Annotated in this window: 41 protein-coding genes (1 of these 41 only partly in view); 29 read left to right on the top strand and 12 right to left on the bottom strand. The window is 34.7% G+C overall.

Annotated features, from left to right (window positions below; genetic code table 11):
• From RT250_RS10230 to RT250_RS10200, 7 genes are all read left to right on the top strand, one after another.
• A partial coding sequence (locus RT250_RS10230; protein WP_313114590.1) for a DUF7507 domain-containing protein occupies positions 1 to 1,237 on the top strand: 1,237 nt, incomplete at its 5' end.
• Positions 1,238 to 1,289: 52 nt separating this feature from the next.
• Positions 1,290 to 2,237, top strand: a complete 948-nt coding sequence (locus tag RT250_RS10225; protein ID WP_313114589.1) for a PorP/SprF family type IX secretion system membrane protein — start codon at positions 1,290 to 1,292, stop codon at positions 2,235 to 2,237.
• Between the two features lie 12 nt (positions 2,238 to 2,249).
• On the top strand, positions 2,250 to 4,190 hold the full coding sequence (locus tag RT250_RS10220; RefSeq protein ID WP_313114587.1) for an OmpA family protein: 1,941 nt from the start codon (positions 2,250 to 2,252) through the stop codon (positions 4,188 to 4,190).
• A gap of 107 nt (positions 4,191 to 4,297) precedes the next feature.
• Positions 4,298 to 4,816, top strand: a complete 519-nt coding sequence (idi, locus tag RT250_RS10215; RefSeq protein ID WP_313114586.1) for an isopentenyl-diphosphate Delta-isomerase — start codon at positions 4,298 to 4,300, stop codon at positions 4,814 to 4,816.
• Entirely contained in the window at positions 4,813 to 5,223 is a 411-nt protein-coding gene (locus RT250_RS10210) for a 6-pyruvoyl trahydropterin synthase family protein (protein WP_313114584.1), read from the top strand. The genes idi and RT250_RS10210 overlap by 4 nt, the downstream gene beginning before the upstream one ends.
• Positions 5,223 to 6,200, top strand: a complete 978-nt coding sequence (locus tag RT250_RS10205) for a type I phosphomannose isomerase catalytic subunit (RefSeq protein ID WP_313114583.1) — start codon at positions 5,223 to 5,225, stop codon at positions 6,198 to 6,200. The genes RT250_RS10210 and RT250_RS10205 overlap by 1 nt, the downstream gene beginning before the upstream one ends.
• 65 nt (positions 6,201 to 6,265) lie before the next feature.
• Positions 6,266 to 6,532 (top strand): hypothetical protein, encoded by a 267-nt coding sequence (locus tag RT250_RS10200; protein WP_139856126.1) that lies wholly within the window; start codon positions 6,266 to 6,268, stop codon positions 6,530 to 6,532.
• Here RT250_RS10200 and RT250_RS10195 read toward each other — a convergent pair.
• The 3 genes from RT250_RS10195 to RT250_RS10185 all read right to left on the bottom strand — a co-directional run bounded on the left by RT250_RS10195 (position 6,527) and on the right by RT250_RS10185 (position 9,807).
• Entirely contained in the window at positions 6,527 to 7,246 is a 720-nt protein-coding gene (locus RT250_RS10195) for a DUF4369 domain-containing protein (RefSeq protein WP_313114581.1), read from the bottom strand. The two genes, RT250_RS10200 and RT250_RS10195, sit on opposite strands and share 6 nt — an antisense overlap.
• Positions 7,247 to 7,435: 189 nt before the next feature.
• Positions 7,436 to 8,773: a DUF819 family protein gene (locus RT250_RS10190; RefSeq protein ID WP_313114594.1), complete on the bottom strand. Its 1,338-nt coding sequence runs from the start codon at positions 8,771 to 8,773 to the stop codon at positions 7,436 to 7,438.
• A gap of 107 nt (positions 8,774 to 8,880) precedes the next feature.
• Positions 8,881 to 9,807 (bottom strand): alpha/beta hydrolase, encoded by a 927-nt coding sequence (locus tag RT250_RS10185; RefSeq protein WP_313114580.1) that lies wholly within the window; start codon positions 9,805 to 9,807, stop codon positions 8,881 to 8,883.
• A gap of 187 nt (positions 9,808 to 9,994) precedes the next feature.
• Between RT250_RS10185 and RT250_RS10180 the strand changes: the two genes are divergently transcribed.
• A complete protein-coding gene (locus RT250_RS10180; protein ID WP_313114579.1) occupies positions 9,995 to 10,774 on the top strand; it encodes a S1/P1 nuclease in 780 nt (259 codons plus the stop codon).
• 126 nt (positions 10,775 to 10,900) lie between these two features.
• Here the strand turns inward: RT250_RS10180 and RT250_RS10175 are convergent, their stop codons facing one another.
• Together RT250_RS10175 and htpG are read right to left on the bottom strand one after the other, a co-directional pair.
• The gene (locus RT250_RS10175) at positions 10,901 to 11,251 is read right to left on the bottom strand and encodes a DoxX family protein (protein WP_313114577.1); all 351 of its coding nucleotides are present in this window, start codon (positions 11,249 to 11,251) and stop codon (positions 10,901 to 10,903) included.
• Positions 11,252 to 11,388: 137 nt separating this feature from the next.
• Positions 11,389 to 13,281 (bottom strand): molecular chaperone HtpG, encoded by a 1,893-nt coding sequence (gene htpG / locus RT250_RS10170; RefSeq protein WP_313114576.1) that lies wholly within the window; start codon positions 13,279 to 13,281, stop codon positions 11,389 to 11,391.
• 215 nt (positions 13,282 to 13,496) lie between these two features.
• On the opposite strand from htpG, the gene RT250_RS10165 reads away from it, so the two are divergent.
• Together RT250_RS10165 and RT250_RS10160 are read left to right on the top strand one after the other, a co-directional pair.
• Entirely contained in the window at positions 13,497 to 14,186 is a 690-nt protein-coding gene (locus RT250_RS10165) for a TetR family transcriptional regulator C-terminal domain-containing protein (RefSeq protein WP_435373075.1), read from the top strand.
• Entirely contained in the window at positions 14,186 to 15,493 is a 1,308-nt protein-coding gene (locus RT250_RS10160) for an ABC1 kinase family protein (protein ID WP_313114573.1), read from the top strand. Before RT250_RS10165 ends, RT250_RS10160 begins: the two co-directional genes overlap by 1 nt.
• A 192-nt stretch (positions 15,494 to 15,685) precedes the next feature.
• Here the strand turns inward: RT250_RS10160 and RT250_RS10155 are convergent, their stop codons facing one another.
• A complete protein-coding gene (locus RT250_RS10155; RefSeq protein WP_313114571.1) occupies positions 15,686 to 18,115 on the bottom strand; it encodes an alpha/beta hydrolase family protein in 2,430 nt (809 codons plus the stop codon).
• A gap of 204 nt (positions 18,116 to 18,319) precedes the next feature.
• Here RT250_RS10155 and RT250_RS10150 point away from each other — a divergent pair, with 204 nt between their 5' ends.
• Both RT250_RS10150 and RT250_RS10145 read left to right on the top strand, forming a co-directional pair.
• Positions 18,320 to 19,327, top strand: a complete 1,008-nt coding sequence (locus RT250_RS10150; protein WP_313114569.1) for a 3-oxoacyl-ACP synthase III family protein — start codon at positions 18,320 to 18,322, stop codon at positions 19,325 to 19,327.
• A 469-nt stretch (positions 19,328 to 19,796) separates the two neighbouring features.
• Positions 19,797 to 20,156, top strand: coding sequence for a CoA-binding protein (locus RT250_RS10145; RefSeq protein ID WP_313114567.1), 360 nt, complete (start codon positions 19,797 to 19,799; stop codon positions 20,154 to 20,156).
• Here RT250_RS10145 and RT250_RS10140 read toward each other — a convergent pair.
• Complete coding sequence (locus tag RT250_RS10140; RefSeq protein ID WP_313114566.1) at positions 20,127 to 21,575, bottom strand: sodium:solute symporter; 1,449 nt, start codon at positions 21,573 to 21,575, stop codon at positions 20,127 to 20,129. The two genes, RT250_RS10145 and RT250_RS10140, sit on opposite strands and share 30 nt — an antisense overlap.
• Before the next feature lie 132 nt (positions 21,576 to 21,707).
• Here RT250_RS10140 and RT250_RS10135 point away from each other — a divergent pair, with 132 nt between their 5' ends.
• The 11 genes from RT250_RS10135 to ftsY all read left to right on the top strand — a co-directional run bounded on the left by RT250_RS10135 (position 21,708) and on the right by ftsY (position 32,170).
• Positions 21,708 to 24,197 carry a T9SS type A sorting domain-containing protein gene (locus RT250_RS10135; RefSeq protein ID WP_313114565.1) on the top strand — a complete coding sequence of 830 codons (2,490 nt, stop codon included), beginning with the start codon at positions 21,708 to 21,710 and terminating at the stop codon, positions 24,195 to 24,197.
• A gap of 86 nt (positions 24,198 to 24,283) precedes the next feature.
• On the top strand, positions 24,284 to 24,904 hold the full coding sequence (gene recR / locus RT250_RS10130) for a recombination mediator RecR (protein ID WP_313114564.1): 621 nt from the start codon (positions 24,284 to 24,286) through the stop codon (positions 24,902 to 24,904).
• A 68-nt stretch (positions 24,905 to 24,972) separates the two neighbouring features.
• Positions 24,973 to 26,094, top strand: coding sequence for a glycosyltransferase family 2 protein (locus tag RT250_RS10125; protein WP_313114562.1), 1,122 nt, complete (start codon positions 24,973 to 24,975; stop codon positions 26,092 to 26,094).
• A 95-nt stretch (positions 26,095 to 26,189) separates the two neighbouring features.
• Complete coding sequence (locus tag RT250_RS10120; RefSeq protein ID WP_313114561.1) at positions 26,190 to 27,521, top strand: dihydrolipoamide acetyltransferase family protein; 1,332 nt, start codon at positions 26,190 to 26,192, stop codon at positions 27,519 to 27,521.
• Positions 27,522 to 27,636: 115 nt separating this feature from the next.
• Positions 27,637 to 28,410, top strand: coding sequence for an exonuclease domain-containing protein (locus RT250_RS10115; RefSeq protein WP_313114559.1), 774 nt, complete (start codon positions 27,637 to 27,639; stop codon positions 28,408 to 28,410).
• Between the two features lie 57 nt (positions 28,411 to 28,467).
• On the top strand, positions 28,468 to 29,079 hold the full coding sequence (locus RT250_RS10110; protein WP_313114557.1) for a fumarylacetoacetate hydrolase family protein: 612 nt from the start codon (positions 28,468 to 28,470) through the stop codon (positions 29,077 to 29,079).
• A gap of 66 nt (positions 29,080 to 29,145) precedes the next feature.
• On the top strand, positions 29,146 to 30,393 hold the full coding sequence (locus RT250_RS10105; RefSeq protein WP_313114556.1) for a competence/damage-inducible protein A: 1,248 nt from the start codon (positions 29,146 to 29,148) through the stop codon (positions 30,391 to 30,393).
• A 76-nt stretch (positions 30,394 to 30,469) separates the two neighbouring features.
• Positions 30,470 to 30,709 (top strand): 50S ribosomal protein L28, encoded by a 240-nt coding sequence (gene rpmB / locus RT250_RS10100; protein ID WP_014782807.1) that lies wholly within the window; start codon positions 30,470 to 30,472, stop codon positions 30,707 to 30,709.
• Between the two features lie 27 nt (positions 30,710 to 30,736).
• Complete coding sequence (gene rpmG, locus RT250_RS10095) at positions 30,737 to 30,919, top strand: 50S ribosomal protein L33 (protein ID WP_045081706.1); 183 nt, start codon at positions 30,737 to 30,739, stop codon at positions 30,917 to 30,919.
• 8 nt (positions 30,920 to 30,927) lie between these two features.
• Positions 30,928 to 31,080 (top strand): DUF4295 domain-containing protein, encoded by a 153-nt coding sequence (locus RT250_RS10090; RefSeq protein WP_139856086.1) that lies wholly within the window; start codon positions 30,928 to 30,930, stop codon positions 31,078 to 31,080.
• 136 nt (positions 31,081 to 31,216) lie between these two features.
• Positions 31,217 to 32,170 (top strand): signal recognition particle-docking protein FtsY, encoded by a 954-nt coding sequence (gene ftsY / locus RT250_RS10085; RefSeq protein ID WP_313114553.1) that lies wholly within the window; start codon positions 31,217 to 31,219, stop codon positions 32,168 to 32,170.
• 78 nt (positions 32,171 to 32,248) lie between these two features.
• Here the strand turns inward: ftsY and bshC are convergent, their stop codons facing one another.
• On the bottom strand, positions 32,249 to 33,865 hold the full coding sequence (bshC, locus tag RT250_RS10080; protein ID WP_313114552.1) for a bacillithiol biosynthesis cysteine-adding enzyme BshC: 1,617 nt from the start codon (positions 33,863 to 33,865) through the stop codon (positions 32,249 to 32,251).
• Between the two features lie 206 nt (positions 33,866 to 34,071).
• Here bshC and mnmA point away from each other — a divergent pair, with 206 nt between their 5' ends.
• The 3 genes from mnmA to RT250_RS10065 are packed head-to-tail and all read left to right on the top strand — an operon-like array spanning position 34,072 to position 37,889.
• Entirely contained in the window at positions 34,072 to 35,274 is a 1,203-nt protein-coding gene (gene mnmA, locus RT250_RS10075) for a tRNA 2-thiouridine(34) synthase MnmA (RefSeq protein WP_313114551.1), read from the top strand.
• 9 nt (positions 35,275 to 35,283) lie between these two features.
• A complete protein-coding gene (locus RT250_RS10070) occupies positions 35,284 to 36,948 on the top strand; it encodes a S8 family peptidase (RefSeq protein ID WP_313114550.1) in 1,665 nt (554 codons plus the stop codon).
• The gene (locus RT250_RS10065) at positions 36,948 to 37,889 is read left to right on the top strand and encodes an NAD(P)H-dependent flavin oxidoreductase (RefSeq protein WP_313114549.1); all 942 of its coding nucleotides are present in this window, start codon (positions 36,948 to 36,950) and stop codon (positions 37,887 to 37,889) included. Before RT250_RS10070 ends, RT250_RS10065 begins: the two co-directional genes overlap by 1 nt.
• Positions 37,890 to 37,970: 81 nt before the next feature.
• Here RT250_RS10065 and RT250_RS10060 read toward each other — a convergent pair whose 3' ends face one another.
• Together RT250_RS10060 and RT250_RS10055 are read right to left on the bottom strand one after the other, a co-directional pair.
• Positions 37,971 to 42,122, bottom strand: coding sequence for a M36 family metallopeptidase (locus RT250_RS10060; protein WP_313114548.1), 4,152 nt, complete (start codon positions 42,120 to 42,122; stop codon positions 37,971 to 37,973).
• A gap of 160 nt (positions 42,123 to 42,282) precedes the next feature.
• Positions 42,283 to 42,474: a cold-shock protein gene (locus RT250_RS10055; protein ID WP_139856072.1), complete on the bottom strand. Its 192-nt coding sequence runs from the start codon at positions 42,472 to 42,474 to the stop codon at positions 42,283 to 42,285.
• A 345-nt stretch (positions 42,475 to 42,819) separates the two neighbouring features.
• Here RT250_RS10055 and sucC point away from each other — a divergent pair, with 345 nt between their 5' ends.
• Entirely contained in the window at positions 42,820 to 44,010 is a 1,191-nt protein-coding gene (sucC, locus tag RT250_RS10050; RefSeq protein ID WP_313114547.1) for an ADP-forming succinate--CoA ligase subunit beta, read from the top strand.
• A 58-nt stretch (positions 44,011 to 44,068) separates the two neighbouring features.
• On the opposite strand, the gene RT250_RS10045 is transcribed toward sucC, so the two are convergent.
• On the bottom strand, positions 44,069 to 45,361 hold the full coding sequence (locus tag RT250_RS10045; protein WP_313114546.1) for a DUF2254 domain-containing protein: 1,293 nt from the start codon (positions 45,359 to 45,361) through the stop codon (positions 44,069 to 44,071).
• A gap of 131 nt (positions 45,362 to 45,492) precedes the next feature.
• On the opposite strand from RT250_RS10045, the gene RT250_RS10040 reads away from it, so the two are divergent.
• Positions 45,493 to 45,936: an Hsp20/alpha crystallin family protein gene (locus RT250_RS10040; RefSeq protein ID WP_313114544.1), complete on the top strand. Its 444-nt coding sequence runs from the start codon at positions 45,493 to 45,495 to the stop codon at positions 45,934 to 45,936.
• Between the two features lie 77 nt (positions 45,937 to 46,013).
• Here the strand turns inward: RT250_RS10040 and rluF are convergent, their stop codons facing one another.
• A complete protein-coding gene (gene rluF / locus RT250_RS10035) occupies positions 46,014 to 46,919 on the bottom strand; it encodes a 23S rRNA pseudouridine(2604) synthase RluF (RefSeq protein ID WP_313114543.1) in 906 nt (301 codons plus the stop codon).
• 115 nt (positions 46,920 to 47,034) lie between these two features.
• Here rluF and RT250_RS10030 point away from each other — a divergent pair, with 115 nt between their 5' ends.
• Positions 47,035 to 48,023, top strand: the 5' portion of a protein-coding gene (locus RT250_RS10030; RefSeq protein WP_313114542.1) for a GH3 family acyl-acid amido synthetase. Its footprint extends 538 nt past the window's final position; 989 of the gene's 1,527 nt are visible here — the first part of the coding sequence; the start codon lies at positions 47,035 to 47,037; its stop codon lies beyond the right edge, outside the window.

The raw sequence follows: 48,023 nt of genomic DNA, 5'->3' as shown, positions 1-48,023 counted from the left end.
TGGAGAGTTAGATGTAACTGAAACTTGGATTTACGAAGCGAGCTACACAATCACCCAAGCAGATATTGATGCTGGGGAAGTAGTAAACCAAGCGACTGCTACTGGAACAGCTCCAGACCAAACTGAAGTAAGTGATGATTCAGGAACAGCTATTGATAATGACGATCCAATAATCATTACACTTTGTCAGAATGCATCCATTGCTGTAATTAAAGTTGGAATTCCAGTGGATGAGAACAATGATGGATGTGGAGGAGTAGATGAAACCATTTTGTATACATTTAGTGTGAAAAACACTGGAAACGTTTCATTAACCAATGTAATTATCACAGATCCGTTAGTAAACGTTTCTGGTGGTCCGATTGATTTAGCCGCAGGAGAAGAAGATGTAACTACGTTTACTGCAACCTACTTTATAACGCAAACTGATGTTGATGCTGGATTTATAGAAAACCAAGCTTTAGCAGAGGGTATTGCGCCAGCAGGAAACATTGTTTCAGACCTTTCAGATCATACTAGTTATTTAGAGGATAATCCTACAATAACTTCACTATGTAACAATCCATCGATTTCATTAGAGAAATCAGGAGTATTTAATGATGAAAACGGAGATGGTGCGTCTGATGTTGGAGAAACCATTAGCTACTCTTTTGTAGTGACTAATACAGGAGATGTTACACTTTATAACGTTACTATATCAGATCCGCTACCAGGAATTGTAATGTCCGGTGGTCCAATAGAAGTATTACAACCAGGAGAAGTGGATAGCACAACATTCACTGCTACTTATTCAATAACGCAACAAGATATTGATAATGGAGAGGTTGTAAACCTTGCTACCGTAAATGGTGAGGATAATGCAGGTAACACTGTAGAAGATGACGCCGAAGCAATTGTTATTCTTCCAGATGTATTAGGAGTTGTATTTGAGATATTCAATGGTATTACACCAAATGGAGATGGTATGAACGACTTCTTTTGGATAAGAGGAATTAATGATTACCCAAATAATAATGTTAAAATATTCAACAGATGGGGGGTATTGGTTTACGAAACAGATGGTTATGGACAGGGTGAAGACGATAGCATAAATACTTTTAGAGGTATTTCAGAAGGTCGTGTTACTGTTCAGGAAGATAAGGAGTTACCAACCGGAACTTACTTCTATATTCTTACTTTCCAAGGTGAGAACCCTGGTAAGGATACTTATACTGGATACTTATATATAAATAGATAGAAAAATCAAATATTCCTGGGAGCATATCTCCCAGGATTAAAAATACATAACTATGAAACACAGTTATCTAACACTAATAATTTTGATTTTACTTGGCACGTTTTCAAGTAATGCTCAGCAGGACCCACAATACACGCAGTATATGTATAATACGCAGGTGGTTAACCCTGCCTATGCAGGAAATCGTGAAGCTTTAAGTTTTGGTCTTCTGTATAGGACTCAATGGGTTAATTTTGGTGATGGTGCACCTAATACAGGTACATTTACTGTAAATTCTCCAATGGGTGAAAATATGGGAATTGGACTTTCAATTGTTAATGATAGAATTGGTCCCGCTGTTGAAACGAATTTCAATATCGATTATTCGTATTCGATTAATACCTCAGAGAGCGCTAAGTTATCATTCGGTCTTAAAGCAGGTTTAGACATTTTAGATGTAGATTTTTCTAAATTGAATTTACCACGCGATGTTTATTCTGATCCTTATTTTGAACAAAATAATATAGATAATAAGCTTCAACCACAAATTGGTGCTGGTATATATTTTAATACTGATAAGTTTTATGCAGGGTTATCAGTTCCCAATTTTTTAACTACTAAGCATTTTGATAAAGGTAGCATAGCCAATACTACAGTTGAAACAACCGCTTCCGAGCGTATGCATTATTTTTTAATTGCTGGGTATGTATTTGATATTAGTGATAATTTAAAGTTTAAACCAGCAACCTTAGTTAAAATGGTAAATGGCTCGCCTTTACAAGCAGATGTTTCTGCCAACTTCTTATTGTATGACAAGCTTACCCTTGGTGCCGCTTATCGATGGAGTGCTGCTATGAGCGCAATGGTAGGTTTTCAAGCTTCAGATGCAATATTTATCGGCTTTGGATATGATTATCAAACAACAGATATAGAAACATATAGTGATGGTTCCTATGAAGTAATGCTTCGTTTCGATATATTTAATAGACCAGAAAGAGTGTTAACCCCAAGATTCTTCTAAAAAATACTGACTATGAATACAATATTACGTAACATATTTATTTTAGCCTTTATAGTTCTTTCAATGGGAAGCACTATAGGGCAGGTAAAAGATGTAAAAAGGGCAAATAAAGAATTTGACAAGTATGCTTATATCGATGCACGACAAATCTATCTAAAAGTAGTTGAAGATGGATACGAATCTGCTCAGATATACGAAAATTTAGGAGATACCTATTATTTTAATGGAGATTATACCAACGCAGCAAAATGGTACGAAAAATTAGTGACTACATTTCCAGATGACACTGAGCCTAAATACTTTTATAGAGCTGCCCAATCCTTAAAGAGTCTTGGTGAACACGATAAGAGTCGTGAGCTGTTAGAAGCTTATACTGCAAAAGGTGGAACTGGTTTTGTGATAAAAACTTACGATGAGGACACAGATTATTTAAAGAGTACAGTTTTTAAATCTCGACAGTTTGTAATCGAGATGTCTCCAATAAGCTCAGGAACATCAGATTTTGGCCCAACTTTTTATATGAAGGATAAATTGGTTTATGCATCTGCAGCCAATGCAACAGGTTTAAATGTAGATCAATGGACCCAAGAGCCTTATTTAGATTTGTTTATAGCTAATAGAGATGAAGATGGATTGTTAAGTAATCCAAGGCCGTTAGGAGGAGATGTAAATACTCAATATCACGAATCTACTGCAGCTTTTACAAAAGATGGTAAAACCATCTACTTTACTCGAAATAGTTATATAGATGGACAAAAAGAGCTGGATAAGTCTAAAAAACATAAAACTCTAAGACTGAGCCTTTTTAAAGCCGAGAAAACGGGTGAGAATACATGGACTAATGTGGTAGAATTACCTTTTAACAATAAAGCGTATTCAATAGCGCATCCTGCTTTAAGTCCGGATGGCAAAAGATTATATTTTTCATCTGATATGCCAGGTACGCTAGGTATGTCTGACCTTTGGTATGTAGACATTTTAGAAAATGGTTCCTATGGTACACCAATTAACTTAGGCCCTGAAATAAATACAGAAGGAAGAGAATCTTTTCCTTTTGTAAGCGATAAAAACAACCTTTATTTCTCTAGTGATGGTCGGTCTGGTTTAGGAGGTTATGATGTTTTTGTTTCATCAATAGATGATGAAGGAAATCTAGAAAGTCCAACAAATTTAGGAGCACCTACAAATAGTGCAAAAGACGACTTCGGGTTTATTATAGATGAAGAATCTAAAATAGGATATCTATCTTCTAATAGAGATGGAGATCGCGGAAGTGTTGATGATAATATCTACCTAGTACGGGAAAGTTGTACTATTTTAATAGAAGGAACAGTGTTCGATGCTGAAACAAAAGAGATGTTAGCTGGTGCCAGCGTTTCCTTATTAGATGAAAATAATGAGCTTGTAACTCAAACAACTGCTGATGAGAATGGTGTTTATAATTTTGATGCAGATTGTGGGAAGCAGTTTACAGTTAGAGGAATTATGGAAGGATATAATCCACATGAAGAAATTGTTGAAACTCCTGAACTTGCAGGAACTATCAATGTGCCACTACCATTATTTAGCAAAGGACCTTGTGCGCCCAACGATTTAGGATGTAGATTAAACTTACAGCCAATCTATTTCGATTTTGATAAATCGTATATACGTCCAGATGCCGAAATAGAATTAGCTAAAATTCTTGCTGCCTTACGAGAGTATCCAGAGATTGTTATACATATAGAATCTCACACCGATTCACGTGGAAGTGACGCATATAACGAAGGATTATCTGAGCGTCGTGCCCAATCTACACTTAACTGGCTAATTTCAAAAGGAATTGATAAAAGTAGATTAACTGCCAAAGGCTATGGTGAATCGCAATTGGTTAATGAATGTGAGAATGGAGTCCCTTGTAGTGCTGAGAAACATCAATTAAATAGAAGATCTATGTTTATCATAAAGAACTAACTCGACTAAATTAAATTCCATAAAAGCGTTTAATACTTTGTATTGAACGCTTTTTGCTTTTTATACAGCTACTGTTTTCGTATTTTTGAGCCAAAACTAAGTTTTTAATGGAAGAAGAAAAAGTAATACTTGTCGATGAGAACGATCAGAAGATTGGTTTAATGCCAAAAATGGAAGCCCATGAAAAGGGTTTGCTTCATAGAGCTTTTTCAGTTTTTGTATTTAATTCAAAAAATGAATTAATGTTACAACAACGTGCATTGCATAAATACCATACTCCTGGACTTTGGGCAAATACATGCTGCAGTCATCAACGCGATGGCGAGTCTTCCATAGACGCTGGAATGAGAAGACTTTCTGAGGAGATGGGTTTTACCACAGACTTAAAGGAAACCACAACTTTTATTTATAAAGCTCCTTTTGATAATGGTCTAACTGAACACGAGTTTGACCATATTCTAATAGGGAAATATGAAGGAGAACCCGACATAAATCCTGATGAAGTAGCCGACTGGAAATGGATGAGTTTAGAAGAAGTTAAAAAGGATATTCAAGCAAATCCAGACATTTATACAGCTTGGTTTAAAATTATATTCGATAAATTTTATCAACATCTTGTTGTATGAGTTTAACTGTTTTTAGAAAAGCACACTTTAATGCTGCTCATAGATTATTTAATAAGAAATGGGATGATGCTAAAAATTTTCAGGTTTTTGGAAAATGTAGCAACCCAAACTATCATGGGCATAACTATGAATTGGAGGTAGGCGTAACAGGTGAAATAGACCCTGAAACAGGTTTTTTAATAGATCTTTCCGTTTTAAGGGATATAATAAAAGAAGAAGTTGAAGACGCTTTAGACCATAAAAACCTTAATGTAGAAGTTCCTGAATTCAAAAATCTAAATCCTACGGTAGAAAATATAGCAATAGTAATTTGGAACAAATTAAGAAAAAGACTGGATTCTAAATTCGCTATTACAATAAAATTATACGAAACCCCACGCAACTTTGTTGTTTACAACGGAAATTAATGATTACAATTTCTAATCTATACCCTTTAAAATTTGAACCTATTCTTAAAGAAAAAGTATGGGGTGGCAATAAGCTGAAAGAAATCTTCAATAAAGATGCCGATGAATATATAGGTGAAAGTTGGGAGATTTCTGGGGTAGATGAAAGTGTTTCCATAGTTGTAAATGGAAGTTTAAAAGGGAAAAGCCTTAACTGGTTATTAGAGGCTTATAAAGAAAAGTTAGTAGGTGCAGCTGTTTATAAAAATTACCGAAACACTTTTCCTTTACTGTTTAAGTTTATTGATGCTCGTGAAGATCTTTCAGTACAGGTTCACCCAGACGATATACTTGCCAAGGAAAGACACGATTCATTAGGTAAAACCGAAATGTGGTATATTTTGGATGTTGAGAAGGATTCAAGATTGATTATAGGTTTCAATGGTGAAATTGATGAGGCCAAGTATTTAAAAGCGCTTTCTGAAAAGAAAGTCACAGAAGTTTTAAAAACTGAATCTGTAAAAAAAGGTGATGCCTTTATTTTAAAACCTGGAACGGTTCACGCCATTGGCGCAGGAATACTTTTGGCCGAAATTCAACAGACCTCAGATAATACTTATAGAATTTACGATTGGGATAGACCGGACATTAATGGAGAAATGCGTGAATTGCATACCGATCTCGCAATAGATGCAATTGATTTTTCATCAGAAAATTCAAGACAGACCTATAAAACTAAAATGAACACCCCTCTAGAAATTGGTGTCACTGAGTTTTTTACAGTTAATAAATTAGACCTATCAAAAGATTATCTTCGTGATTTAAAAAGCATTCCATCCTTTACTGTATATATGTGTTTAGAAGGTGAAGCTGCTATAGAAACTAATGGTTATACCGAAACAATTAGTAAAGGAGAAACCATTTTGATACCTGCCCAATTACCTGAAATAAAATTTATTACAAATTCAGTAAGCTTTTTAGAAGTGTACATAGCTTAATTGTTCGTATCTTTGCACCCAATTATTTAGAATACAACAAAAACAATTAAAGTAAGAACAATTCAATGGCAAACGTTAGAGATTTAAAAAAAGACATAAACTACGTATTAGGTGATATTATTGGTGCAGTTAGTATTTGGGAATTAACCAATGCAGAAAAAGACAATAAAAAATCACAAGGTATTATAGACGAGGCTATCACAACTTTTGACGAGTTAATCGCGAAAGTAAACCAAAAAGATGTTGACAATAAAAAACAACATTTTACTGCTGTAAAAGCTGAGCTAGAAGAAAGAGGTAGAAAATTAATCGACCAAATTAACGCGCTATAATATAGTATCTATTTTTTTACGATTTACAATAAATGACTCCAATTCTTTACCGTATTTGGAGTCTTTTATTTTTGGGGTAAGAGCATTATAAACGGTGTCTAAATACTTGATATTTGCATCGTAAACTTCACTTAATACAAGGTAAGGAGCAAGTTCCAATTCCTTATGGTTTAGGGCAAAATTTATAGTTGCAAAATATTTGCTAGAATGTAAAGCCCGCTGTTTGTCCTCAATTTTTGCTCTAGAAGTTTCACTTGCGTTATTCTTCAGTTTTAATCTTTCTTCTATTAAACTTAGATTTTTAATTACGTATCTGTTTTTTAATTTAAGATAATCTCTATACGCCTTATCATTTTCTGAACCGGTAACAACTGCAGCACTTCCAAAGTTCTTTAAGTTAGTAGTGATATTAATATCGCTATTCTCAGCAAAAAAAGTGATACGGTCATCTTTTAAAGTTCCGTCTTTTAGTCTAACATATAAATAGTAAACTTCTGGACTTTCAACTTTATCTGAAAACTTAAAGTTAGAATTACCATCTACAATCACCGAATCTATTGTAACTAGAACTGTATCTTCAAATTTCTGAAACAATATTATTCCTTTTTTAAGCCCTTTTACAGTACCAGTTATATTCATTACTTCTGTATCCTTGGTTTCATTACAGCTAACAAGTGATACAAGTACAATTGCAATTAATAGAAAATAACGCATTTTAATTATTTAAAGATGATTTTATGTTAAAGTAGCTTTGTTTTACGAGCCTGCAAATATGACTATTTTTTTTTAAAAATAATCGTTGAAAATAATGGATTTGACTTTTCTTTATTCACAATTAAATCTTCAAAAATTATCCAATGATCTGTTTACTTCAAATGAAAAATACAATTGTAATACTTGTATTTAAGCAGCTGAAGCTAACTGCATAAGTACAGTACATAAAATTGCGGCTACCGTTCCCACAGCGTATCCAAATACGGCTAGAAGAACTCCAACCGTTGCTAGTGAAGGGTGAAAGGCAGAAGCCACAATGGGAGCAGATGCAGCACCTCCAACATTCGCCTGACTACCTACAGCCAAGAAGAAGTAAGGCGCACGAATTAGTTTTGCTGTTAAAATCATTAGTCCCGCATGAACCGCCATCCATACTAATCCGATAACTATTAACCATAAATTATCGAAGATGAGAGTTAAGTCCATTTTCATTCCAATACTGGCAACTAATATGTAAATAAATACACTACCAAATTTACTAGCGCCTGCACCTTCATAAGTTCTGGCTTTTGTAAACGATAGCAGAACACCAATTATAGTGGTTATGGTAATCATCCAAAAGAAACTAGAATCTAAAAATGTAAAAATATTTCTTGTTATCCCTTTTGGCATTTCACTCACTACAGAAGTAAAAAATTCACTTAAGAAGTTAGCTCCAAAATGTGCGATACTAACAGTTCCAAATGCGATTGCTGCAAGAACCATTAAATCGGTAAGTGAAGGGTTGCGATCAACTTTTTTAGCGTAATCGGTAACCTTTTCTTTTAAACTTTCAATGGCAGATGTGTCTGCTTTTAACCATTTGTCAATTTTAGCAGATTTTCCAATTCCAAAGAGAATAATTGCCATCCAAATGTTTGCGACTACGATATCAACGAATACCATTCCGCCATAGAGCTTTTGGTTGTAACCATAAATTTCAAGCATCGCCGTTTGGTTTGCACCACCACCAATCCAACTACCTGCTAGTGTTGAAAGTCCGCGCCATACTGCATCTGCTCCTTCGCCGCCCACTGCTTCTGGGTGAATAGACCCTACGATTAACACGGCTAAAGGCCCACCGATAACAATTCCTATGGTTCCCGCAAAGAACATAATTAAAGCCTTTGGACCTAAATTAAGAACTCCTTTTAAGTCAATACTTAATGTCATTAATACTAAGGCTGCAGGTAATAAATACCTACTAGACATATAATATAAACTTGTTTTTCCTGTGGTAGCCTCTCCGGTTTCAGAAATTGTTGTCCACTCTGGTGATATAATACCTGAAGTTGTTAATAAAGCTGGAAGGAAATACGCCATAAAAAGCGCAGGAACTACACCGTAGAATTTTTTCCAAAAACCATCTTCGCGTGAAGAAGTATAAAAAATGAAACCTAAGGCTATCATTAAAATTCCAAAAACGATTGTGTCGTTTGTAAAAAGGGGAGTAGTGTCCTTAATAATTTCGGTAGCTGTATCTTGCATCACGGGTAGTTTTGGCGCAAAATACATATTTAATTTAAATTTTTAGAACTCTAATTTCAGAATTATGAGGTGTATGAATTTTATAATAACCTAATTTTCTTGATATCCTATTTATTAATGAATCCACTTATCGTTTCCACTAACTCTGGCATAATAGGCAGATTATAAATGTTATAGGTTTTGCTATTTTCTAAATCATTACCTTCAACTTCCTTAAGGATATGATTCATATTTTCAATAATTTTATATTCAGCGTCTGGCTTTGCTTCTTTTAGTAATTCGGCTTCCGATACTAAAACTTGAATATCTTTAGTTCCGTTAATGATTAAAACTGGAATATCCAGTTTTGCAATTTCTTCTTTTGGGTTAAAAGCCATCCAACTTCCAATAAATGGTTGAATTTCTTTTCTGAAAATTGAAGCTAATCCTGGATTGTAATTATTAGCAACTCCAGTTACGCGAAGATCATCAAAGGCATCACGAGCACTATCTGCCAATCCTGGAGCTTGTTTGGTTAGTTGAGAAACAATTACGTCGTCTATAGATTGTCCTGCTCCTGCAACAGATATAAAGCCATCTGCACCATTTTGCGCTGTAACCATCCCCACTAAGGAACCTTGACTATGCCCAATGATATAAATTTTTGAAAATTCGTTATTGTTTTTGAAATAATTCAGAATAGCATCAGCATCCTTTATAAAATCGCTGAATCGAATGTTTTTTTCATCAATATTGCGCATTTTCATTTGCTTTACAATTCGTTTGTCGTATCGAAAAGTAGCAATTCCTTTATCGTAAAGCGCCTCAGCTAGGAATTTCAATGAATTGTTCTCCATCATTTGCTGGTTTCCATTTCTATCTGTTGGACCACTTCCTGCAATTATAATTGCCAATGGAATTTTTTCTTCCGAATTTGGAGTTAATAAGGTTCCATCTATAAGTGGAGTAATCCGTAAATCTTCAGCATTAAATTTTTTAGTTTGGGCAGATATCAAACTACTAAAAAGCAGGAATACAATAAATATGTTTTTCATTTTATCTAAAATTATAACGTTGAAACTCAACCTTGCTAAGATAACACAAATTGAATTCTCTTATTCCTTTAACAAACCATTTCTTGAAATATTGTATCAAGAAATTTGCGATTATGAAACATTTAATCAGTTTTAAGATTATAATTATTTAAGATGCTATCTTTGCATTCCTAAATTTTAAAATATCATGAATAAGCTTATCATAATTACTACTTTCTTTCTGTTTTGTTTGTCTACCGTTTTTGCATCTGAAGACTTCGGAAAAACGGGTCATAGAGCAGTAGGTGAAATCGCCCAAAAACATTTGAGTGAAACAGCCAAAAATCAAATTTTTGAGTTGTTAAAAGGTCAATCCTTAGCTTTAGTTTCTAATCATGGAGATGATATTAAAAGTGATAGAGCTTATGATTCTTATGGTCCTTGGCATTATGTGAGCTTTCCATTTGGCGAAAAATATGATGAATATCCAAAAAGTGAAAAAGGGGATATCATTCAGGCTATTGAAACATGCATCGCTGTATTGAAGGACGATAAAAGTACTAAAGAAGATAAAGTTTTTCATTTAAAATTACTAGTTCACTTTATAGGAGATTTACACCAACCGCTTCATATTGGTTTAGCTGAAGATAAGGGGGGAAATGACTTCCAAGTACGTTGGTTTAAAAATGGAACTAACCTGCATAAAGTATGGGATACCAAAATGATAGATTCATATAAGATGTCTTATACTGAGTTAGCTTCAAATATAGATGTTCTTAATGAAGAAGAAATTGAAGCAATTAAAAGTGGTTCGGTAAGAGATTGGATGTACGAAAGCCGTGAGCTTTGTGAGGATATCTATGCCAATACTGAGGTTGGACAAAAGCTAAGCTACGGGTATATGTATAAATATATGGAAACTGTACGTTTCCAACTTCAAAAAGGAGGAATCCGATTAGCTGGATTATTAAATGAGATTTTTGGCTAGTCGATAGTGTTTTATTAGTGAGAGGTGTGTAGGGACGGTCGTTGCTTCTCTGTATTTTTAACTTTCTAAAGCGAATCAATCTAACTCTCTGTTATCTATTGTATTGTGATCTAAAGTTAGTATTTATTAAGTATATAAATACGCCCAATAAATTAATCCTAGTTGCAAGGGAAATCTAACGATTAGAGCCCATTTTGGTAGCTTCATAGAAGCTTTTTTATCCTGCAACATATAGATATGTACTGGTATAAATGCAATTAATAATATTATTATACCCCAAGCCGCCATTTCTTGACTGTTTTGATTCATTAGCATAAATCCTAAAAGCATTTCGGCTACTCCACTAAGCATAACCATGGTGCTATGCGCAGGAATATATGGTGGCATAATGCGTTCATACAATTTTGGTTTTCTAAAGTGGTTCATTCCAGCGAGTACAAGCAGTACTCCCATTAAATATTGATGCCAAGGTAACATAGTTCTATATTTGAGTTTTAAATGTAGGGCTTTTTTAGTTTTACAACAATAACGAATTGTTTAAAAAGACAAAAGCCTTTCTAAATTCATGTTTAGAAAGGCTTTTAAAATATTCAATCTTTTGTATTGCCTAAAGACTACTTAATCATTTCGTAGCTTCGTTTTATAAAAGCAGTGAGCTCTTCACCTTTTAGTAAGTTTTTACTCAACCTTGCTAAGTCTAAAGCTTGATTAACTAAACGCTCTTTTTTCTTATCGGTTTTAGTATTTAGTATATCATTTACCAATTCGTGGTTTGTGTTGACAATTAGATTGTACATTTCTGGAAAGCCACCCATTCCAAACATACCTCCACCACCGGTTTTCTGCATATCCTTCATTCTACGCATAAATTCCGGCTCAGTAATGATAAATGGATTTGCATTGCTATCCATTGCTTCTAATTGAACAGTGAATTTTTCTTTTGGTATAACCCCGTCTAAGAAAGTTTTTAGCGTTTCCTTTTCTTCATCTGAAAGTTTAGAAATTTGCTCGTCGTCTTTCTTAATAAGGTTTTCAACATGATCGCTGTCTACGCGAACAAAAGAAACGTTTTCTTCGCTGCCTTCAATTTTTTGAAGTAGGTGAGTAACAATAGGAGAATCTAATAATAGAACCTCGGAACCTTTGTCTTTTGCAGCCTGAATATAACTGTGTTGTTCTTCTTTGTTTGAAGCATAAAGAATTACAAGTTTGTCGTCCTTATCAGTCTGTGCGTCTTTTATTTTTTCCTTCAATTCAGAGAACGTATAGAAAACGTTATCTACAGTTGGGTAAAGAGCAAAGTCTTTTGCTTTGTCGAAGAATTTATCTTCAGTAAGCATACCGTATTCAATAACGATTTTGATATCGTTCCATTTCTTTTCAAAACCTTCACGGTCGTTGTTAAATAAGCTCTTAAGCTTATCGGCTACTTTTCTTGTAATATAGCTAGATATCTTTTTAACAGCGCCATCTGCTTGTAAGTAGCTTCTAGATACGTTAAGAGGAATATCTGGACTATCAATCACTCCGCGTAACATTGTTAGGAATTCAGGAACAATTCCCTCTACATTATCAGTTACGAAAACTTGGTTTTGGTATAATTGAATTTTATCCTTCTGAATGCTCATATCATTCGTCATCTTAGGGAAGTAAAGAATTCCTGTAAGATTAAATGGATAGTCTACATTTAGATGGATATGAAAAAGAGGTTCCTCGAATTGCATTGGGTACATTTCGCGATAGAACTCGTTGTAATCTTTATCCTCAAGTTCAGTTGGTAGTTTTGTCCAGGCTGGATTAGGATTGTTGATTATATTATCAACTTCCTGAGTTGGAGCTGGGTCGTCTTCTTTTGCGTCTTCTGGCTTAGGTAATGTTTCAGTGCGAGTTCCAAATTTAATTGGAATAGGCATAAACTTGTTATACTTCACCAATAATTCACTGATACGTGACTCCTCCAAAAATTCTGTAGAATCTTCAGCAATATGAAGAATAATCTCTGTTCCTCTATCTTCTTTATCGGCTTTTTCTAAAGTAAATTCAGGCGAACCATCGCAAGTCCAATGTACGGCAGGTTCATCTTTAAAACTTTTAGTAATAATCTCAACTTTTTCGGCAACCATAAAAGCTGAATAAAAACCGAGTCCGAAGTGACCAATTATTCCAGCATCCTTGCCATCTTTATCTTTGTACTTCTCAATAAATTCCTCAGCCCCAGAAAATGCAATTTGGTTAATGTATTTTTCAACCTCTTCCGCAGTCATTCCAATACCTTGGTCTATAATACGCAGTTGTTTTTTCTCTTTATCTAACTTTACTTCAATTATTGGATTACCGTATTCAACTCCCTCAGCTTCTCCTATATTAGCAAGATGTTTAAGTTTTAAAGTTGCATCTGTCGCGTTCGAAATTAATTCACGAAGAAATATCTCGTGGTCGCTGTATAAAAACTTCTTAATTAGTGGAAAAATATTATCCACTGATACATTGATAGTTCCTTTGCTCATTTTTTTATAATTTATTTATTTCTTAATTGTATTCAGTGACTTTCATTAGTCAAAAAAAATACCAAGCATGTTTATGCTGACACCTTGTCATTGTATGATTAAAATAAGTTTTAACACAACATTTTGTTTAAGAATTTGATTAAAATATTAAACAGTAGCTATCTTTGTATACTAAGGTAAAATAAAACCTTTAGCATTTTAAAATAATAAGGACTATGGCGACTGCAAAAAAGAATTCTCCCGTTTCAAAAAGATCAAACTCGAATACTAAAATGAATAAAGAAAAAATTATTTCCATTTACATGGAATCAGTTCTTACAAACGAAAAGACTCCGAAAAGCGTCTATAAATTTTGTAAGGAAAACAATTTTGAAGAAACTCAATTTTACGAGCACTTTGGTTCTTTTGAAGGTTTACAAATGGAAATTTGGAGTTCATTCTATGAACAGACAATTTCATTAGCAAACAATGATGAAGCATTTCATGGTTACTCAAATCAAGATAAAATGCTGACCTTCTTCTTTACCTTTTTTGAATTACTTACACTCAATAGGAGTTACGTACTTTTTTCATTAAAGGAACACCAAAATATGTTGAAAAATTTGAGTCAGTTAAAGGAACTTCGAAAAGATGTTAAACACTTTGCGGCCGAATTAATTCGAGAAAATAATGAGGACAAAAAGCTAAAGAATTTAAAACAATCTGTCACAATTTTTTCTGAAGGAGCTTGGTTACAAACTCTGTTTTTGATGAAATATTGGATGGAAGACAATTCTGCTGGGTTTGAAAATACAGATGTTGCAATTGAAAAATCAGTAAGAGCAATTTTTGATGTTTTCGACACACAGCCGTTAGAAAGTGTTTTAGATTTTGGAAAATTTTTGTGGAAAGAAAAGATGGTATAATGAAGACAATCGATAAAATTCCAACAAACAAGATTCAACGTGCTTCCAAATTAGTGACCACTGGTGCAAAAGTCGGCGGAAATTATTTAAAATATTACGGTAAAAAACTCGTGAACCCACAACATTCAAAAGATGAGTTAAATGAAAGTAATGCTGAAGAAATATATGACAGTCTTAAAAACTTAAAAGGAAGTGCTTTAAAAGTTGCCCAAATGTTGAGTATGGAAAAAAACATTATGCCAAAGGCATATGTTGAAAAATTTTCATTGGCTCAGTTTCAAGTACCTCCACTTTCTGCACCCTTAGTGCGTAAGACTTTTAAAAAATATTTTGGCGATATCCCAGAGAATATTTACGAAACATTTAATGCCGAATCTGTGGCGGCTGCTAGTATTGGGCAAGTTCATAAGGCAACTAAAGATGGAAAAAATTTAGCTGTAAAGATTCAGTATCCTGGAATTGCCGAAAGCATTAGTAGCGATTTAGCAATGGTAAAGCCCGTTGCAATGAAAATGTTTAACATTAAAGGGAAGGACAGCGACAAATACTTTCAAGAAGTGGAAGAAAAGCTTTTGGAAGAAACAAATTACGTTTTAGAAGTTGCCCAAAGTAAAGAAATTACACAGGCGTGTAGCAAAATTCCGAATCTTAGGTTTCCAAAGTATTATGAAGGGCTTTCGAACGAGCGAATTATAACTATGGATTGGATGGAAGGGCAGCATTTATCTGAGTTTGTAAAAACAAATTCAAACCCTGAATATTCCAATAAAGTGGGGCAGACGTTGTGGGATTTTTATATGTTCCAAATGCATCAATTAAAACGAGTTCACGCCGATCCCCACCCCGGGAACTTTATGGTAGATTCTGATGCAAACCTTATAGCTATAGATTTTGGTTGTGTCAAGACCGTACCAGAGGAGTTTTATACTCCTTACTTTGAGTTGGCTCAACCTGAAAACATCAATAATCCTAAAGTGTTTTCAGAAAAAATGTATGCTTTAGAAATTTTGAAAAAAGAAGATTCCCCAGAAGAAACTCAATTTTTTTCAGAACTATTTCACGAGATGCTTAGTTTGTTTACAAAACCATTTCATAGCGAAACTTTCGATTTTTCAGATGAAGAGTTCTTTGGAAAAATCGCCGAGCTAAGTAATAAATATTCCAAGGATACTGAATTGAGAAAGATGAATGGAAATAGAGGTTCCAAACACTTCTTATATATAAACAGAACTTTTTTTGGACTTTATAATTTGATGAATGACTTAGGGGCAAAGGTTCAAATTAACAATTACAAGAAATACGTTTAAACTTTAACAAAACTTTGTTTAATCCTTTAACAATTTCACTAAACAAAGAATGGTATATTTACCATTAAATAATTGGATATAAAATTGCTATGAAAAAGTAAAATATCAATTATTTAATTGGTTAGGTTGTTTAAAAAGGGCGCACTGTTAGTGCGCCCTTTTTTTGTTACAATAAATTATTCTTCCAAGTGATTATTCACCGCTATTCTTTCTGTTTTTTACATATTTTTCAAGCCACTCGTGTTGCTCCCATAAAACGTGAAGAACACTTTCTTTTGCGCTGTAACCGTGACTTTCCTTTGGAAGCATAACAAGTCGAGCAGTTGCGCCTAACCCTTTTAGCGCATTAAAATATCGCTCACTTTGTAGTGGATATGTTCCTGAGTTATTATCCGCCTCTCCGTGGATTAATAACAAAGGAGATTTCATTTTATCCGCATTCATAAAAGGTGACATAGTGTTATAGGTTTCAGGAGAATCCCAATAGCTTCTTTCTTCACTTTGAAATCCGAAAGGAGTAAGGGTTCTATTATAGGCACCACTTCTAGCAATACCTGCTGCAAATAAATTTGAATGACTTAATAAATTCGCTGTCATAAATGCACCATAAGAGTGTCCTCCAACACCAACTCTGTTCCTGTCTATGTATCCCATTTCATCAACGGCATCTATTGCGGCTTTTGCATTTCCAACTAACTGAGCAACAAAAGAGTCGTTAGGCTCTTCATCACCTTCACCAACAATTGGGAATGCTGCGTCATCTAAAACTACATACCCTTGAGTAACCCAGTAAATTGGAGATCCGTAATAAGGATAAATAAACTCATTAGGGTTTGTTGTGCTTTGTGCTGCACTGCTTTTGTCTTTGTATTCACGCGGGTAAGCCCAAAGAATCATCGGCATTTTTTCTTTGCTATTTGCATCATATCCTATAGGTAAATACAAGGTGCCTTCAAGCTCTAAACCATCATCACGTTTGTAACTGATAACTTGTTTGTGAACATCTTGGATGCTTTTAAACGGATTTTCAAATGAAGTAACTGCAGTTAAATCATTCTTCTTTTTAATGTTTCTGAAGTAATAATTAGGGTATTCATTCTGTGATTCTATTCGCACTAAAATCTTCCCTTTCTTTATATCTATAGCAGAGTTTAGATTTTCCAACTTATCGGTATAAGTAGATTCATAAACACGCTTCGTTTTTTGAGTTTTTAAATTGTATTCATCAATAAAAGGAAATTGTCCTTTTTCTGAAAAACCGTCACCCATTAGATAAGCAGTACCATTATTAATTTCTAGAACTCTTTCGTCATAATTGTTTCTAGTAGTTACAAAATTTCCCGGATCGCTATATCTATCTTGATAACTTCTATCAAAAATTACTTTTGGTGCTTGTGAAGCATTTGAAGGATTGAAAATATAACTCTTGGTATTACGGTCGTTCCACCAGTAATCACTTGCAATTGCTAGGTTATCATTCCCCCAAGTAATTCCAGAATAACGATTAATAGTTTTAAGTAGCAGTTTCTCTTTTCCATTAAATGGAGCGGCTAATTCATAAACTGCATCTCTGTGATTTACTTTTACTTCTGGATCACCTTTGTCTTGCGCTTCAGCCCAATATAAGGTGGCTGGTTTGTCTGCGCGCCATCTCATGCTTCTTTTGCCTTCTCTAGTAGCCATAAATCCTTTTGGCTGTACTTCATTTAATGGTACATCGTTTACTTTTTGAATCAGTTTCCCGTTCTTGTCATAAATATTTGTTTCAAATGGAAATCTGTAGTAAGGAACTATATATGAAAATGGTTTTTTTATGTTGTTTACCATAACATAACTCCCGTCTGGAGAGAAATCGATATCGTCATACATTGCAGTAGGTAGAAAATCTGAAACTTCTCCGTTAAGTGTAATCTTTTTTATCGTCGAAAGAGCCAATTGCTCAAAATTATATTCGTCATTAGGGCTACTTAATAAATCTTGATAGGTTCTGTTTTGAGCTTTTTCTCCGTCACTTACTGAAATTGTAGGCCCTTCAGGTACAGCTTCTGAAATATTTATTAATTCTTTTCTGTTGTTAGGAATAGCATTTACTAACAGTGCATTACTATCTTTAAACCAATTGATGGGATTCCCCATATTTGCATTTAATTTAAGTGTACTTAGTTTCTTTGCACTACCTTTTTCAATATCTGCAATCCATAATTGAACTCCATCGTCTGAGGTATTTAAAAAAGCAACCATCTTTTCGTTTGGAGAGATAGAGAAATTAGAAATTCTTGCATTCTCAGGTAATCCAGTGATTTGCTTTGCATCCTTTGCTGTAGCTTTTTTTACTTTTATATTGTTGAAATACCTTGTTCTACTTCCTATATTAGTTTTAGGGTTTATACGTAGACCTCCCAAACGAAGTTCGGTTTCAGAAAGTTCGGCGATAGATTTATATGCATCGCGGTAAAGTAGCAGAACGTTTTCTCCTTTACTGTCAATCCAAACTGAAGGTGCTAAAGGAGCATCAACAAGTTCTAAAATTTCTTTTGGGGGTTTTTGATACTTTAATTTTTCTTGTCCAAAAAAAGATGTTGTTACAAATAAAAATGCAACAAATGCAATAATGTTTTTCATATTAAAATGTTTTAAAGCCTAAAGATATTCAAAATTATTATCCTAGGCATTTATAAAATAAAGGAGTAGAGAGAATGTTTTAAAATGTGAGAATTTATTAGTTTCGTCTTTAAAATCTATTATGCATGCATACTTTATTATGTTTAAATTACTTCTATAAAAAAAGTATATGTGTATCTTTCCCGATTATTTAAAACGCTAAAAATGTACACTTCAAAAATTACTGGTCTTGGATATTATGTTCCCGAAAATGTTGTGACCAATGACGATTTGTCGAAATTAATGGACACCAATGATGCTTGGATTCAAGAGCGCACGGGTATTAAAGAACGCAGACACATTAAAAAGGGCGATGGGAACTCTACTTCTGTAATGGGAGTTAAAGCCGCTACTATAGCTTTAGACCGAGCTAAACTGGTTCCTAAAGATATAGATATGATTGTTTTTGCTACACTTAGTCCAGATATGTATTTCCCTGGAGGTGGAGTAGAAGTGCAAGAAATGATGGGCATGAGAACGATTCCAGCACTAGATGTACGAAACCAATGTAGTGGGTTTATCTATGGACTTTCTGTTGCCGATCAGTTTATTAAAACAGGTATGTATAAAAATGTTTTAGTAATTGGTAGTGAAAACCACAGTGGGGGTTTAGATTTTACCACGCGTGGAAGAAACGTATCAGTTATTTTTGGAGATGGTGCAGGAGCTGCTGTATTATCTAGAAATGAAGCGGGTGCCAATGGAATTTTATCTACGCATCTCCATAGTGAAGGCGCACACAAAAATGAACTCGCATTACAGGGGCCAAGCACCGCTCATTGGGTTCCAGAAATTATAGCTGAAAATCCTCAAGAAGATATTCCATATTATCCTGTGATGAATGGGCAATTTGTGTTTAAACACGCTATAGTTCGCTTTGCTGAGGTAATTCAAGAAGGTTTGGATGCAAATAATCTTGAAGTGAAAGATATTGACATGTTAATTCCTCACCAGGCTAATTTACGTATATCACAATTTATTCAACACAAGTTAAAATTAACAGACGATCAAGTTTTTAATAATATTCAGAAATACGGAAATACAACAGCCGCCTCAATTCCAATTGCGCTTACCGAAGCTTGGGAACAAGGTAAAATTAAAGAAGGAGATATTGTTGTGTTAGCAGCTTTCGGAAGTGGATTTACTTGGGGAAGTGCAATTATAAGGTGGTAAATTGATGTTGCAAAAATAAGTATGTGATAGCGAAACAACCTATTTTCAAGTGTTGAATACTCATAAAACAAGATAGCCTTTCAGTATTTCTGAAAGGCTATTTCAATTTCCTAAAATAAGGAATAATTCGTTGAAGGCTAATTCAAATAAATTATAAAAATTAAACTTAGGATTTTATGTATTAGACGAAAAAACATGTCGATTGTTTCATTGTAAAACCTTATTTAACAATACAATAACATTTAAATTTTAAAACAAACAAACCCGAAGTGCTCGCTTCGGGTTTGAAATATTACTGCAATTATTAACACTAACCATCAACGTAAAACTATTGCAGTAAAATAATATCTTACTTCTACTATAATAAAGACGTTCAAAAAGTTATTATGTTTCATGGCTATCTTCTTTTTAACTAACATTTGTGATAATTTAATGCGTTGTATTGTATTTTTCCTAAAAACTAAATCAAATGAAAAAAACGTTAGTGTTAGGAGCAAGTTTAAAGCCGAATCGATATTCCAACTTAGCAATAAATAGATTAGTCAATCACAATCATAGTGTTGAAGCCATAGGCTTAAAAGAAGGTGAGGTTGCTGGCGTAAATATTGTTACAGAAAAGAAAGATTTTAAAGATATTGATACAGTAACCTTATATCTAAACCCAAAACGACAAGAAGAATACTACAACTATATTATTTCGCTAAAACCAAAACGAGTAATCTTTAATCCAGGTACTGAAAACCCTGAATTCTACACACTTCTTAAAGAAAACAATATTGAATCTGAGGTTGCTTGTACTTTAGTTCTTTTGGGAACGAATCAATATTAGTCCTAAAAATGTAAGTACTCCATTTAAGATTAATATAAAAAATCCGAATTCAAAGTTTAGGTACAGGGAGCTTAGATAACTTATACCATACCCTATAAATGGGGTTGAAATTGCGATTAGCGGAACAAATTTATCTTTAACATCCCATTTTGTAAAGAGACCGTATGCATATAAGCCTAACAGTGGGCCGTATGTGTAACCTGCGAAAACAAAGAGTTTTGATATTACAGAATCATCTGCAATAACATATTTAAAGATGATAATTACAAATATTAATAATAACGAAAATAAAATGTGAATGAGCTTTCGCATTTTAATTTGTTTCTTTTCATCATATCTCTTTTCAATATCCAGTATATCGATACTAAAGGAGGTGGTTAATGCCGTTAAAGCACTATCTGCACTACTATAAGCTGCAGCTATTAAGCCTAAGATAAACAATACAGCTACACCCATACCAAATACGCTTTCTTGCGCAGCAAGGGTTGAGAAAAGTTGATCTTTGTGAGCATCTATTCCATTTTGTTCAGCGTACACAGTAAGTAATAACCCTAAAGTTAAGAATACAAAATTTACGATTGTAAGTACAATAGTAAACCAAAACATATTTTTTTGGGCGTCTTCTAAGTTACGGCAAGTAAGGTTTTTTTGCATCATATCCTGGTCTAGCCCTGTCATTACAATTGCAATAAAAGCACCACTTATAAACTGTTTTACAAAATGATCTCCCGATCTCCAATCGTCAAAAAAGAATATCTGACTCATTTCACTTTCAGCTACAAAAGTAAAAATGCTACTTCCGGAAAGTCCTAAATCTGTGGCTACATAATAGACTGCAACTCCCACTGCGATTAACATAAATAATGTTTGTAGCGTATCTGTCCAAACAATGGTTTTTATTCCACTTTTAAAAGTATAGAGCCAAATCAATAAAATTGTAATTGTTACCGTTACCCAAAAAGGTATATTCATATCGTCAAAGATTAAACTTTGCAATACTACAGCTACTAAATAGAGTCGAAAACTTGCCCCAACAACCCTTGATAATAGAAAAAATGAAGCTCCCGTTTTATAAGAAGCATTCCCAAACCTTCCTTCTAAGTATGTATAAATTGAAGTGAGGTTTAAACGATAGTAGAGTGGAAGCAAAATGGTTCCAATTACTGCATACCCTACAATATAGCCTAAAACAACCTGAAAATAGCTGAATTTCGAAGCTTCAACCCAACCGGGAACAGATATAAAAGTTACTCCACTTAACGAAGCGCCTATCATACCAAAGGCAACCAAGTACCAAGGTGATTGTTTTCCGGCCTTAAAAAAATCAGCATTACTTCCTCCCTTATTAGTTAGGTAGGAAATAAAAATTAAAGCTAAAAAATATCCAATGATTAATAAAAGTATATGTAAGGGTTGCATATTATTTTAGACTATAATGATTAAGATTTCGTCTGCGTAAAAATACAAAGTTTGATTTCCCTACCCATTTTATTTTTAATACATTTGATGACTTTACTCAAATAAACCTATAACTTCCTAAAAACTAAAAAGATGCGTTTTAAATTACTACTGCTTTTTACCCTTTTATTTAGTTCTTTAGCCATTCAGGCTCAAGAATATTTACGAATGATTGATGCTGGCACCTATAAAGTGCAAGATATTATTGATAGTGCCGAAGCCCATTTCGAAGGAAAGGATAAAGGCCGTGGTACTGGATATAAACAATTTAAAAGATGGGAGTATAATGCTCTTAGGATGGTTCAAGCAGATGGGTATTTAGCTTCTAATGCAGAGCGTTTAAGAGAATTAGAAAACTGGAATGCTCATGTAAACAGTACTGCTGAAAATAGAATGGTTCTTCCAGATAGCTGGCAAGAAATGGGGCCAGATAATTGGAACGCAACTTCAGGGTGGAATCCTGGTGTAGGTAGAATTACTTCAGTAGCTATTGAAGATGGGAACGAAAACCATATTATTGTTGGTGCTAACACTGGAGGTGTTTGGAAAACTACTGACGGCGCACAAACTTGGACTCCATTAAATGACTACTTTTCAAATATGAAAGTTTATGCAGTTGCTATGGATCCAACAGATGCTAATACTTACTTCTTTGGAGCAACTAACGGAGATATTTTTAAATCAACAGATGCTGGAGCAACTTGGAGTTTATTAGCTACCATAGGGAATAGTGTTGTAAATAGAATTTTAATCCACCCAACCAATAGCGATATAATGTTTGCAACTGCAGAAAATGTTGGAATCTATGCTACTACAGATGGAGGAGCAACTTGGACAACTGCGGTTTCAGACTCAAGAGGGTACGATGTAGAGTTTAAACCAGGAGACCCTTCAGTAGTTTATGCTTCGGGAACGGGGTTTCATAAATCAACAGACGGAGGAGCCACTTTTACAACCATCGGCGGATTTAGTACGGGTCCAAAAATGATAGGTGTTTCGGCAGCAAATCCAGAGGCAGTTTATGTGGTAGAAGCCTTTCAAAATAGATTTGGTGGATTTTATTCATCTGTAGATGGAGGTAATACATTTACTAAACTTAACCACGGTAATAAAAACTATTTTGGATATAGTACCACTGGAAATGACAATAATGGACAAGCTCCTAGAGATATGGCCATTGCTGTAAATCCTTCAGATGCTAATGAAGTGCATATTGCAGGTATTCTTTCTTGGAGATCTATGGATGCAGGTGTGACTTTTGAAATTACTTCAGATTGGATTCCTGCCAATGCTGCCACACAAAATATCGGCTACTGTCACGCCGATGTTGATGATATGCTCTTTCACGGAACTACACTTTATGCGGTTACTGATGGCGGAATTTTTAAAGCTGAAAACACGGCTACAATAAACGCTTCATACTTTGAGGATCTTACAGAAGGTCTAGGGATTCGCCAATTTTATAAAATAGGTATTTCACAAACCGAAGATGTAGTTGTATCTGGTGGGTCGCAAGATAATGGTACTTCTTTTTACACTTCTTCCACTGGATGGAGAGATTGGATTGGCGCAGATGGAATGGAAACCTTTATAGACAAGGACAACACAAACTTTATGTATGGTACTAGTCAATTTGGTCAATTATACCGAACTCAGAATGGAGGAAATAGTCTAATTCAAATTAACGAACCAGGTACGGGTTCAGGGAATTGGGTAACACCTTTTGAGCAAGATCCATTAGTTCAAAATATTATATATGTAGGTTATAATAGAGTTTACAAATCTGCTAATTTAGGAGCTTCGTGGACTCCAATTTCTCAAAACTTAGGAGGTAACTTAAACAATTTAAAAATTTACGAAAGAAACAATCAAATCATGTATGCCTCAAGAGGTGCGTTAATGTACAGAACTACCGATGGTGGTGCTACAGATTGGGAACAAGTTGCCACTCCTGGAGGATTAATTAATTCAATTGCAATTCACCCTGTAGATCCTAATAAAATTGCAGTAGCTACCACAAGCGCAAATAAAGTAATGGTTTCTGAAGATGGTGGAGATACTTGGAACAGCTATAGTTTAAATCTTCCTAACTTTTCAGCTTTAGCTGTTGTGTGGCAAAATAACAGTAAAGATGGTCTTTATTTAGGTATGGATTACGGTATTTATTATATCGATAACACCTTTACCGAATGGCAACCTTTTAGTAATCTATTGCCAAACGTTCAGATTAATGAATTGGAAATTAACTATACCAATGGTATGATTTACGCAGGATCGTACGGTAGAGGTCTCTGGGTTTCTCCAGTAGTTGAAGGAACTATGGGAATTGATAAAAACACTTTTGAATCTACTGTAAGTGTGTATCCAAACCCTGCGGATTCTCAAATTACTATTGGATTACAAAATCCAATAAATGCAGAAATTAGAATTTTTGATATTTCAGGAAAACTTTTAATGTATCAAGCCGATGCATTTATCGCAAACAAATACACTATGGATGTTTCTTCATTAAATTCGGGGGTTTATTTTGTGCGCTTAAATACTACTGCAGGTGCAGCAATTAAAAAGCTTGTAATTAATTAAAACAATTTTATTTCAACTTAAGAATGCTTCAGGAAAATCATTTTTTTCTGAAGCATTTTTTTTAACTTGTCGGCAGGATTTTAGCTATGGAATTTTCTTCAAAATTACTTGAAAACGCGGTAAACGAAATGTCCCAACTCCCTGGAATTGGAAAACGTACAGCCTTGCGTTTGGTACTTCATTTATTAAAACAACCAAAAGAGCAAACCCAAAAATTGGCTGCTAGTTTGGTGAAAATGCGGGAAGAGATAAACTTTTGCTCAAATTGTCACAATATTAGTGATTCAAAACTATGTGAGATTTGTGCCAACCCTAACCGAAATGATAAAATTGTTTGTGTGGTAGAAGACATTCGCGATGTAATGGCAATTGAAAATACAAGTCAGTATCGCGGACATTACCACGTTTTAGGGGGTAAAATATCACCTATGGACGGAATTGGTCCAGGTGATCTAACGGTACCATCACTTGTTGAAAAAGTGAAATCTGGAAGTATTACCGAGCTTATCTTTGCTTTAAGTTCTACTATGGAAGGAGATACAACTAACTTTTATATTTTTAAACAAATTGAACCTTATAACATTATTACAACTACAATTGCACGTGGTATTTCAGTGGGTGATGAGTTGGAATATGCAGATGAGGTTACTTTAGGGCGAAGTATAATGCATCGTATCCCTTTTGAATCGTCCTTAAAAAACAATTAGATTTGAATCGATTACTTCAAAATATTAAAACCATCCTAGCTTTTAATTTATCAAAATAATTTGCACTGATGAAATTATCTGTAGTTATACTTAATTATAATGTGCGGTACTTTTTAGAACAGTGCATATTGTCTGTTGAAAAAGCTATTGAGAGTATTGACGCTGAAATTATCGTGATAGATAATGATTCTAAGGACGATAGTTGTGAGATGGTAAAAACTCAGTTTCCAGACGTAGTTCTCATTCAGAATAAGGAAAATGTAGGATTCAGTAAAGCGAATAATCAAGCAGTATCCGTAGCAAAAGGGGAATATGTGTGTGTATTAAATCCAGATACTGTTGTAGCTGAAGATGCACTTGTAAATGCAATTGAATATTCTGAAAATATAGACAATATTGGCGCTTTAGGTGTTTATTTGATGGACGGTACAGGTAATTTTTTGCCTGAAAGTAAACGAAATTTACCAACTCCAAAAGTATCTTTGCTTAAACTGTTAGGCTTTACAAAAAAGTATTATTCCTCGCATCTAGCTGAAATTTCGAATGGTGAAGTTGAAGTATTAGTAGGGGCATTTATGCTTGTAAAACGAAGTATTTACAATGAAGTTGGTGGCTTTGATGAAGATTATTTTATGTATGGTGAGGATATAGATTTATCCTATAAAATTACTAAAGCGGGATATAAAAACCATTATTTAGGAAAAAGTACCGTTCTTCACTATAAAGGAGAAAGCACTAAAAAAGATAATGCGTATTTTGAGCGTTTTTATGGTGCAATGCAAATTTTTTACGAAAAACATTTTAATAATAATGTATTGCTTAAAAATTCAGTTTCTCTAGGGGTTGCACTTGCAAAAAATGCATATAGATTTACCTTAAGTAAAAAGGGCAAAGAATATTTGCAGTTAGAAAAACATTATGTTTTTACTGAAAGTGTTGAATTAACTGAAAAGCTTTCAGATAAAATGAAGCTACATTTTCAAATGGCAACAAAAAATGTTCACGAACAGGTTGTTTTGAAAAATAGCTTACTAGTTTTTGATAATGACTACGTTACCAGTGCTGAAATCTTTAGGTTGATGAAACAATTAAAAGGAAAAGGTAACCATTTCAGAATAAAACCACGAGGTCGAAACTTTATAATTGGGAGTGACCAAAGTGATGAAAAAGGTGGTGTAGTAGTTTTTTAAGAAATTTGAAACAGAAATCGAGCAAATTTTGACTAATTTTGCCGTGTTTTTAAAATAAGGCTTGCGCCTTCCAAATTCGATATTGAAATTATATTATGGCAAAATTTGAATTGAAACTACCCAAAATGGGCGAAAGCGTTGCAGAAGCAACCTTAACAAACTGGCTAAAAGAAGTAGGTGATACTATTGAAGCTGATGAAGCAGTGCTAGAAATCGCTACCGATAAAGTGGATAGCGAAGTTCCCAGTGAGGTAGATGGTGTATTAGTTGAAAAACTATTTGATGTAGATGATGTTGTGCAGGTGGGGCAAATCATAGCTATTATTGAAACTGAAGGAGGGGCTGATGAAACTCCACAAACTGAAAATACTTCAAAATCAGATGCTACTACAGATTCAACAACTGAACAAGCTGTAAAGGAAGTTGAAAAGCAATTTGAAGCTGCAAAACAAGAAACTAATGCTCCTATTGAAAATACTGGCGATCGTTTTTATTCTCCATTAGTGAAGAATATTGCTGCTGCCGAAGGTATTTCTCAAACAGAGTTAGACGGTATATCTGGAACGGGGAAAGACGGGCGTGTTACTAAAAATGACATTCTTGAATACGTAGAAAACCGAACTTCTGATAAAGCTGCTGCGCCAGCACAAGCTGCTGCAACTGTGGCTCCGACCGCAAAAGAAGCTCCTAAAGCTAAAGCTCCGATATCAGTAAATGGAGGTGATGAGATAATTGAAATGTCTAGAATGGGTAAATTAATTGCCCATCATATGGTTGAAAGTGTTCAAACTTCTGCACACGTACAGTCATTTGTTGAATGTGATGTTACTAATGTTTGGAATTGGAGAAATAAAGTAAAAGCATCATTTGCTAAGCGCGAAGGTGAAAACTTAACTTTTACTCCAATATTTATGGAGGCGGTAGCAAAAGCGTTAAAAGACTTCCCTATGATGAATATTGCTGTAGATGGCGATAAAATTATAAAGAGAAAAAATATAAATCTAGGTATGGCTGCTGCCTTACCTGATGGAAACTTAATTGTTCCTGTAATTAAAAATGCAGATCAGTTAAACTTGCTTGGGATGAGTAAAGCTGTAAACGACCTTGCAGTGCGTGCTCGTGAAAATAAGCTCAAACCAGACGATATTCAAGGTGGTACTTACACAGTTACTAACGTGGGAACGTTTGGTAGCATTATGGGAACACCAATTCTTAATCAACCACAAGTAGGTATTTTAGCGCTTGGAGCAATAAGAAAAGTACCAGCGGTTATAGAAACTCCAGAAGGTGACTTTATTGGGATACGTTACAAAATGTTCTTGTCGCATAGTTACGACCACAGAGTTGTAAACGGTGCATTGGGAGGGCAATTTGTAAAGCGTGTTGCAGATTACCTAGAAGATTGGGATGTAAATCGTGAGATTTAATTGAGATAAACAATACGTTAAAAGGGGGATTTTGTATTCAAAATCCCCCTTTTCTTTTTTATAAATTCTTTCAAAACTTCAATAAGAAGTATCTTTACTTTTTTAAAATAAAACAATGAAACTGAACCTAAAAAAACCAATCTGTTTTTTCGATCTTGAAACCACAGGAGTAAATGTAGCTAAAGACAGAATTGTTGAAATTGCAATCTTAAAGGTATTTCCAAATGGGAATAAAGAAAGTTATACCTGGCGTGTAAACCCAGGAATGCCTATTCCTTCAGAATCTACGGCTATTCACGGAATTAGCGATGAAATGGTTGCTAACGAACCTATGTTTAAAGAACTCGCGCCAAAAGTTTATGGATTGATAAAAGATAGTGACCTTGGTGGGTTTAACTCAAATAGATTCGATATTCCACTCCTTGCTGAAGAATTGCTTCGTGCAGAAATAGATTTTGATTTAAAAAAAGCCCTTGCGGTTGATGTTCAGACCATCTTCCATAAAATGGAAAAAAGAACATTAGAAGCAGCATATAGATTTTACTGTAATAAAGACCTTCTAGATGCTCATAGTGCCGCTGCAGATACAAATGCCACTTACGAGGTTTTAAAGGCGCAATTAAAGCGGTATCCAGACTTGGAAAACGATATAGCTTCCTTAGCAGATTTTAGTTCTCATAAGGACCATGTAGATTTTGCGGGATATATAAGTTATGACGAGAATGGCGATGAGGTTTTTTCATTCGGAAAGTATAAGGGGAAGTTAGTAACTGAAATATTAGATAAAGATTCTGGTTATTTTGGATGGTTACTTAATGCCGATTTCCCGCTATATACTAAAAAAGTGTTAACACGTATTAGACTTCAAAAATTGAATACAAAACTGTAAGAACTCAACTCTTTCGAATACTGATGGTTTTAAACTTTCAAAAATAAACTTTACAATATGAAAATAATCTGCGTAGGAAGAAATTATACAGAACATATTAAGGAATTAGATAATGTTGTTCCTGAAGAGCCAATATTGTTTTTGAAACCAGATTCGGCTATACTATTAAAAAAGCAACCATTTTATATTCCTGAATTTACTAATGAAGTTCATCACGAAGTTGAAATATTGGTAAAAATTAATAGAATAGGAAAGCATATAGATCGAAAGTTTGCGCATAAATACTACGATGAAATAGGTTTGGGTATCGATTTTACAGCGAGAGATTTGCAAAAGAAATTAAAAAACAATGGTCTTCCTTGGGAAAAAGCGAAGGCATTTGATGGTTCGGCTGTAATTGGAAATTTTATATCGAAAAATGAAATAGAAGATATAAACGATATACATTTCAACCTTAAACGCAATGGGGAGGTTGTTCAACAAGGCAATACAAAGCTGATGATGTGGAAAATTGATGCCTTAATCGAAAATATTTCGAAATACTTCACTTTAAAAATTGGAGATGTAATTTTCACTGGTACACCTTCAGGGGTTGGTCCTGTGGCTGTAGATGACGTGTTAGAAGGGTATATTGAAGAAAAAAAGATGTTTTCAATAAAAATAAAGTAAATAGCCATCACCCTAAGCAATTTTTTAAGATGTTAAGGGAGGGTATGCTGTTAAAAATACAATTTAATGTTAGCAGAAATTATAACCATAGGAGATGAAATTCTCATAGGCCAAATTGTAGATACAAATTCGGCTTTTATTTCGAAAGAGCTAGATAAAATAGGAGTGAAGGTATATCAAATTACTTCGGTTCAGGACGATCGCGTGCATATATTGCAAGCTTTTGAAGACGCTAAAAAACACGCCGATTTAATTATTGTCACTGGAGGACTTGGCCCTACTAAAGACGATATTACCAAACGTACTTTTTGCGATTATTTTGATGATACGTTGGTTGAAGATTCAGAGATAGTTCAAAACATTAAGCAGTTATTTGAGAATTATCAGTTAGGAGAGCCTTTGCCGTCAAATATTCAACAAGCACTTGTTCCTTCTAAGGCAAAAGTTTTAATGAATCGTTATGGAACCGCACCTGGAATGTGGATGGAGAAGGATAAAACTGTTTTTGTTTCATTGCCAGGCGTTCCCTACGAAATGAAAAACCTGTTAAAAGATGAAGTTTTACCTTTAGTAATAAAACGCTTTAGTAGGCCATTTATTTACCATAAAACACTTCTTACGTATGGAATGGGTGAAAGTGCCGTTACAGATAGAATTTCAGATTGGGAAAATAATTTGCCTGAGAATGTCAGACTAGCGTATTTACCTTCATTAGGAAAAGTGCGATTGCGACTATCATCTAGTGGAACCGATGAAAATGCTTTAAAAGAAAATATAGATTCCCGAATGGAAGTTTTATCTGAAATGCTTTCAGATATTGCTATAGGTTTTGAAAATGAAACTACTATAGTAGGAAGAGTTGCACATATTTTAAATGAAAAGCAACGAACATTAAGTTTAGCAGAAAGTTGTACAGGAGGGTCGATTGCAAGCCAAATAATTGCGGAGCCAGGAGCTTCTTCATTTTTTTTAGGTAGCATAATACCGTATAAAACTGAATTAAAAACAACGGTTTTAGGTGTGCCGGCTTCACTAATTGAAAAGTTTTCGGTTGTAAGTGTTGAGGTTGCTGAAAGTATGGCTTTAAATTCGTGTAAGTTATTTGGTACTGATTACGCAATTGCTACAACAGGAATTGCAGGACCGACAAAAGGTGATGGAGCAGATGAAGTGGGAACCGTTTGTATAGCAATAGCAACTCAAAATGAAGTTTTTTCAGAAAAATTTAATTTCGGAAATGATCGCTATCGTGTGATTACAAAGGCAACAAACAAATCATTTGAAATGTTATTAAAAGAAATTTCAAAAAACTAATTTCCTTTTGTTGTACAACCCGAAAGAATTACTTAAATTTGCACCCTGTTTTAAAATAACTAATAAAGTTAAGGAAATGTCAAGAGTTTGTGAACTTACCGGAAAGAAAGCGATGGTTGGAAATAACGTGTCGCACGCGATGAATAAAACCAAACGTAAGTTTGATGTAAATTTGCTTAAAAAGCGTTTTTATATACCAGAAGAAGATAAGTGGGTAACACTTAGAGTTTCAGCTTCTGCTATTAAAGATATCAATAAAAAAGGTATTTCTGCGGTTATGAAAGAAGCGCGTGAAAAAGGCTTTTTAACTAAATAATTGCAATAATCAATAAAGTCTATTACAATGGCTAAAAAAGGAAATAGAGTACAAGTAATTTTGGAGTGCACTGAGCATAAGGAATCTGGTAAGCCAGGAACTTCTCGCTACATCACTACCAAAAACAAAAAGAATACACCGGACAGAATGGAGTTGAAGAAATTCAATCCAATTCTTAAGAAAATGACGGTTCATAAAGAGATTAAATAAGAGATAAAATGGCAAAGAAATCAGTAGCATCGTTACAGACAGGTTCAAAACGTTTAACCAAAGCTATTAAAATGGTTAAATCGGAAAAATCAGGAGCATATACATTTACTGAGGCTATTATGTCTCCAGAAATGGTAAACGACTGGTTAAACAAAAAATAACCAGATTAAAATATTGAGTTAAAGCCACTTTTTTACGAAGGTGGCTTTTCGTATTTTTGTTATTTAAAAAATAGTCAGGTATATAATTGAGCTAATAATAGCATAAATTTATAACCTTTAACCGACCACGGAAACCATGAGTATATTTAAAAGGATATTCTCCAAGGAGAAAAAAGAAACCCTCGATAAAGGGCTAGAAAAAACTAAAACATCTTTCTTCGATAAGCTTAGTAAAGCTGTAGCTGGAAAAAGCAAGGTTGATGACGAGGTTTTAGATAACCTTGAAGAGGTATTGGTCTCTAGTGATGTTGGTGTAAATACTACCTTAAAAGTAATTGAAAGAATTGAAGAGCGAGTTGCTAAGGATAAGTACTTAGGTACCGACGAGCTAAACAAAATTCTTCGTGAAGAAATTGCTGGACTTTTAAGTGAAATAGATTCTGGTAACGCTACCGAGTTTGAAATACCACAAAATAAAAAGCCATACGTTATTATGGTTGTTGGCGTTAACGGTGTAGGGAAAACTACGACGATTGGAAAATTGGCTTATCAATTTAAAAAAGCAGGTAAGAAAGTAGTTTTGGGTGCTGCCGATACTTTCCGTGCTGCAGCTATCGATCAGTTACAAATTTGGGCTGATAGAACTGATGTTTCCATCGTTAAGCAAAGTATGGGTAGTGATCCTGCCAGTGTTGCTTTTGACACTTTACAAAGCGCAGTAAATCAAAATGCCGATGTTGTAATTATAGATACGGCTGGGCGTCTTCACAATAAAGTAAACTTAATGAACGAGCTTACTAAAGTAAAACGTGTGATGCAGAAAGTTATTCCAGATGCGCCTCATGATGTGCTTTTAGTTTTAGATGGCTCTACTGGACAAAATGCATTTGAACAGGCTAAACAATTTACAGCTGCAACCGAAGTTACCTCTCTAGCGGTTACTAAACTTGACGGTACTGCAAAAGGAGGAGTTGTTATTGGTATAAGCGACCAATTTCAAATTCCAGTAAAATATATTGGAGTAGGTGAAGGGATGGAAGATCTTCAGGTATTTAATAAAATTGAATTTGTGGATTCGTTCTTTAAATAAATCACATATTACAGCTTTAAAAAAACCCATCTTTATTAATTTTAAGCTGGGTTTTTGTGTTTCTTGAGAAGTTGAAACTTAAACTTCAATAATTGTAAACGATAAATTTAATGGATCTAAATTCTCTTTAATGATGTCTAAAATTTCTTCTCCATTCTCTAAGTAGAAGTTTGAAAAATTCAAGTTTCTCTCTTGTAAACTTCCCTTTGGAAAAAGAGTGTCTTGAATGTTTCTTATAGGATTTAATTTCTGAGAAAGTTTTCTTCTTTGAGCTTTTAATAACCTAGATTCAAGTTTATCTAATCCGTTAAGTTGTTTTTTCTCTTGTGCAGCAACAGCACCAAGAAACGACTTATCCGTCTTTTCAGCTAACACATATAAATCTTTAAATTGTTGTTTTAAAAATTCTCTTTGTTTAGAAAAATCAATTTCAATATCGGAAATTTTATGAATGTGTTTGTTAACTAATTCTTGTTGTGGAAGAAATAAATCTTCAACGGAAACTCCATAAGTTTCTAACTCTTTCAATAAATTTTTAGGAGCTATCAAAGCCGAATTTCTCAATAAAAGAATAGGAAATGGAACTTTTACTTCATTGAAATAATCTTTCAGTTGAAACCAATACGCTAGTTCACCGCCTCCGCCAATATAACAGAGGTTTGGTAAAACAGCTTCCTGATATAATGGGCGTAGTAAAGCATTTGGGGAAAAGAACTGTGGGTTATCATTAATTTCCCCTAAAATCTCCTCCTTAGTAAATGAGATTTCAGTGTTATTGACATAAAAATCACCTTCATTTTCGATGATCCGTTCTCTAATATTCTTATTTAGGTAAAATAAATTGATCTCTCGAGGATGTACCTGTTCCGGATGACCTAAATCTGTAAGCTTTTTAGTGGTTTCAGAAACTTTATGGAAACTTAAGTTTTCTGTTATTTCTTTTTCAGCAAAAGGAATGAAATGTTTTTTTAAAATCTCATCATTACCATCAACAATTACCAATCCAGATTCAAAAAATAATGTATTAGCTAGATGTCGAGTGGCATCTGCTAAATTGTCATTTTTTAAATAAGCATCAGAAAAATATTTAAGAAGCTTTTTAGCATTTTCACTGTTGCCAAATTGTGTTTTTAATTTTTTAAAAACTTTATTTAAGCCTTTAGTATATAATTCTCCAACTGCACCAGAAGAATTTCTATCCCATTTCACCTTTTCTAACTTGGAAGGACTATTTTCTTTGTAAGTATTAAAATAGTTTATCTCTTCAAAATCGTGATCTTCTGTTGCCATCCAATAAACGGGAACAAAATTAAAATTAGGATAGTGCTCCTTTAGTTTTTCACATAAGTTTATCGTTGAATATATTTTGTACAGAAAATATAGTGGCCCTGTAAAAAGGTTGAGTTGATGTCCAGTTGTTACCGTAAAAGTTGTGTTTTCCTTAAGTAAGTCTAGGTTGGTTAATGTAGCTTGAGATATAGAGTTGTACCCGTATTGCAACATAATCTGTTTAGATAATAACCGTCTCTGACGAATATTAAAACTATTTTGTTTCTCTTCAATTTGAAGTTTGAAGTTTTCCAAATTTGGAAAACGATTATAAAAGGGAATTAATGATTTGTCTTCTTCTAAATAGTCGCAAATAAGGCTAGAAAAATAACCGGTTTCTTTATAAGGAATAGATTTAATAGGCATGTGCTTTAAGAAAGATTTTGAACAAAAATAGCCGATTTATGTGGGCTCAGGTTTTAAAGATACGTTAATTTCAGATTGTAATAAAAGCCTTTTGGAATTGTTTAAAGTCACTGTATTTGCAGTTTGAATTTCGGGCATAGTAATTGTATCTTTGCACATCCAAAAACTATGGCCATTAAAGGTGATAGTTTCTTTCAAAAATACCCATGAAAAAACGTGTTGTAGTAGGATTAAGCGGAGGTGTAGACTCTAGTATAGCAGCCTATTTGTTAAAGGAACAAGGCTATGAAGTTATAGGTCTTTTTATGAAGAATTGGCACGACGATTCTGTAACTATTTCAGATGAGTGCCCTTGGTTGGAAGATAGCAACGATGCAATGCTTGTTGCTGAGAAATTAGGAATACCATTCCAAACTGTAGATTTAAGTGAAGAATACAAGGAGCGAATTGTAGATTATATGTTCTGTGAATACCAAATGGGACGAACTCCAAATCCAGATGTACTTTGTAATCGCGAAATTAAATTTGATGTGTTTATGAAGATAGCGCTTGGGCTGGGAGCAGATTTTGTCGCAACTGGACATTATTGCAGAAAAACAACTTCAATACGTAAAGAGAATGGCGTTAAAACAGAAATTCATCATTTACTAGCGGGGAAAGATCCTAATAAAGATCAGTCTTACTTTTTGTGTCAACTTTCACAAGAACAATTATCTAAAACACTATTTCCGATTGGTGAATTATTAAAGCCTGAAGTTAGAAAAATCGCAGCCGAACAAAATCTTATTACCGCCGAAAAACGCGATTCCCAGGGCTTGTGTTTTATAGGAAAAGTGAGATTGCCTGATTTCCTTCAACAAAAATTAGCCCCTAAGAATGGAATAATTGTTGAAGTTCCAGCAACATTACCTGAATATAATGTTGAAACTCCAGAGTTTACTTCCGAAATGGAAGAACTTGAATTTTTTTCAGCAAAACATAAGTATTCAAAAACTGATGGTAAAGAAGTTGGGGTTCACAATGGAGCGCATTATTTTACTAAAGGGCAACGAAAAGGATTGGCGGTTGGAGGTACCAAAGAGCCATTGTTTGTGATAGACACAGACGTTGAAGAAAATATTATTTATACAGGGCAGGGTAAAAGTCACCCAGGGCTTTATAGACGTGGACTTTTTGTAAAAAATGAAGAAGTTCATTGGGTTCGTGAAGATTTACAACTTCAAGAAGACGAAAAGATGGAAGTTATGGCTCGTATACGCTATAGGCAGCCATTAGAAAAAGCGACTTTGCACTGCACGCATTCAGGACTTTATATTATCTTTGATAATCCGCAATCTGCTATTACAGAAGGTCAATTTGTGGCTTGGTATGATGGAGCTGAGTTACTTGGCAGTGGTGTTATCTCTTAAAAATATTATATGAAAAAATTACTCCTATTATTTGTATTTACACTTGTATCAACCCTAAGTTTTGCACAGTTAGAAGATGCCTTAGTTTTTTTAGAACCTAAAGATCCTTCGGTAGTTTCTGCTGCATTGGCAGACCCAACCACTATTTTAACTCCTGCCGCAATAAATAGAAAATTGGCACAAGGTATTAGTATTGATGAACGCGATGTACCTTTAAATGAAGTGCAAAAAGCACAGATAGAAGCTGCAACAGGAATTGCGGTTCTTGCAAAATCGAAATGGTTGAATGCTGTTTATGTGCGAGGAACTTTAACTAATATCAACAATCTTTTAAATCTTTCATTTGTTTCAGATATTGAGTATGCTGATAAAAGTATGAATAGACCTGGACCTAGAGATTTTGAAAGACAATTTAGATCTTTACCAAGTAAAATAGAACAAGAAGAGCAGTTAAGGGTTATTTATAATTATGGGAATGCTGAAAATCAAACTGAAATGATTGGTGTTGACGTTTTGCATCAGGAAGATTTTACGGGGCAAGATATTGCTGTCGCATTTATGGATAATGGATATCCTAATGTATTGTACAACCCTGCTTATGCTCATATGCGTGATGAAGGCAGATTACTTGGGTATTATGATTTTGTTGCTCGTGTGGAGAGTCCAAATGGAACAGGGGGTCACGGAGCTTTAACTTTGAGTGATGCTGCTGCGGTTGTTCCAAACGAATTTGTAGGTACGGCGCCAAATGCTTCTTATTACTTATTTATAACTGAGGATGACAGTGAAGAGTCTCCTGCAGAGGAAGCGTATTGGGTAGAAGCATTAGAGCGTTCGGACAGCTTAGGGGTTTATGTGAGTAATACTTCTTTAGGATATCAAGATTATGACAATGCTGCATATACTCATCTATATTCAGATTTAGATGGAGAAACTACAATTGCAGCTCGCGGGTCTAATATAGCTTTTGATAAAGGTATGATTACAGTTACTTCTGCGGGTAATGATGGCTCAGGTTTTGGTTATGTGGGAACTCCTGCAGATGCGCCAGGTTCTTTCACTGTAGGCGCGGTTGATGCAAATGAAAGTTATGTTTATTTCAGCTCTTATGGTCCAAATTCAGCCGGACTAGTAAAGCCTGATGTAATGGCTCAAGGAGCTAATACAGCTGTTGTAGATAGATTTGGGGAAACCACAGATTATTGGGGAGATCCATTGACTTCTAATGGAACTTCTTTTAGTTCTCCTATAATTGCTGGAGCTGTGGCTTCTTTATGGAGTGCTGTTCCTACCTTAAAAAACGATGTAGTTATGCAAGCAATTCGCGAGTCTGCACATTTGTACAACAATCCTACAGATTTAATGGGTTATGGAATTCCAAATTTTGGAGAGGCCTTAAACACACTATTACTTAAAGTGAACGAACAAGAACTTCAAGACAATCAATTTGCTTTATATCCAAACCCTGTTACAACTGTAGTAAATATCTCATTTCCTCAATCGGCAAAAAATGCAATATTTGTATTGTATAATGTTTTAGGTGAAAAAATACTTCAAACTAATATTACCGCTAGTAATAATCGCATTGATTTATCAAATCTAACTTCAGGGATGTATATCGCATCTATTACTTCAAATAATAAGACAACAAGTTACAAAATCATAAAAAAATAGTGCAGAATAAAATTAAAGAGCTTTTCAAAATTGAATATCCAATTATTCAAGGTGGGATGATATGGAATAGTGGTTGGCGTTTGGCTAGTGCTGTTTCTAATGCAGGTGGGCTAGGACTTTTAGGAGCAGGTTCAATGTATCCTGAGGTGCTTCGAGAACACATAATAAAGTGTCAAAACGCCACAGATAAACCCTTTGGTGTTAACGTGCCAATGCTTTACCCTGATATTGAAAAAATTATTGATATTATAATTGAGGAAGGGGTTAAAATAGTTTTTACATCGGCGGGAAACCCAAAGACTTATACCTCTAAACTTAAAGAAAACGGCATTACCGTTGTCCACGTTGTTAGTAGTGTAAAGTTTGCTTTAAAAGCACAAGAGGCAGGAGTTGATGCTGTTGTAGCAGAAGGTTTTGAAGCAGGAGGTCATAATGGTCGTGAAGAATCCACAACACTTACTTTAATTCCAATGGTAAAGGAGCAATTGCAGATTCCATTAATTGCTGCTGGAGGTATTGCTACAGGTCGCGCTATGCTTGCTACTATGGTTTTAGGGGCAGATGGAGTACAAGTAGGTAGTCGTTTTGTAGCCTCAGATGAAGCTTCCTCACATCATGCTTTTAAACAAATGGTTGTAGATGCTAAAGAAGGCGATACTCAACTTACTTTAAAAGAATTAGCTCCAGTAAGAATGCTTAAAAATGAATTCTTTGAAAGTGTTATGAAGTTGTATAAAACGAATCCTACCAAAGAAGAACTCGCTAAACATTTAGGTAGAGCACGTGCAAAACGTGGAATGTTTGAGGGAGATTTAGTTGAAGGTGAATTGGAAATAGGACAGGTTTCTGGGCTAATTCACGATATTAAACCAGCTGGAGAAATATTAAAAGATATGGTAGAAGAGTTTAAAACTGCAAAAAAAGAAGTAGCTAGCTTTTAGCTATTCTATTAAATATTTTTAAAAAGCAAAAACCCTTCCGATTTATTTCGGAAGGGTTTTGTTTTTAGACTAGTTATAGACCTACTCTTTAATAAGTCTTTTTATTACTTGACCATCTTTACCTTGTATAATTACAAAATAAGTAGCTGAAGCCAATTCAGAAACATCGATAACTTTTTCAGTACCCATATTTCTAAGATCGATTGTTTTAATTACTCTTCCTCTTAAGTCGAATATCTGCATGTTTTCCAAAGAAAGACTTGTTGCTTTTCCTAAGGTTATAGAGTTAGTAGTCGGGTTAGGATACATTTGTATACTTTCCGAATCTAAGTTGTTATCACCAATTCCTAAGACTTCATTAACAGTAAGTTCAAACGTACAAATAGCATCGTTTCCATACTCATCTTCAGCAGTTAACGTGATAGTGTGAACTCCCTCAGGAAGTTGTGTTCCTGCCGTAGGATTCTGAGAAGTAATAGTTACAGGAGATGTACAGTTGTCTACAACTGTTGCTTCCCCAGTTCCAAAATAATCTGGCACTACGTAAAATTCATTTCCAGGATCTGTATCCACTGTTTGATCAACAGGACATGTAATTACAGGTGCTTCACTGTCTTCTACTGTAATTGTGTAGCTACAAGTAGTAGTATTTCCTTCACCATCAGTAGCTGTAAATTCAACAGTGCTTACACCGATAGGGAAATTACTTCCGCTAGGTAAACCACTTGTTTGTGCAACTGTTACAGAGCAGTTGTCTGCCGCTGTAGGAGTAGTGAAATTTACTACTGCTTCGCACATACCGGCATCAGTATTTACAGTGATATCTGCAGGGCAAGTAATGGTTGGAGGAAGGTCGTCTTCTACTGTTACAATAGCTACACAGGTACTTGTGTTTCCATTTGCATCTGTTACAGTTAGCGTAACATTATTTGCACCCAGATCGGCACAAGTAAATGAGCTAGTTGAAATACTTAATGTATCAACTCCACAGTTATCACTAGAACCTCCATCAATATCTGCAGCTGTAATAGTTGCATTTCCAGAAGCGTCTAATTGTACGGAGATGTTCTGACAAACTGCTGTAGGAGCTTCAGTGTCATTTACTGTCACACTAAAAGAACAAGTTTCTATCGGGTTGATGCCGTCGTCGTATTCAAAGGTGTTAACTGTAGTTCCTATAGGGAATGTGCTTCCACTAGCTAAACCTTGAGTTTGAGTAATAGTTCCTGAGCCACCACAACCTGCTGGTGATTCTACAGTATATGTAACAACTGCGCCACAAACCCCTGGGTCGTTATCTTGTGTGATATCCCCTGGGCAAAGAAGTGGGCCACCACCGCCGTTACCAATAACATTAACTACTGCAGAACAAGTAGAGCTAGCTCCACTGTCATTTGTTACTTCAACTAAAATCGTATTTAGACCAACATCTGCACAGCTAAAGCTTACTGTTGAAGCTAATGGGCTTCCTGCAAGAACAGTGTAACTACCACATTCAACAGTAACGTCGTATAACAATGCTTCTGCATTTATGGTAGCATTTCCAGTACCGTCAAGTGTAACATCTAATACAGGCGCGTCAATTTCGTAATCGTAATCTATAGCCCAAGTGTTTAGTGTACCCGTAAGACCACCGGCAACATCCGAAACTTTAAGCTCCCATGTTCCTAATGTGCTTTCACCATCAAAAACTGACAATGGATTATTTGGTTTGAATGTCCCATTTATAGTTGGTGTTGAACTCGAACATTCATTTTCAACAGATGTAGTAGCTTCATCGTCAAGCGTGGCCACAATGTCATCTCCAGAGCAACCATACCCTGAATTTGTTCTTCCTGGCCTATCAACAATAACAGCAGTAGTACCAGAAGGAGATTTTATACTAACAATTACGTCTCCCACCCAAGAATGTGATATGTTTAAATCTACATCTAAATCGGTTATTGTAACATCTTCAGTTACATTCATAGTTACTGTAACTCCACTCGAATTACCATCAGGAATTGCAACACCAGGTGAGCTTGATTTTGAGCCTGTCATTGGAACTCCACCTGAACCCATGCAAATGATTACAGGAGGTTCGTTTGTTACATTAATTTCATCTGTAATTGTAGTTGGGTCTCCAGTACAAAAATCATCTACTGCATAAGTTACTGTTACTAATCCAGGACCTGCAACACTTGGGTCGAAAGTAAAAGTTGTTCCATTTCCGTCATCTGTTACTCCAGGTCCACTATAAACTCCTCCAGCCGGATTACCTCCTGAAAGACCAGTTTGAACACCATCTGAAAGACAAACTTCATCTACTACATCTAAGCTTGAAAAGTTTGGTGGTAGATCAAATGCTTCAGTTCCATCTGTTTTACTGCTAGATGAACCTTGAGTAGCACTATAACCAAGTCCTCTTCTAGCGAAGGCATCCCAAATTGCACATTGGTTAGCTCCTCCATATAATGCCATATCTGCTGCTAGAATAGCATCACGACCATCTACAAAACCCGGATTACTCGGTTGTAATTTAAGCGCTTCTGTTACTAAGGCTAAAGAAATATTATTTCCGCCATTACCATTGTAAAAATCTGTGTCGAATCCGTGTACAGCAACTAGCTCCCAAGTCATTTCCCAAAGCATTGCAGTCCAAACAGAACCTACCCCGTGTGGTGCAACTTCCGATTTAATATCATCGTAGGTATGAGGGTTAATTGCAAAATTTGTACTGTAAGGATGGGTTCTAATTCCTGGGCCATTAGGGCCTTCACCAATTAACCAAGTACCAACACCTCTTGAGTCAGTTCCTGAATCTCCGCTTTGCATGGTAAGCATTAAGCCGTAATAGTCACTCCATCCTTCACCCATTTGCTCTTGCCCGCCTAAGGTGCTTAATCTATTTGAAATCCCATGACCATATTCATGGACAATTACCATATTATCTAAATCCCCATCTCTGTTATCGCAAACATACATTTGCATACGAGGTCTGTTTCCGTCTGGAGGAGTAGCGAAGTTTGCGTTACATGTTCCAGATCCATCTTGCGCTTCTGCATTAACGCGGTCGTTACCTATACCACCTTTTCCATAATTATTGTGTTGAAAATTTCCACTAGCTTCATCAAAACCATATTGATAAGTTACGTCATGGATAATATTGTTCCAATAAAAAAGATTAGTAATTGCAGCGCTCTCTGATTGGTCACTATTACTGTAGTTAGTATTTAATGGGAAATCAAAAATTAAATTTCCGCCTGGGCTAAACGCGTATTTGTTGTCTGGTTGGTTGTTTGCGTTGTCATCGTCGTATGCATCAACGTTATTACCACGAGAATTGGTGTAATCAGCAGTGTTATTACCGCTAATGTCATGCCATCCATATGGGGAAGCAGTTAGGTTTTCTGGATTAGTAACCAATGTACGTGTTCCGTGATTTGGGCTTTCAACAGGCATTGCAAATACTCTATAGCTTGCAGCAGGAGCCATTGCAGTGTTCGATGAATTAGTACTGTTGTAGTTGTAAGGTTCATTCATCGGCCCAACGAATGGTGCTGAGTTTTCAGCAGCGTGAATGTGATCATCGTGATCTCCTAATATGTTACAATATAAAGTCCAATTGTCTTTGTCAATAATATTTCCTGTTGCAGCATCAACACGGAAATTCCACCAGTCTGATGAAGTTGTTTCGGATACAGAAAGCTCCCAAACTAGTTGAGTTCCTATTTCTGGTCTGTAATAGTACATTAGTTTAACAGGAATATCTTCTGAAGAGATATCGGCTTTATTAAAAACAGCAGCTTGGTTTTTTCCACCGATACTTTTTACTTCTTGAAGATTGCCAATTTTATAGTTCATTTGTCTGGCTACAGAAGTAATTGCTTGTTTTGCAGAAATTCCTTGAGCATTACTTTTAACAGTAGCTTGAATATCTGCTAAGAATTTGCTATGTTCTACTAATACTTTGCCATTCTTGTCTATATGAACGCTAGATTCGGTGCCGTAAACTTCTATGCCATTTATGGCTTGACGTAAATAGATGTGATGTACACCGCTAATACTGCTTACGTGCTGTTTAGTGATTACATAGGTGTCATTTTTTTGTCTAATCAGTTTTTCTAAAGAAATAGAGGATTGCTCATTTAATATTTCAGCCTTTCTTTTTTCTTCTTCTCGATTTGTGTCTTGTGCATTTAGCTGAAAAGTCAGCATACACAGTGCTAGTAAAAATAGGGTAGTGTTTTTCATATTGTAATTGAAATTTAATGGAGTCTTAAAATTACAATAAAAAAATGTTAATTGGCTATTGGTAATGTTTATTTCACCATAAATTTAGTTAGGATAGTTTTGAGTAAAAAAAAAACCCCGCTAAAAGCGAGGTTTATTGTCTTAAAAAGTGATAAGTATATTATAGTACTTTTACGTTAACCGCATTTAATCCTTTTCTTCCTTCTTGAAGATCAAATTCTACTTCGTCACCTTCGCGAATCTCGTCGATAAGTCCTGTAACGTGTACAAAATGTTCTTTGTTGTTTCCTTCTTCAGTGATAAAACCGAAACCTTTCGTGTCGTTGAAGAATTTTACTGTTCCTTTGTTCATTGTATTTAAATAAAATAATTAATATAAGATGCAAATATAGCTTTATTAATTACAATTTGCGGTTTTTTTAACTATTTTTTTTAATAAGTATAAACTTTTCAATTGTAATAATTATTTATCTTTCAATATTTGAGTCTATTTTTCAACAAATTGCTTTACGAAGTGTTATAAATATAGGTAGTTTTTAATTGAGGCTTAATATTTGAAAAGTATTAATTTTCAATATAATTTTATACCATGATGGAAAGCCTTAAAAAACATTAGGGCATTCTTGTTACATTTGTTATTTTTGCAAACCATAAATCAAGCCTGCTGTTAAAATGCAGTAGGAACAAAATCGCAACTATGAACTTACACGAATACCAAGGAAAAGAAATACTAAACAGTTTTGGCGTTGAAATACAACGCGGAATCGTAGCAACTACTCCAGCTGAAGCTGTTGCAGCTGCAAAAAAACTTACCGAAGACACTGGAACTAGCTGGCATGTTATTAAAGCTCAGGTTCATGCTGGTGGCCGTGGAAAAGGTGGCGGAGTAAAACTCGCAAAAAACCTTCAAGAGGTTGAAGAAATTGCTGGAAGTATAATAGGAATGAACCTTATCACTCCTCAAACTTCTGCAGAAGGAAAAAAAGTACACCAAGTTTTAATTGCTGAAGATGTTTATTACCCTGGAGATAGTGAGCCTGAAGAATACTATATGAGCGTTCTTTTAAATCGTTCTACAGGTAGAAACATGATTATGTATTCTACAGAAGGTGGAATGGATATTGAAACTGTAGCTGAAGAAACTCCACATTTAATCTTTACTGAAGAAATTGATCCTGCTGTTGGTCTTTTAGGATTCCAAGCACGCAGAATTGCTTTTAACTTAGGATTGAGTGGAAAAGCTTTTAAAGAAATGACTAAATTCGTTTCTGCACTATATAAAGCTTATAACGAATCAGATTCATCTCTATTTGAGATTAACCCAGTTTTAAAAACTAGTGATGATAAAATTATTGCTGTTGATGCTAAGGTAAGTCTTGATGATAACGCAATGTACCGTCATAAAGATTATATGGAGATGCGTGATAAGCGTGAAGAAAACCCAGTTGAAGTTGAAGCTCAAGAAAAGGGGCTTAACTATGTAGACCTTGATGGTAATGTTGGATGTATGGTTAATGGTGCTGGCCTTGCAATGGCTACTATGGACTTGATTAAACAAGCTGGTGGTGAGCCTGCTAACTTCCTAGATGTAGGAGGTACTGCAAATGCTGAGCGCGTTGAAGCGGCATTCAAATTAATTTTGAAAGACCCTAATGTAAAAGCAATCTTAGTAAATATATTTGGTGGTATCGTTCGTTGCGACCGTGTAGCTCAGGGTATTGTTGATGCTTATAATAACATGGGAACTATTAATGTACCTATTATTGTTCGTCTACAAGGAACAAACGCAGATATTGCAAAAGAATTAATAGACAATAGCGGTTTGGATGTTCAGAGTGCTATTGAATTCCAAGAAGCTGCAGATAAAGTTAAGGCAGTGCTGGCTTAATTAATTTGCCTAAATTTTAGTTATATAAAACCTTCCATACAATATTTGGAAGGTTTTTTTATGCTTTTAAATCAATGCTAGCTAACGAATTCATGGCGTTCTTATCTTTTTCAGAACTAAAATTCATATCGTTAACTAAAGCTTTTAGTTCATTCTTTACAACTTTGTTATAATCTTTGTTTCTAATAGATTGCTCGTCTAAATGGATTAACATAGCTATCAATTTCTGTACAACTATTGGATCGTGTTTGCAGTATGCTCTAAGAGAAGCCATAACATTGTACAATAACTCTTCAAAATGAATTATGGCTATTTTCAAATTCATTTTTCCATCTACAATCATAACTCCGGTATCATTTTTCTTTACACGTAGTGCAAAAAGCTCTGTTAGGTAGTCTATAGCGTTTATTGCAGTTCCTGGGTCGTTAATTCCTGGTGACATAGCTTTTACAGCAATTTCAGTAATTTGCTTAAAGGCAAGAGTGTAATTGTCTTGAATGTATTCCCCTCGAGCAAAGTTTATGTTCGAAAATATTTTTTCCACTAATTTGTTGTCTATTGGTTTGTTGACTTTTAACATAGAATTATTTTTTAAAACAAATAACCCTTTGGGTACTGTAATGTAAATCCGAATATCGTGTTCTAAACATAACGCGTTCATGTTTTTAATTGAAATATTTTGAAAGTATCCGCTTTTCGAACATCTGTAAGTATACCAATCGGAAGTGTCTGGAAAAATTGGAGGGAGCATCTTGGAAGTAGCTTCTTCCATTTCAATAATATCTTCAAGCCTTTTAATAGCCGTATTATAAATTCCATCCATTATATTATTTATCTGAATGCTTTGTGAAATGTTATGAATGAAATATATAAATGAAAATAAACATACAACCGTAAACATAACCCCCAATAAAATTGAAATTCCTGGTAGTGTGTATTTATCTTCACTAGGATCTATAGAGAATAATGTGAAAATACCATATATGATAGAGGCTAAAAATACCCCCAAAATAACTTGATGGGTTTTATTTGAAATTAAACCTGGAAGTAGACGAGGGGAAAAATTGCTAGACGCTTGGCTTAAGAGGAGCATAACCATCGAAAAACTAAAAGTCATCATGGCTATTAATCCTCCTATACAAGTGCTTAGCACATTAAGAGCAGTGTCGCCATCTTCTACCATTAACATTGGAAATATTTTCAGCACTCTTTGAGATATGCCTTGTTGCTCCATAAATATCATGCTCAGGGCTAAAAAAAATCCTCCTAAGGCAAAAATACTTGGGTAGAAAGCTATCTTGCCTTCTAGCATATTAAAGAAAGTTGTCAGTCGGTTAATGAAATACTTCATTATAATATTTTTAAACGACAAAATGACAGCTAGGTTTGGTTAAAACAAGTCAAATTGTCTGGTTTTTATAAATGGAATTGTTATTGACTAATTGTAATTGAAATTAGTAAAAAATGAAACAATATAACACTATGAAAACAGTTAATAACAATAATATGTGGTTGCCTAACTTATTAGATAATATATTTTTAGAAAACCGTCTTGATAGATTAAATAATTATGAAACTTTTAGTAATCCTGCGGTAAATATTATCGAAAATTTATCGAATTTTGTAGTCGAATTGGCTTCACCAGGTTTGCACAAAGAAAATTTTAGTATAGAGGTTGAAGAGGATACTTTAAAGATTGGTTATAAGGAAGTTAAGGAGTCTCAAGAACGAGAGCAGAAAAATGATAATGCAGTTCAATATAAAAGGAGAGAATTTTACTTTGGAAGTTTTGAAAAATCATTCAAACTACCTGAAAATGTAAAAGTGGAAGATATTTTGGCAAACTATGAAGATGGAGTATTAATAGTTACTTTGCCTAAAATGGAAGAAAAGAAAGTTTTAAAGAGAATGGTTGAGATTTCATAATTGAAATTTAATTTGGTTAGTTAGTTAAAATGACCGCGTGCTACTCAATCGGTACGCGGTTTTTTTATGCTTTTTGTTTATCCTCTTCTTCGTCTTCCTCCTGTACTTTTAATATTAGAATCACCTCTTTTTTCACCGCGTTCTTTTCTTGCTTGTGGCTTATCTTTTCTAAGAGTTTTACTTTTATTATTGTCTATTTCTCGACGTCTAGTAGGCTTTATGGCTCTTTTTTCATCAAAGTCGGCTTTAGGATGAGGTTTAGGCTGCCCATCGCTATCTTTTACAGAATCTTTTAAAGTTATTAATTCTTCTTCAGTTAGATCACGCCATTCTCCAATTGGTAAGTCGCCTAATTCCAAATTCATAATTCTTATTCGCTGTAGTGCTACAACTTCATAACCAAGGTATTCACACATTCTGCGAATCTGTCTGTTTAACCCTTGAACTAAGAATATTCTGAATTCAAATCGGCTAACCCTTTCCACTTTACAGCGCTTTGTAACAGTATCGAGAATAGGAATTCCAGATCCCATTCTTTTTATAAATTCATCTGTAACAGGTCTGTCCACTTTAACGATATATTCCTTTTCATGTTTGTTTCCCGCACGTAAAATTTTATTTACTATATCTCCTTCATTTGTTAATAAAAGTAAGCCTTCACTAGGTTTGTCTAATCTTCCAACTGGGAAAATTCGTTCAGGATGATTTACAAAATCTACTACATTGTCTTCATATCGGGTATCGGTAGTACAAGTAATGCCAACAGGTTTATTGAGCATTATATAAACAAGATTATCATTTTCTTTAATCAATTTTCCGTCAACACGTACCTCATCATTAGGCATAACTCTATCCCCAAGTGTGCTTTTAACGCCATTTATTGTTACGCGCCCTTTTTCGATTAAGGTGTCGGCTTCACGACGTGAGCAGAAACCACTATCGCTTATAGCTTTATTAATTCTTACAGAATCTGGATGATGCATTTATAGATTTTTTGTAAAGATACCATAACTGAAGGGCAAATTAAAAAGGTTAAAATTGATTTAATTCCTATCTGTACATTTTTTAAAAATTGTAGTTTCATAAAAAACTAAAAATATGGCAATATTAGGTTCAATAATTAAGACTGCTATCGACCTGCGCGATGCGATAGTTTCTGAAAAATCCCAAGTAGAATCTCAAAAAGAAGTATTGAAAAGTTTACTTGAGAAGGCTAAGGATACTGCTTTCGGGAAATATTATGGCTTTTCTAAAATTTTAGAGGCTGAGGATATACAAAAGGAATTTTCTAAAAAAGTTCCCTACTTCGACTATCACCAAATGGAAGAAAAGTGGTGGATGAAAACACAGGAGGGCTTGGAAGATATTACTTGGCCGGGGGTCCCTACATATTTTGCTAGAAGTAGTGGAACTACTGGAAAAACATCAAAAAAAATTCCTGTAACCGATGATATGGTTGAAGCTATTCGCAATGCAGGGATTAAACAAGTTGGGGCTTTGGCAAATTTTGAGGTCCAATCAGATTTCTTTGAAAAGGAAATAATGATGTTGGGTAGTAGTACAAATCTTGAAGAACAAGACCAGTTTTTAGAGGGTGAAATTAGCGGGATTAGCGCTAGTAATATTCCATTTTGGTTTCGCGGATATTACAAGCCTGGTGAAGAAATCGCCCAAATGGAAGATTGGGACGAAAAGGTGGAAACAATAGCTAAACGCGCACGGGAATGGGATATAGGAGCATTAAGTGGAATTCCTTCTTGGATGGAACTTATGATGAAAAAAGTGATAGAATATCACGGTGCAAAAAACATACATGAAATATGGCCAAACCTTCAAGCATATACTTCCGGAGGTGTTGCTTTTCAGCCTTATGAAAAGAGTTTTAATCAGCTACTAGCGCACCCTATTATAATTATTGATACCTATTTAGCTTCCGAAGGCTTTATAGCTTTTCAGAATAGACCAGAAACAACTTCAATGAAGCTAGTTACCGACAATGGTATTTATTTCGAATTCGTTCCGTTTAACCCAGATTATATCAACGAAGATGGATCACTATCTCAAGATGCTCCTGCTTTAACACTTGA

This window comes from Aequorivita sediminis (assembly GCF_032080575.2).
GTDB classification, from domain to species: Bacteria; Bacteroidota; Bacteroidia; order Flavobacteriales; family Flavobacteriaceae; genus Aequorivita; species Aequorivita sediminis.
This window is presented reverse-complemented; position numbering and strand designations above follow the sequence as displayed.

Excerpts from the sequence above, each read along its gene's own strand:
- RT250_RS10225 (WP_313114589.1), top strand. The coding sequence starts at position 1,290 with ATGAAACACAGTTATCTAACACTAATAATTTTGATTTTACTTGGCACG.
- RT250_RS10220 (WP_313114587.1), top strand. The coding sequence starts at position 2,250 with ATGAATACAATATTACGTAACATATTTATTTTAGCCTTTATAGTTCTT.
- idi (WP_313114586.1), top strand. The coding sequence starts at position 4,298 with ATGGAAGAAGAAAAAGTAATACTTGTCGATGAGAACGATCAGAAGATT.
- RT250_RS10210 (WP_313114584.1), top strand. The coding sequence starts at position 4,813 with ATGAGTTTAACTGTTTTTAGAAAAGCACACTTTAATGCTGCTCATAGA.
- RT250_RS10205 (WP_313114583.1), top strand. The coding sequence starts at position 5,223 with ATGATTACAATTTCTAATCTATACCCTTTAAAATTTGAACCTATTCTT.
- RT250_RS10200 (WP_139856126.1), top strand. The coding sequence starts at position 6,266 with ATGGCAAACGTTAGAGATTTAAAAAAAGACATAAACTACGTATTAGGT.
- RT250_RS10195 (WP_313114581.1), bottom strand. The coding sequence starts at position 7,246 with ATGCGTTATTTTCTATTAATTGCAATTGTACTTGTATCACTTGTTAGC.
- RT250_RS10190 (WP_313114594.1), bottom strand. The coding sequence starts at position 8,773 with ATGCAAGATACAGCTACCGAAATTATTAAGGACACTACTCCCCTTTTT.
- RT250_RS10185 (WP_313114580.1), bottom strand. The coding sequence starts at position 9,807 with ATGAAAAACATATTTATTGTATTCCTGCTTTTTAGTAGTTTGATATCT.
- RT250_RS10180 (WP_313114579.1), top strand. The coding sequence starts at position 9,995 with ATGAATAAGCTTATCATAATTACTACTTTCTTTCTGTTTTGTTTGTCT.
- RT250_RS10175 (WP_313114577.1), bottom strand. The coding sequence starts at position 11,251 with ATGTTACCTTGGCATCAATATTTAATGGGAGTACTGCTTGTACTCGCT.
- htpG (WP_313114576.1), bottom strand. The coding sequence starts at position 13,281 with ATGAGCAAAGGAACTATCAATGTATCAGTGGATAATATTTTTCCACTA.
- RT250_RS10165 (WP_435373075.1), top strand. The coding sequence starts at position 13,497 with ATGGCGACTGCAAAAAAGAATTCTCCCGTTTCAAAAAGATCAAACTCG.
- RT250_RS10160 (WP_313114573.1), top strand. The coding sequence starts at position 14,186 with ATGAAGACAATCGATAAAATTCCAACAAACAAGATTCAACGTGCTTCC.
- RT250_RS10155 (WP_313114571.1), bottom strand. The coding sequence starts at position 18,115 with ATGAAAAACATTATTGCATTTGTTGCATTTTTATTTGTAACAACATCT.
- RT250_RS10150 (WP_313114569.1), top strand. The coding sequence starts at position 18,320 with ATGTACACTTCAAAAATTACTGGTCTTGGATATTATGTTCCCGAAAAT.
- RT250_RS10145 (WP_313114567.1), top strand. The coding sequence starts at position 19,797 with ATGAAAAAAACGTTAGTGTTAGGAGCAAGTTTAAAGCCGAATCGATAT.
- RT250_RS10140 (WP_313114566.1), bottom strand. The coding sequence starts at position 21,575 with ATGCAACCCTTACATATACTTTTATTAATCATTGGATATTTTTTAGCT.
- RT250_RS10135 (WP_313114565.1), top strand. The coding sequence starts at position 21,708 with ATGCGTTTTAAATTACTACTGCTTTTTACCCTTTTATTTAGTTCTTTA.
- recR (WP_313114564.1), top strand. The coding sequence starts at position 24,284 with ATGGAATTTTCTTCAAAATTACTTGAAAACGCGGTAAACGAAATGTCC.
- RT250_RS10125 (WP_313114562.1), top strand. The coding sequence starts at position 24,973 with ATGAAATTATCTGTAGTTATACTTAATTATAATGTGCGGTACTTTTTA.
- RT250_RS10120 (WP_313114561.1), top strand. The coding sequence starts at position 26,190 with ATGGCAAAATTTGAATTGAAACTACCCAAAATGGGCGAAAGCGTTGCA.
- RT250_RS10115 (WP_313114559.1), top strand. The coding sequence starts at position 27,637 with ATGAAACTGAACCTAAAAAAACCAATCTGTTTTTTCGATCTTGAAACC.
- RT250_RS10110 (WP_313114557.1), top strand. The coding sequence starts at position 28,468 with ATGAAAATAATCTGCGTAGGAAGAAATTATACAGAACATATTAAGGAA.
- RT250_RS10105 (WP_313114556.1), top strand. The coding sequence starts at position 29,146 with ATGTTAGCAGAAATTATAACCATAGGAGATGAAATTCTCATAGGCCAA.
- rpmB (WP_014782807.1), top strand. The coding sequence starts at position 30,470 with ATGTCAAGAGTTTGTGAACTTACCGGAAAGAAAGCGATGGTTGGAAAT.
- rpmG (WP_045081706.1), top strand. The coding sequence starts at position 30,737 with ATGGCTAAAAAAGGAAATAGAGTACAAGTAATTTTGGAGTGCACTGAG.
- RT250_RS10090 (WP_139856086.1), top strand. The coding sequence starts at position 30,928 with ATGGCAAAGAAATCAGTAGCATCGTTACAGACAGGTTCAAAACGTTTA.
- ftsY (WP_313114553.1), top strand. The coding sequence starts at position 31,217 with ATGAGTATATTTAAAAGGATATTCTCCAAGGAGAAAAAAGAAACCCTC.
- bshC (WP_313114552.1), bottom strand. The coding sequence starts at position 33,865 with ATGCCTATTAAATCTATTCCTTATAAAGAAACCGGTTATTTTTCTAGC.
- mnmA (WP_313114551.1), top strand. The coding sequence starts at position 34,072 with ATGAAAAAACGTGTTGTAGTAGGATTAAGCGGAGGTGTAGACTCTAGT.
- RT250_RS10070 (WP_313114550.1), top strand. The coding sequence starts at position 35,284 with ATGAAAAAATTACTCCTATTATTTGTATTTACACTTGTATCAACCCTA.
- RT250_RS10060 (WP_313114548.1), bottom strand. The coding sequence starts at position 42,122 with ATGAAAAACACTACCCTATTTTTACTAGCACTGTGTATGCTGACTTTT.
- RT250_RS10055 (WP_139856072.1), bottom strand. The coding sequence starts at position 42,474 with ATGAACAAAGGAACAGTAAAATTCTTCAACGACACGAAAGGTTTCGGT.
- sucC (WP_313114547.1), top strand. The coding sequence starts at position 42,820 with ATGAACTTACACGAATACCAAGGAAAAGAAATACTAAACAGTTTTGGC.
- RT250_RS10045 (WP_313114546.1), bottom strand. The coding sequence starts at position 45,361 with ATGAAGTATTTCATTAACCGACTGACAACTTTCTTTAATATGCTAGAA.
- RT250_RS10040 (WP_313114544.1), top strand. The coding sequence starts at position 45,493 with ATGAAAACAGTTAATAACAATAATATGTGGTTGCCTAACTTATTAGAT.
- rluF (WP_313114543.1), bottom strand. The coding sequence starts at position 46,919 with ATGCATCATCCAGATTCTGTAAGAATTAATAAAGCTATAAGCGATAGT.